Here is a 54,151-nt window from a genome sequence, read left to right on the forward strand (position 1 = left end):
AGATCTTGGTCGTGATCAATCAACAGGATACGCCACCCTTTCTACCTCCTCCCATACACCAGAAGTCACCATAGCTCGCAGCCATGATGCCAAAGCCTGATGCCTGCAACAGTAACATAGTTTCAACGGCTTATGCGTCAGCGCAGCCTACAGGGACGGGGCAGCATGGACAGGCCGCTTGGCAGCGTCACGCGTGTGCAGGGGGGCGGTTGACACGTAACCGAGTGTGACCTGAAATGACCTCGCCAGGGGAAAAATATGGCATCATCGCTTTTTGAGGTATCCCAACCAAGGACAGGCCAGAGCTCTCATGTTTCTCGATCCTTATCATACCCAGGCGGGCTCGCGAGTTCGCATTTCGGCGCAGCAGGCAAGCGACTTCGCCAAGCGCATCGCCGGTGACTTCAACCCGATACACGACGCCGATGCCCGCCGCTTCTGTGTTCCAGGGGATCTATTGTTTGCCCTGGTACTGAGCCGGTTCGGGCTCTCGGAGCAAATGGACTTTCGTTTTCGCAGCATGGTGGGTGATGGAACCCTGCTGAGCCTCGAGGAGAGTGCAGCAGGGCAGCTGAAGGTGAGTGACGATGAGGGCAAGCAGTATCTGGAAGTGAATCGGGCGGGCGAGACGAGCCTTGATGCCGAGGTCATTGAAGCCTTTACGCGCTGCTATGTGGCCTTCTCCGGCAAGAACTTTCCGCATGTCCTCAAACCGTTACTCGAAGAGCAGGGGGTGATGTTCAACCCCAAGCGACCGCTGGTCATCTACGACAGCATGGGCTTCTCGCTCGAACGCACCGACCTTACCGACCCGACCCTGGAGCTCGTCGATTCAAGCCTGGACGTGACAGGCAAACGTGGCGACGTCAGGCTCGAGTTCCGCATTACCGACCGCGGCGAGGCCGTGGGCAATGGGTCGAAGAAGCTTGTCGTCAGCGGCCTCAGCGAATATGACGCCAAGGCCATGGACGATATCGTCGCCGAGTTCTACCGCCTCAAGTCGGCCTACGAGAGAGGGGAATGAGCCGGCGCTGCCCGGTAGTGCCGATCACACCGTCACGGTGACCGGGCAATGGGCCAGATCGATCACACGATGGCTGACGCTGCCCACCAGCTTCTCACGCCAGGCTCCCAGCCCCCTGCGCCCCATGACGATGATCGGACTGTCGTCCAGGCTGTGGGCAAAGTCGGTAATGGCTTCGGCGTAGCGGTCCCCCTCCAGTATGTGAGGCTCGATACCCCTGGGCACCTCTCCCAAATGCCGGCTTGCCTGCTCGAAAACCAGCACGGACTCTTCCTGGCTCCCCGCCTCTGGCTGAGGTGCGCCCGCAGGGCGGCAGAACAGCATGTCCACAGACGCCTCGGCGCGGCGGGCCAGCTCCCCGGCCAGCTTGGCGGCACGGTCGCTGTGCTTCGAGCCATCGACCGGCAGCAGCACTCGACCGATGCGCGTACCGTTTTCGGCAGCCTCGGGATGCACGACAGTCACCGGGCAGCCGGCCTTGTGGACTACCTCGTTGCTGACGCTGCCTTCCAGGAACTTGTCCAGGTCGCTCAGGTGTCGAGCGCCGACCACCAGCAGGCAGTGCTTCTGCTTGCTGGCGTGATCCACCAGAATCCGCGCCGGGTGGCGCACGAAACCTTCCTCTTCCAGAATCACTTCGTCGATCGAAAGGTCAAGGCTGGAGGGGATTTCCTGCCTGGCACTGGCGATGGCGTCTCTTGCCACTGTGAGCCGCTGGGCGCGGTCCCGATCCGCTTCCGCTTCCCGGTTGGCAGGCACATCGCTGAATTCGGCCGGATTCAGCGGCATGACGTGAACCAACTGCAGGGAAGCCTGCAGCAAGTGCGAGAGCAATGCCGCATGGCGTGTGGCGGCATGCGCCGTGGGCGAGCCATCAACCGGTACGATCACGAGCGAAATATGCTCACTCATGCCTAATCCCCCGAATCGTCATGAATGGGTGGGGCAACGGGGCCGGCCGTCGCCGTACAGGGCTAGGCTAGCGCAATTGGACCTGTGGTGTCTGCCGTTCTTCCGGTACATGCAGTGTCTTGCCGAACAGCATACCGCCTCCCGGAAGTTGGTTGGCAAGACGGCTGAATGCTATCGAGCCTGCCATGCCCACCACGATCAGCATCACCGAGTAGACAAGCAGCGAGAACGGAATGAACTCATGCATGAAGTCGACGATGGCGAAGAACATCGGGTGAGCGAGGTATATCCCGAACGAATAGCGATTGACGGTTTTCACCAGCGGCGGCGCATGCACGTTCCTCAGCCGGGTGACAACCAGTAGCGTGAACAGGATGAACAGTGGGATGACCCAGGTCTCCTTGGAGGAGAACTCCAGCCAGCCTTGCCAGGTGAGGAGGGCGACCAGGGCCACGTAGCCGGCCAGTAGCGCCGGATGCGATAGCCATCTCAGCCAGGGCAGCTCCCCGAGTCGGCCGGGAACGAGGCGAGGGTAGTGGCGGACGACCAGCATGGCCAGGAAGAACAGGTAGACCCAGCCCAGTGGAGCGATCCACAGCAGGTACCCCGGTGGCTTGATGCCGTAGAGGCGTGTGAGCCCCCAGTAGGCGATGCCGATCAGGCTGCCCGCTACCAGCCAGGGGCCAGGCGGAAGCCGGCGGTCCAGGCCGAAGCGAGCATAGAGCCAATAGAAGGCATAGAACTGCATGGCAATGATGAGGAAATAGCCGTGCCAGCCGGCGTAGAACAGGTACTCGACCAGTTGCTCTACCAGTCCGACCGATGCCCCCTCGCGGCGCAGGCTGAGGTACTGGGAGACCGAGTAGATCAAGCCGTAGACGAAATAGGGCACCATGACGTATTGCAGGCGCTTGAGCAGAAATCCCGGCGGCGGCTGGTTGCCGTAGCGCATGGAAAACAGAAAGATCGAGATGAAGATGAAGATGGGCGTGCCGAGCACGGTGGGGATCCGTGCCAGGTCGACGTAGACGTTATCGACGTGCAGATTCAGGCGGTCGAGGAAGTGAAAGGCGAATACGGCCAGACAGCCGTAGAAACGCAGCCAATAGACCTCCTCGATCCGTTTCATGTACGCCCTGCCTTCCCTGATGCCTGGAACAACCGGTGACTCTGCAGGGTCGGACCAGAACGTGGCGGAAAAATTCCGTTACCAGGCTATATATCTGGATTCGGCACAGGGAGCCAAGTGCTATGCATCTCGGACGCACCATCGCCTCACTATGGTTCGCGACGCTGTGGCTGTCCTCTCCGGCCCAGGCCGGTGAGGTCACACATCATCGCTTCGCCTCGGAGATCCTCGACCGCGACTATGCCTACACGCTCTACCTGCCCGAAGGCTACCGCGAGTCGAACCAGGCCTATCCCGTGCTCTATCTGCTGCACGGCTCGTTCGGCAGCGAGCGCGACTGGGTCGAGAGCGGCAGTCTCAAGCGCACCGCCGACCGGCTGATACGCGAAGGGACATTGCCGCCTACCGTGATCGTCATGCCGGGCAGCGAAAGCTGGTGGATCGACGGTCACAACGAGGCGGCACGAACGGCGTTCTTCAACGAGCTCATGCCCTACATCGAGCAGACCTGGCAGGTCGTTTCCCAGCGCGAGTGGCGCGCCGTTGCCGGTCTCTCCGCGGGCGGCTACGGTGCCTTGAACTTCGTGCTCGAGCGCCCGGAGCTGTTTGCGGCCGCCGCTGCCTTGAGCCCGGCTAGCTACCATCCACTTCCGCCAAAAAACTCCTCTGCGCGGCGGCACCCCGCTTTCCTCGACGCGTCGGGAGGCTTTGACGAGGCGTTGTGGCAGCAAAGCAACTATACCGCCTACCTGGACGGGTACCTGGAGCGGGAGGAGGTCGTGCCGCTCTACCTCAGTGCCGGCAATCGCGATGTCTTCAATGCCGAGCACTACGCCCGGCTCGTGAGTCAGGCTCTGGCACCGCATCAGCCAGATTTGCTGACCATGGAGGTGCTCAGCGGCGGGCATACCTGGCGCGTCTGGCGTGCCAGCCTGCCCAACGCACTGGCCTGGGTAGGGCGTTTCCTGCAAGGCCCCGTACCGCTCGAAACCCTGGCCGAGGGCATGGCCCGGGAGGCAACCCAGGTCCAGCCGGCCTTGTCGCCCAGCGGTGCGACGGAGTGATGAGCCGTGGTGTTCGGAAGTGGGGTTGGCTGTGGGTGCGGTAGACCGTAGTCTCATGGGTCGACCCCTTTCCGGCGCTACAAGAACATGCACCCACAACGCGAACACCTGCATAACGAGCTTCATGCGCGCCCATCGATCTACTTCTCGGAGCCGGCCCATGTCCATCATTACGCGTTCCTCGCTGACGCCGAGGAGCATGCCGGCTTGCTGGCATGCCTGAGCGAGACCACAGGGCTGGCCTTCGATACCGAGCGAGTTCAGCAGATCGTCACCTTCGAAGGCACGGTCCTCAAGTGGGAACGGCACACCGAGTTCTCCACCCTGACCCTGATGGTACCGAAGATGCCGGCGGGCGACGCCTGGCCGGCCCCGCCGGCCTGGCTGGCGCAGGTCGTCGATGCGTACAGCCCGACCTTGGTCAATGCCACGCTGGTCTTGGCGGAAGGTCGAGATACCTGGCGTGGCAGCGCCGAGGCCTACGCCTTCACCGACCCGGCCGGTTCGCAGGTAGGGGGCGGCGATGCCACGGTCTGGAGCGATTTTCGTCTCGCTGACGACGGGGTCAATCGTCTCTTGCTGCTCAACGGCGGCCTCAATGCCTTTCGTCTCGGGCGCATGGTGCGCCGCCTGCTGGAAATCGAGACCTATCGCATGATGGCGTCGCTCTCGCTGCCCCTGGCCAAGGAGCTGGCGCTGGAGCTGCAGGCTTACGAAGTGGAGCTGGGTGAACTCTCCGACCGCAACGCCGAGCAGGAGGATGCCAACCCGCGCCCGCTGTTGACGGCGCTGTCACGGCTCTCGGCCCGACTGGAGCGCAGCGGAAGCCGCTCACGCCAGCGTTTCAGCGCCACCGACGCCTAAGCGCGCATCGTCTTCACCCGCATTGAAGAGCTGCGGGAGACGAGAGTCGGTGACTGCCCGCGCCTCGGCACCTTCATCCTGCGACGGTTTCGTCCGACGGTGCATTACTGTGCGGCCATCCACCAGCGTCAGCAGCGTCTGGCCGAGGGTGCCGCTCGCTTGAACGACCTGCTGCGTACGCGTGCCCAGGTCGAGATCGAGGAGCAGAACTCCAGCATCCTCCATAGCCTGAACGAGCGGGCCAGTATCCAGCTCAAGATCCAGAAGGCGGTGGAAGGGCTCTCGATCATCGTCATCAGCTATTACATCTTCAGTCTGTTCAAGCTCGGCCTCGAGAGTCTCGGGGCACTCGGTGTCGACGTTCAGCCGCACCTCGCGGCGGTCGTACTCGCGCCGCTGGGCGGGCTGATCATCGGCTTGCTGGCTTGGCGCATCTGGCGGGTCAAACGCCATTGAAGCGCGCCTCAGTGGCTTGTCGTCTTCACCCTGGTGCGCAGAAGCATGAGCCCCAGGCCGAGCAGGGCGACCAGGGTCGCCAGCAGCAGGGGAAAGGCGCCGGTGCCGGCTCGCTCGAGCAGCGGGCCGGTCAGCGATGGCACGATCATGCCGCCGGTTCCGCTCGCCAGGAAGATCCAGCCAGTGGTGCGCCCGTTCATCGTCATCAGCTGATTGCTCAGCCCGAACAGGACAGGAAAGATGGCTGACGCCGCCAGCCCGAAGAGCAGCGCCACCGGCGGCAGCGGTAGCCACTGAAAGTGCAGTGCCAGTGCGCTGAACATTCCCAGTGCGAGGCATCCACTCAACACCTTCCACGGCGACAGCAGGCGGATCAGCGGTATGGCAAGCAGCCGGCCGGCCGACAGTGTCAGCCAGAAGAATGTGACCATCAGCGCGGCATCCGCCGCGGCCAGACCATTGAGAATGCCATAGGCGGTGATCCATCCGGCAAAGGTAATCTCCATCCCCACATAGAGCGCGAACAGGCTCAGGAACAGGACCAGCCTCCCCGTGTCCTGAGCGGGTGGGGCGGGCCGGTCGGGGTTGGCCTCGCCAGGGGGGCGGGGGCTTTCGTGGCGCAGCAGCGGCACCAGGAGCAGCGACGTGTACAGCGCAACGATCCAGAATGCCCAGGCAAACGAGAGCTGCAGGTTGAGCACCACGATCAGCACCAGCGGGATCAGCATGTTGCCGAGTCCGAAGCAGAAGTGCAGCGCACTGACCCAGGGGGGCGATGCCGTACCATGGGTCCACAACAGCAACGTATTGCCACCGGCATTGATCGACACCTCGGCGACGCCGAGCAGGAACACCACTGCCGTCAGCAGCATCAGAGCTTGGCTGAACGGGACGATGGCGAGCCCGCCAGCCAGCAGCAAGTGCATTGCTAGCAGCACTCGGTGGCCATCGTAACGGTCGATCAGCACGCCCGAGAGCACCGATCCCAGCATCGTTCCCAGGGCACGGGCGGTGAACAGGATGGCGATCTGCCCCATGCTCGATCCGGTCATGTCGGCCAGATGCGGCAGAGCCGGTCCCAGCAGGCCAGTACACATGCCGATGGCAATGAAGGTGGCGAAGTAGGTCCGCGTGACCCGACTTCCCTGATCGGATGCCAGCATCGGCAGACAATCTCCCGCTGTAAATGAAGGAGGGCGAGCGGTGCGCTCGCGCGCTTATACTCTCCGAGAATGGCGCCTGGGGAAACAGCTTCCGACCATGGCAGGTGCCCCTGGGTTCACGTGATCGCTCCCTGACACCGTTGTACCGCTGAGAGGCCTTATGACCCGCATTGCGAAAACACCGGAGCCGCCCTATTACGCCGTCATCTTCACTTCGCTGCGGACTGCCGAAGAGAAGGGATACGGGGTGATGGCCGAATACATGGCCGAGCTTGCCGCACAGCAGCCGGGATTTCTCGGGCTGGAGTCGGTGCGAGAGGAGCTGGGCGTGACGGTTTCCTACTGGGAAAGTCTCGAGGCCATCAAGCAGTGGAAGCAGCAGGTCGAGCATCGCGAAGCGCAGCGGCTTGGCCGCAGCGACTGGTATGCGGCCTACAAGGTCCGCATTGCCAGGGTCGAGCGAGACTACCACTTCGGCACCCTGGACGACTGAGACTATGCCCCTGGGCGCGGGGAGGGCTCACTCCTCCCCGTCGATCCGCTCGAGCATGTCTGCCACCGCAGCCTCGAGCTGGCGGTCTCGGCCTGCCACCTCGTCCTGGGGCGTCTGCTCCACGAGCAGCTGCGGCATGGCGCCGTTGTGCTCCATGTCGGTGCCGTCCGGGAGATACCAGCCACGGAAGGGGCGTCGTACCGTGGCGCCATCGATCAGGGTGTGGCTGTTGGTCGAGATCACGCCGCCATAGGTCTGCTGACCGACCAGCGTGCCGCGTCCGAGCGTCGTGAAGGCGTGGGCCAGGATCTCGGCGTTGGAATAACTCTTCTCGTTTGCCAGCATGTTGATGGGCAGCGTGTAGCGTGGTGCATCCAGGCGGTCCTGGGGATAGTGCCCGGTATCATCGAGGTCGGCTCCCGCCGGGACGGTGTAGGCGTGCTCGCCGGCCATGATCGAGGTCAGGATGCGATCCGTGGTATGACCGCCGCCGTTGTTGCGCACGTCGATGATCAGGCCATCCTTGTCTGCTGCAGCCGCGTACAGGTCGCCCTGGAACCCTTCCAGCGAGGTCTGATTCATGGCCTGAATATGCAGGTAGCCGAGCCGACCATCGGAGAGCTCCTCGACTTGCCTGCGGCTCTCTTCACGGAAAGCGTCATACTTGAGCCGGGCCAGTTCCGTCAGGCTCACCGTATGCAGCATGGTGCGGTACTCGGTGTAGCCGTCTTCACCGGGGCGGTCGAAGGTGACGATGACCTCCTCGTCCACCTGTCCGCGCAAACGCTGCAGCAGGGTTTCGTTCTGCTCGAAGGATTGCAGCCCGATTTCGGTAATGATGTCTCCTGGAGCCAGGGGCATGGGCCCGCGGCTGGCGGGCCCCCCCGGTATCACGTTCGTTACGCGAAAGCCGATGCGACCGTCGTGCTGCGAGACGATTTTCTCATGTTCGATGGCCAGTCGCCCGGAGGGCTCGCGTAGCGCCGAAACCGGCCCCGGATTGGACACCCCCATGTGCGAAGCGGCCAGCTCGCCCATCAGCCGGTTGGCGATATCACTGAACTCGCTTGGGGTGCGGGCGCCATGGATCAGTGTGGCATAGTCGTCGACCACGCTGGACCAGTCGAGGCCCTTCAGGTCTGTGCGATAGAAGTTCTCGCCAATGACCCTGGCCGCCTCGTGGAACTTCTGCAGCGCCTGTTCGCGCAGGTCGATACGCAGCCGGTCGGAGATATCGAGATAGCGGGGAGAGCCGCTGCCGGAGAGGTTGGCCACGCCAACCCGGCCGTTGGCGATGTAGACCACCTGTTCGCCGGTGATATTGAGGTGCTGAACGTCGGCGCGAGGGCCGATGCGGGTGCGCTGGCTGCCGTCCCAGTTCATCGCGACCAGCCCATCGCTGCCGGCATTGAACACATAGCGGTCACCACCCGGAGACATCTCGTTGGCGGTTTGGTGGGCCGGTGACGCCGTGACCCGCTCGATGCGCCGCCAGGCGTTCTCCAGCTCGAGTTCTGCCACGTCCTGCGGCGCAGAATCTTCTTCCCCTTCGCTCTCCGTCACCGGAAGGGGGGAGCGGTTCTGGGCCTCCTCACGTGCGTTGCGGTAGTAGGTGGTGAGTTCACGCGGGGTATAGACCTCGAGCTCGGCATCCAGGTAGACCCGGTAAAGATCATAGTTCTCACCGGAGCGGTTGGAGATGAAGGTCAGCTTGCGGCCATCCTCGGACCAGCGCGGGTTGAGATCGTTACGGGGGTGACGAGTGATGTTGGCCGGCTCTTCCGAGCCGTCCACGGGCACCACGAAGACGTTGGCGCTGAAGTCGAGGTCGTTTTGAGAGTAAGCGATGTAGCGGCTGTCCGGGGACCAACGCCAATGCATGAAGCTGTCCCAGCCTTCCACCAGGGTGCGCTCTTCACCGCTTTCCAGATCATGTACCACGAGATCGCCGCGTCCACGCCGGAAGGCCAGGGAGCGGCCGTCGGGGGAGGGCGAGACGTCGCGGTCGTTGCTTTCGGCGTCGATCACGGGGCTGACTTCGAACTGGATGGCGTCATGCCAGCGAGTCGGGTCGCGGTCCTCAGGAATATCCTCGGGTAACTCCTCCTCCAGTTCCTCCTCGGGAATGCTTTCCACTTCTACCTGTGGCTCCTGGGGAGGCGGTGGCACGTCGGTGGGGGCTCCCGGTTCAGGGATCAGCACCGGATCGAGGATGAAGCCGGGATCCTGGGGGGCAAAGGGGTCTTCCGGCTCATCGCCACGGGACTCGAGCTCAGGGTCGTAGTCGTTGTCGTCGTCGGTCTCCAAGGTCTCCGGCAACTCGGCATCCAGCTCCTCGCCTGCCGAAGCGAGGTCGACGTTGGGATCCCCATCCCATTGGTGCTCCGCCTGACGCTGTTGTTCATGGTTTTGCCGCACCTCGTCACGGGTCAGGGTTACCTGGGCCTGGTAGATCGATTCACTACCGTCCTCGTCGTTGACGAAATAGAGCCGCAGCCCGTCGGGTGACCAGGCCAGATCATGATGGCGAGCATGGCTATTGGGTGTGACCAGCAGCGTGGGACTCTGTTCGTCCACATGGCGAACGTACACACGGCCATAGGCGATGTAGGCCATGGTCTGGCCATCGGGACTCAACGCCGCCTCGCTGACATCGCGGTTGATGCGACGCAGGGTGTAGTTGTCACGCCCATCTTCGGGGGCGCGCAGGGTGATCGGCTGCGGCTCGGCGTCCGGCTGCTCCAGGTCGAGGGTCAGCAGGGTGTCCCAGACCTGCAGCACGGCGGTGCTGCCATCCTGGGAAACGTCGTAATGCTGCAGGTCGCGCTCGTCGAAGTGGGTGAGCCGCTCGATGCTGCGCTCGGCATCGAGTTCCATGCGATAGAGGTTGACCGTCTGATCTTCACGGTCCGACATGAACAGCAAGGTATCCTCGTCGACCCAGCGGGCCATGCCATCGTCCCCGTCGCGCTCTGTCAACGGCTCGAACTCGTCGGTGCCCAGCTCGTGCAGCCAGACGTCCATGGCGTCCGGTCCCCGGTAGTGGCGCCGGTTCCAGTCGTGATAGGCACCGCCGCGGGTGAAAGCGACGAAACGACCGTCCGGGGAGAGCTGCGGCTCGGAGCCGAAGGCGTCATGCAGGCGCGTGTACTCCCCCCCTTCAGGCGATAGCCGGTATGGGCGCTGGTCGCGATAGACGTCGGCTTCGAGCATGCCCGAGAAGGTGATCACCGGCTCGCCCTCCTCGTCGCGACCAAACGAAGGCTGGCGCAGGTGTTGGTCGCCGTGGGTGAGCTGGGTGAGTTCGCTGCCGTCCCGGCCCATGCGCCACAGATTGAGATAGCCGTCGCGCATCGAGGCGAATACGATCCGCTCGCCATCGTCGCTCCAACTGGAGTGCAGATCGTCAAGGTCGTGTCGAGTCAGACGTATCGCTTCGCCGCCTTCGGTCGAAGCGCGCCAAAGATCGCCACGCCAGCTGAAGATGAGCTCCGATCCATCCGGGCTGACGGAGGGAAAGCGGGGAAGAGCCACCTGTCCGGATTGAGCCAGCGCCACAGCTGGCAGGCTACCCAGCAGGCCGCCCATGACCGTCAGCAGCGTCAGTCTGCTCACGGCGTTACAGAGCGGCAGGCGACGAGTTCGAGGTCCTTGCATTGCGAGCCGATCCTATGCCGATACCATGCATCCCCAACGTAGCAATGATTTTCCTCCTCATCGAATGCGAGTCGGTCAGCTTGGCTCGTTGCGCCAATGTCATCTAGGCTTTTGGCAGAAAAGCGGGCGTTTGCCATCCGTTCAGGGAAGGAGGGATCATGAGCCACGCACGCGACCCCTATCCCGATGCGTTACGGGCCATCGCGCTGCTCATCGTGGTGCTGGGGCATTGGGTGGCGACGCTGCCACGTTTCGAGCAGGGCGTGCTGGTGGATACCGGGCACATACTCGATGCCTGGGAGCCTGCCGGCTTCTTTACCTGGATCGTCCAGGTCGTGCCGCTATTCATCTTCGTCTCGGCCGCCGTCAGTTCGGAAGGCGTGTGGCAGCGCTATCGCTCAGGCGAGTCCCATGCCCGTTGGTGGGCGGATCGCGCCTTGGGGCTGGCCCGTCCCACCGTGACCTACCTGGCCGTGCTGAGCGTACTCGTGGCCATCGCATCCTTCATCACCCGCGATGGCGTTCTGGGGCCGCTCAATCATTCGCTGACCGTTCACCTGTGGTTTCTGCTGATCCTGCTGGCTGTCCAGCTGATGCTGCCGATTTCGGTCTGGGCAGACCGTCGTTTCGGCCTGTGGCCGGCGGCGGTGCTGATCATCGCCATTGCCGTGGTGGACCTGCTGCGCTCACGCCCCACCGCCTTCGACGACTGGCTCATGCTGGGTCAGCTGGTGACTTCGGAGCATGACTATTTCGCCTGGGTGAATACGCTGTTCTTCTGGTTGCTGCCTCAGCAGCTCGGTATCGCCTGGTGGAACAATCGCTTCAGCGGTCGGCGCGTCGGCGCTGCGCTGCTGCTGCTGGGGTTGGCCTGGCTGATGGCCGCCGTCGCCCTTGGCTATCCGCCCTCGATGGTCAATGGCAATGCGGGTGGCGAAACCAACCTGCTGCCGCCGACCCTGGCGCTGCTTGGCGTCATGTGGTTTCAGGTGGGGCTGGTGGTGCTGTTCGAGACACCGGTGCGGCGCTTTCTCCAGCGCCAGCGGCTGGGGCGCTGGATGGCGATGATCGGTGCGTTCGGGCTGCAGCTCTATCTCTGGCACAAGCTGGCCGAGCTGCCGGCGGCCTGGCTGGGCCAGCGCCTGGACTGGCCTATCGATGCCGGCATGCCGGGCGAGCCGGGGTTCTGGATCGGGCGCCTGGAGTGGCTCGCTCTGTGTGCCCTGATGGTGGTACCGGTCATGCTCGCTGCGCTGCTGATCGAGCGCTACCGCAAGCAGGATGTGCCAGCCGCAATGCAGACTGGCAGGATAATCGTCGGTGGCTTGGCGTTATTCCTCGGCATCGCTGTCAGCCTGGCGCTGGGAGCCTTCCCTGGGGCGCTGATCGGCCTGCCATTGGTGGCGCTTTCCGCCTGGCTGCTACGTGCACCGCGTCAGGCCTGACTCGGTGAGCCACGTTTGGATCGCCGCCACCACCCATTCGGGATCATCCAGCGGCAGGTCGTGACCGGCGTTGGGGTGACACTTGAGAGGCCAGCCGTAGCGCTTCGCCAGGCGCCGTGAGCAGTGCCACGACACCATTTGATCCGCCTTGGACGTCAGCAGCAGCGTCGGGCAGGCCGGCGGGCGTTCGGGAGGGGGATAACCACGAGCGGCAGCCAGCAGCTGGCGAACCAGATTGGCGCGGCCGACGGGGGCCTGTTGCTGCCACTCGGCGTGACGCCGTGCCAGGGCGGAGAGGTCATCACGCTGTCGTGTGGTCATGCGCAGGATCAGCCGCTCGCGCTGCTCGTGGCCGAGTGGCAGCAGCCCCATCAGCAGGCGCGGGTATTGGCGCGGGCGCAGGCGCCGGTAGAAGGGAGCGATGCCGCGCAGGCTCGAGTTGATCATCACCAGACACTCCACTTCCGCGGGGTAGCGCTGGGCCCAGCGCAGCGCCACCATGCCGCCCAGTGAGATGGCCAGTACCCGGTATGGGCCCGGACTCTCCTGCGCCTGCAGCTGCTCGCGTAGCGATTCGACCATGGCGTCGATACTCACCGGGCTGGCCTCACGCCACAGCTCCCCATTTCCCGGCAGATCCAGCGCTCGGGCCGGCTCACCGAGAGCCTCGGCCAGCCGGGCGGGAAACCCTTCCCAGTGGCGGGCCTCGCGTACCAGGCCGCGCAGCAGTATCCACCTCGAGCGCGTCTGCGCGTGGCTCATGGACGGTTCTCTGCTGCCGTGGCCGGAGGCTCGACCACCCAGGGATCGCGCTCCACCTCATCGTGGCAGCTGGCATCCACCGGGCTATGCGGATCATCGAGGAACGCCTGAATCATGGTCGAGCGGCACTCGTTGACCGGATTGTGCCCCAATGCCTGCATCTCCACGTACTGCAGGTTGGGTAGGGTGCGTTGAAGGTGCTGGCTCCAGCGTGGACCGCAACAGGGGTCCATCTGGCCGTGGATCGCCAGAGCCGGCGTCTCGCCGACCGGCGGGTCGTTATGTTCGGCCGGCACGTCGCCATCTTTGCCCCACCAGGCGCATAGCCAGGGAGGTTCGAAGCCGAGCACGGCAGGCTCGCGTTGCACGGCAGCGATGGAGTCATCCTGGCTGGGTCGGTTGCTGCCCATGTCGCTGCATACGTGCGCCAGGAAATAGCCCAGTGCATAAGCGGGAGCCTCTGGCTCGGGGTCGTAGTCCTCGATGCGGAAAAATTCTGCAAGTCGCGAATAATCCCCTGCTTCGATGTCAGCTACCAGGCTGGGGAGCTCGGCATAGTCTGAGGCCAGCGTCAGGTAGAGAGTATCGATGAGGGCGGCGCCGTCGAAGTAGAGCGCCTGGTCGTCCTGTTCTGCATGCGTCACATGTGCCACGAAGGGGCGGCCGTCCAGTGTGCGCCGGGCCCGGTCGAAAGCCTGCATCCAGTTGGGCAGCATCTCTCGGCAGGCCTCGTCCTCTGCCGCGCACAGCGCCAGGGTGTCAGTGAAGGCCTGCTTGGCGGTGTAGAGCTCGTCTACCGGCGGGCGGTTGCGCAGATGATTGAACCAGGGCCAGCCGAAGATGGCGGCGCGAATGCTTTCAGGGTGGTACTGAATGAAGGAGGCGACCGTACCGCTGCCGGTGGAGGAGCCGAAGGCATCGATCTGCTCGTAGCCGAGCAGCTGGCGTATTTCGTCCACGTCGCGTGACACTGCATGGGCGTTGTATTGGGCGACGTCGATGCCTGCTTCGCTGAGCTTGCGATAGCAGGCCTCTACTTCAGAGGTGATCAACTCGAGGCGGTGCATCGGATCCAGCGAAGCGGTAATCGCCGGTGTATGGAGAATGTTGTGATAGGGAGAAACTGCGGCGTAATCGGGGCACTCTAGAGCCGGGTCCGCATGTGGGAAGCCGCGGTGATCCATCGTCACCAGGGTGCGCTCGCCGACGTCCTTGAGCAGCTGCTCAAGATATTCGCGATTGTCCAGCGAGGAAAAGCCCGGCCCGCCGGGGAAGAAGAACACCGGCGGGGCTTCGGTATTTGTCGCTTGCTCGCCGCCCGGCTCTGGCTCGATGACTGCCACCGGAAGCGTGACACGATTGTCGCCCGGGGCGTTCCAGTTCTCGGGGGCGTGGAAGCTGTAACAGCTGGCGTCCAGTTCGCGCAGTGCCTCGGTTGGACACTCGGTGCTATCCAGGCGAGGCAGCTCTCCCTCTTCCTGTTGGCTTTGTGCATGGCTTGGCGCAGTGAGCAGCAATGTCGCCGGCAGGGCTGCCAGCAGGAGACGCTGGCGAGTTGGTATTATTCTCATTTTGTATCCCTCGGTTGTGATCCTGACGGGCTTCGCTTGTCAAGCTAGCAGCCGCGCCACTACCGTCAAACTCCCATTACCGCCTGCTAACCGACGGCAATAAACCAAGACATGGTTCGTTTTGATGGACCCCGAGTGGCCAACTATTTTGACGGGTGCAACACATCACTTGGCAGGAGGCTGTGCGGCTTTTCCGCACGTCACGTCAAGATAGGAGTGGACCATGCAAGTACGTGAAGTGATGACCAAGCGGCCCGACTATTGCCCAGCCGATGCCAGCATTCGCCAGGTCGCCGAGCGAATGCGCAAGGACAATTCCGGCTTTGAGCCGCTTGTCGAAGGCGACCGAATCGTGGGCACCGTGACCGACCGAGATCTCACGGTTCGCGCCCTGGCCGAAGGCAAGAGCCCGGATGACAAGGCGAGTTCGATAGCTTCCAGTCAGGTGCTCTACGCCTTTGAAGATCAGGACGTGAACGAAGTGCTGCGCAACATGCAGGAGCAGCACGTGCAGCGCCTGGTGGTACTCAACAACCAGAACGACAAGAGTCTGGTTGGCATAGTGACCCTCGGTGATATCGCTGACCGCTGCGAAGACGATCAGATGGCCCGCGAGATTGCCAACTGCAGCAAGCACTACCACTGAGAGCCAATCATTCCGCCCAGGAAGACGACCCCAAGCGAATGGTGGACAAGCAGACAGGGCATCGCCAGGCGGTGCCCTTTTTTTCGTGCGTCAGGGGTAGCTAGTGAAGAGGCAGGGACGATACGTTAGCGTGGAACGACGTTTCCGGAAAAGTCGCGCCATGCACTCGAGACGATTCGATATCAATGCTCCCATCGGAGTGATCTCCGATACCCACGGGCTGCTGAGCGAGGAGGCCGTGGAGCTGCTCGGGGGCTGCGGACTGATCCTGCACCTGGGTGACGTGGGAGCCAAGGCGCAGGATGAGGCCATCCTCGAGCGCCTCGAGGAGCTGGCGCCGCTGTGTGCCGTACGTGGCAATATCGATACCGCCGAGTGGGCAAGCTCCCTGCCGATCCGGCTCGATCTGGTCGTCAATGGCTGGCGTCTGCACCTGGTCCACGACCTGGCAGACTTCGACGAGAAAACCGAGTGCGATGTCGTGCTGCATGGCCATTCCCACAAGCCGCGCCACCAGTGGCAAGGGCCTCGCCTGCTGTTCAACCCCGGGGCGGCAGGCAAGCGGCGCTTCCGCCTGCCGATCACCCTGGGCAAGCTCTGGGTGGATCGCCGTGGGCTACGGGGTGCCATCCTGCATCTGCCCGACGCCTGAACCTTCTTGACCGTGCAAGCCCGGCGTTTTCAGAAGGGGTGCGCTCCGGGCCCGGGGCGTGCCATCGGAGGGGCATCGCTGGGTGTGTAATGGATGGGCTCCGGTGGCTGTGGTCGGCCCGAGACCAGGCGGCTTCCCATCACACGGAGTACGCCGCGCCGGGTAATGGCCGAGACGTTGGCCATGCGGCCCAGGTTCTCGCCATCGGCGGTGACCGTATGGGGATGGCGAAGCTGGATATGGCACTGCGACGATTGGAAATGCGCCATGGTATCGCCGGAGCGGGGCGCTCTTCCGAGCAGCCGTGTAGTGATGAAGGCCATGCCGACGCGCCACCATGACTCGTGACGTATTGCGACGACATCCAGCATGCCATCGTCGATTCTGGCCTGGTTAAGCTCGTGGCCGCCACCGAAATAGGCCCCGGAGGCGATGGCGATGGTGAGCCAAGGACCTTCGACGACCTGGTCGTCGCACTCGATGCGCCCGTGAATTCCCCGCTGCATGCCGAGCCGCTGGGCCAGCGTCAGCAGATAACTGAACCGGCCCAGTCGCTGTTTCTGATCCTGGGTAGCTTGACGAGAAGGAAGCGTGCCTAGCCCGATGTGGGCGACGTTCAGAAAGACATTGCCGTTGAGCCAGGAGACATCGACTTCCACGGTTTGCTCCGAGCGCATCATCCGGCATAGCTCCAGCGGATCGTCAGGCAAACCCAGGTTGCGTGCGAAGTCATTTGCCGTGCCGGAGGGCAGCACGCCGAGGGTCGCCTCGCGCTCTACGCAAACCGAGGCCACCCGGTTGACCGAGCCGTCGCCACCGGCGACCAACACTCGGTCGCCAGGTGCCACGTGCTGTTCCCAGTCGGTCTCGCTGAGCCCGTGTACATTCAGCTCTTCGATACCCGCCGCCCGTAGATAGCTACGCCAGTACGATTTACCTTGCCGGCCATCACCGGCTGCCTTGTTGACGATCAGCCAATACGTCATCGGTGTCTCCTTCACCTTGGTCTTCTCCTGTCTGAAAGAATAGTGAGTCTTTCATCATCGCGCCTTAACATGGGGCGGCTCGGTGCGCTGTGCCTTGGAAGTGACAAGAAAGAACCTCCACTCGGGGCCCTTGAAAACAGAAAAAAATCCACTGGCTCAACGGTATGCATGCCCGGGACCGGCATGTTTCAATCTGCCTCATATCGACACGCCGAGCAGGCTGCCCCCACCTCGACTGTTTTCCCGCTTTCGCCACGACATCCAGTCGGCGCCATTCGCGCTGGCTCCTTGGCATGTCGCTGGTCCGGAGCCGGTAATCCGGCGAGGCTGCCGTATGTTCTTCGCCAAGGTGTCGAGACTGACTGTCCTCAAGACACTGCCAGGAGGCCCATCGTGCCAATAGAGAACGCACCGACCATTCCGGCCACCATGAACGCCATGGTCCTGACCGGCCACGGCGGTATCGACAAGCTGGTCTATCGCACTGACGTCGCCATGCCGCGCCCCGGGCCGGGCGAAGTACTGGTGCAGGTCACCGCCACGGCCAAGAACAACACCGACCGCAAGGCCCGCGAGGGGCTATACCCGACCAAGGAGAAAGGGGATGTCACCTCGTTTGCCATGGGCGGCGAGCCGACCCTGACCTTCCCGCGCATCCAGGGTGCCGACGTTGCGGGGCGCGTGGTGGCAGTGGGCGAGGGCATCGCTGCCTCGCGCATCGGCGAGCGTGGCCTGCTCGATTTCAACCTCTATGCCGACGAGCGGCGCGACATCAACCTGACGCCGGACTACTATGGCCACGGCGCCGACGGCGGCTACGCCGAGTACATTGCCGTGCCTTCGGACCAGTTCCATCACGTGCCCAACCCCGAACTCGCCGATGCCGAGCTGGCGGCCATGGGCATGTGCTCCTATCAGACCGGCTACCACATGATGACCTCGGCCCGGGTCGCGGCGGGGGAGCGAGTGCTGGTCAGCGGGGCCAGCGGCGGCGTGGGTGCCGCGCTGATCCAGATGTGCCGCATCGTCGGCGCGATTCCCTATGCCGTGAGCCAGCCCGACAAGGCCGAGGCGTTGCTGGCGCTGGGCGCCGAGGCGGTGATCGACCGCGGCGATCTCTCTACCTTCGTCGAGCGCGTGCTCGAGGCCACCGGCGGGGCGCCCATCGATGCGGTGATGGACCTGGTCGGCGGCGAGATGACCGACCTGTTCATCGACACCATGATCGGCGACATGAAGGCGCGTACGACCTACCCGCGGCTCTCCATCGCCGGGGCCAGCGGCGGCAATCTCAGCGAGATCATGTGGACGCGGATCTACCTCTATCAGGTGCAGATCTTCGGTGTCTCCCACGGTACCCGTGAGGAGGCCGAGCAACTCGTCGAGTGGATTCGCTCCGGCCAGCTCAAGCCGGTGCTGCACGCCGCCTTCAAGCTCTCCGAACTGCACGAGGCGGAGCGCTACTTCGTCAACCGCGGCAGCAATTACCTGGGCAAGATCGTCGTCGTGCCCGACTCCCAGTGGGCCGAACATGGTGCCCCTTTCGCGCTAAAGGACAAGGCATGAGTCACGAACTGACCCTGCAACTGCTCGACACCCATGCCGGCGGCGACGTCAGCCGGATCGTGATTGGCGGCATCGACTCGCTGCCCGGCGATACCGTGCGCCAGCAGATGGAGTACCTGGAGAATGACGCCGACGGCCTGCGCAAGCTGCTGCTCGGCGAGCCCTACGGTATTCCCGAGATGTCGGTGGATCTGATCGTGCCCGCCTGCGACCCGCGAGCTCAGATGGGCTACATCATCATGGAGGTGATGGGCTACCCGATCTATTCCGGTTCCAACACCATCTGCACCGCCACGGCGCTGCTCGAAACCGGGCTGATTCCCAAGCGCGAGGGCATCCAGCACTTCACGCTGGAATCCCCCGCGGGGCTGGTGCAGATCGAGGCGCGGGTGGAGAACGGCGTGGTGGAGGCGATCACCTGCGGCGGTTTACCGAGCTACATCGACACCCACCGGGCCACCATCCACGTGCCCGAGGTGGGAGACGTGACCTACAGCATCGCCTACAGCGGCGGCTTCTACGCCCTGGTGGATGCCGCCGAACTCGGCTTCTCGCTCAAGCGCGAGGAGGAGCGGGCGCTGGCGGAGTGCGCCCACCGCATCGTCGAAGCAATCCAGGCTCATAGTGGCTTCTCCCACTACACCCTCGGCGACGTGGGGCCACTGCCATTCCTGCACTTCATGGGGCCGGTTGAGCAGATCGCCGACGACTTCTACCGCTCGCGCTCGGCGACCTACGTGCATCCCGGCGTGATCTGTCGCAGCACCACCGGTACCGGCACCTCGGCGCGGCTGGCATTGATGCACTATGAGGGCACCATCAAGCCCGGTGATCGACTGGAAACCGTCTCGCTGCGCGAGACCGGCTTCATCGGCCAGTTCGTCGAAGCCCGCGAGGCCGGCGGCAAGCACCAGGTGGTGGAGAACACCATCACCGGCAAGAGCTACGTGCTGGCGCGCTCGGAGATCGTGGTCAACTGCGACGACCCGATGGTCGACTGCAGTGGGGTTCACCACATCCTCAGCAGCCGCTATCAGTCATAGCGGCGTCGCCACTGCTTGATGGCGATCTGCTCCTTGACCAGCTCCAGCATGTCGACGAGCACCTGCTCGGTCACCCGATCGGTGTGCTCGTCGACCTGCAGCCAGGTGTCGAAGCCGCTGTCGGCCAGGCGCTCCACCAGGGCGGTGAACTCCGGCGAGCGCAGCCCCTCCATGGCCTCGTTGACCAGGCGGCAGGCCAGGTCGCGCAGACTCGACTCCAGGCTGCGGGCCAGGCTGTCGCCCATGGGCAGGCGCCGCAGGCGCTTGATCTCCTGGCTCTCCGCCACGGTGCGGCCCACCAGGGAGCCGACGTAGTGCATGGTCTCGGCACGGTTGCGTGCATAGGCGTTTCCGGCCATCTCCTCGAGCCGCCTCGAGAGCTCATGTATCAGCTGTTGCTTGCGCGGCATCACGACCTCGTCGACGACCTTCGTCGACAGTGAGTCGCTGGAGCGGATCTGTTCCTGCATGTTGCCCAGCAGGCGGATAGCTACGCGATCGGAGAGCTCCTCGAAGAAGATGTCGTAGTACTTGGCGTAGACGGCGTAGAGCTGCCAGCGGCGTACGTCGATCAGCCCCAGCCGCTGCAGGCGGGCCAGCAAGGAAATAACGCGCAGGATACGCAGCAGGCGGAAGCCCCCCACCGGGATGCAGCCGAGTACGTCGTACCAGTGCACGAAGGGGTAGAAGAACCAGCGGTGGTAGCGCCGCTCGGCGATGGCCACCGCCCAGCCCAGCAGTACGTCGAACACGAAGATGGCGACGAACACCAGGTCGATCTCGACGAAGTTGTCATGGATATGGCGATCGTAGGCACCGTGAAGGCCCGGAGCGACGGCGGCGAAGGCGTCGTTGAGCGGGCCGAGCAGGAACAGCGCGTCGAACAGCAGCAGCGCCAGGTTGGCGACCACCAGTACGATGATCAGCAGGTCCCACACCAGGTGCAGGCGCTCCAGCCCTGGGCTCAGCGGGCGCGAGACTCTTCTCGACGGCATGTCGGCTCCTTGTACGGCGTTTAGGCTGAAGCCTAGCAGCCATTCGTTCCCTAGAGCTTTACCTTGCCGCGCAGCGCCTTGGTCTGCCCCTTCTGGGCCTTGCGGTCCATCCGCTTGCGGCGTGCCGCCTTGCTCGGTTTGGTCGGCTTGCGCGCCTTGCGTGTCTTCACCGCTTCCTGAATCAGCGTCTTGAGCCGCTCCAGGGCGTCTTCACGGTTCTGTTCGAAGGTGCGAAAGCTCTGTGCCTTGAGCACTACCACGCCCTCCTTGGTGATGCGCTGATCGGAAAGCGCCAGCAGCCGCTCCTTGTAGAAGGGCGGCAGGCTCGAGGCGTGGATGTCGAAGCGCAGGTGAACCGCGGAGGCCACCTTGTTGACGTTCTGGCCGCCTGCGCCCTGGGCACGTATCTGGCTGATCTCGATCTCGTTGTCGGCCAGTTCCACGCTATTGGAGAGTCGCAGCATGTCGGCTTCCTGCGGTGATTGGTGAGAGAGCTGCAACGTGGGCTAGGCCTCGCTGCCGTAGGCCAAGCGTACCTCTTCGAGCAGCCAGTTGGCGAAAGTCGTCATGACCGTGCTGGGCTTGCGTGACTTGAGCCGCGTCAGCCAATAGCTGCCCAGCGCGGCGTGAATGTCGAACGGCTGCAGGACCTGGCTGCTGCCCAGCTGGCGGGCAAACATGCGCGGTGGCGCGAGGGCCACTCCCACGCCCTGTACGGCGGCCTCCATCATGGCCAACGAAGAGTCGAAGGTGATGCCGCAGGGGCGCGCGGGCGGGCGGGTGATGCCTGCAGCGGTGAACCAGTGACTCCATTCGCTCTCGCGGTAGGAGCGCAGCAGGGTCTGGCGGAACAGGTCCGACGGCGCCCTGAGCGTTTCCGCCAGGCGCGGCGTGCACAAGGGGGAGAGCGGCGCATCGAAGAGCCGCTGAGCCTCGAGCCCGTGCCAGGCCCCATCGCCAAAGCGAATGGCGTAGTCCAACCCTTCGCTGGCCATGTCCACCCGATTGTTATGGGTTGAAATTCGCACGTCGATCAGTGGGTGCCGGACCTGAAAGCGCGCCAGGCGTGGCAGCAGCCAGCCCACCGCAAAGGTGCCCACCGCACCGATATGGAGGATGTCGCGTACTTCGCCGCCCTCGAGCCGCTCCAGCATGTCCGCCATGCGGTCGAAGGACTCCCGCATCACCGGCAGCAGCGCCTCGCCCTCGGCGGTGATCATCAATCCTCGTGGCAGGCGCTTGAACAGCGCCACGCCCAGGCGTTCTTCCAGCAGCTTGACCTGATGGCTCACCGCCGCCTGGGTCACGTTCAGTTCGTCGGCGGCGTGGGTGAAGCTCAGATGGCGTGCCGCAGCCTCGAAGGCGCGCAGGGCGTTGAGCGGCAGATAAGGTCTCGTCATATGCCCAAGCTCAGTTTATGGCTCATGCAAGATATCATGGTTTGTGCCTCTCGCCAGCCGGCCGCTACTCTGCGTTGCGACGCGTCGACTTCCCCAAGAGAACTCTACGACAAGCGAACGGAACCATGATCATCAAGAAAAAAGCCCTCAAAACATTCATGGCAGGCGCGCTGGCCTTTACGCTGGTGCCGGCCGGCGCGCTGGCCGATGCCTGGCAGGAGCGCAGCGACTGGAGCGAGATTTTCCGTACCAACGAAGCCGACGGCACCCTGCTGGTGGTCGACCAGCGCGACGGTAGCACCACAACGCTGGTACACAATGGCGAGCGGGCCCGGGAGCGCTTCGTTCCGGCTTCCACGTTCAAGATTCCGCATACCCTGTTCGCTCTGGATGCCGGCGTGGCAGAGGATGAGTTCCAGGTCTTTGCCTGGGACGGCGTCGAGCGCAGCATTCCCCAGTGGAATGCCGATCAGGACTTGCGCTCTGGCATGCGTAGCTCAGTGGTGTGGCTCTACCAGCAGTTCGCCCGCGACATAGGCGAGGAGCGTGAACGCCACTATCTGGAAGCGATCGATTATGGCAATGCCGAGATCGGTGACGATCTGGAAAACTTCTGGCTCGACGGAGGCAGGCTGGAAGTTTCCGCCGAGGAGCAGATCGCATTCCTCGAGCGTCTCTACCGCAACGAGCTGCCCTTCGACGAGGCCGACCAGCGTCTGGTCAAGGATCTGATGATCACCGCTGCCGGCAGCGACTGGATAGTGCGCGGCAAGACCGGCTGGAGCGGCCAGCTAGGCTGGTGGGTGGGCTGGGTGGAGCACCCCAACGGCCCGGTGTTCTTCGCTCTCAACATGGAAACTCCCAACCGCATGGCCGACCTGCCCAAACGCCAGGGTATCGTCGACGAGGCGTTACGCACCATCGAGGCACTGCCGCCGGCGAGCTGATCGCGCTTGCCCAGGGGGCCGCTCCGCGCTCGTTGCGGGGCGGCTTTCGAACTCAGTCGAGGCGTCGCTCGACGGCCGCGAAGTAGTCGCGAATGCGTGCCGCATTGGCGCCGACGTCGCCGCGTCCCAGACGCGAGGCCGAGCGCACGTCGATGCGGGTGCCGTCATCGGTCTCGCTCAGGCGGATCACCACGTCGTCCTTGAAACCGAACCAGGTAGTGGTGTCGGTGGCTTCGATCTGGGTCAGCGAGTTATGGGCGATTTCCCAGCCCATGTCCAGCGCCGCTGCCTCGGCCACGTCGCGGGCAAAGCCCAGCGGCAGGTCGAGGATGACCGGCTGGATATCGGGGTAGGCCTCGTGCTGTTGGCGCGCCACGGCTTCGCCAGGGTACTCCACGGCGTTGGGGGCAGCCTCGCGGGCTGCCGCCAAGGTTTCGAAGGCGGGTGGGTTCTCGGTATCGGTGGTGATGTCGTGGATTGGCGGAGCATGCTGCGCACGCTGCCAGTGCAGCCAGGGTACGGCGAGCATGGCGGCGGTGGCGACCACCACCACTCCGCCGATCAGCGCCGGCTGCAGGCGCCGGCAGAAGGTCGCGGCGATCAGCGCCAGCAGCCCTAGTGTTGCGGCGCCAGCGGACAGATAGACACCACGGCGCAGCATGTCGAAGGCGCTGCCGAGGGGCAACAGCTCCAGGCGATAGGCCGGCCCGGCACCGGCCAGCAGCAAGGCGGCCAGCAGCAGCACCAGCAGACTGAACCAGGCAAGGCGGGGCAACCATCGGCCACCACGTGGACGGCGCTGATGGTCTCGCAGGGTCATGACTCTTTCCTTCTCTCAGTGAAGCGATACTTACAGCATATCTGCTTGGGCGGAGAGTTGCCGTACAGCCACTTGCATTTCGCAACATCACAGCCGCTCATGGCTGCTATCGTTTACTTAGAGCGCCTGCCTCTGGGCCAGACGCGGGAGCTACCCATCGGTGCTTGGATGCGCCGCTTCTCCAGGAGGCAACGGATATGCCGACTCGCTCCGATTCCGACCGCTATGGGAGTTCGCGGCGCCACAATCTGCTTGGTGTACCCGTCCACCGAGCGGTTTTCCTCACCTCCGCCACTGCGATTCTGCTACTGGTGATTGCCGGGGCCGTCGTGCCCGATCGTCTGCAGGCTGGGGCCGAGATCGTGCAGGATGCCATCTCGGAGAACCTCGGCTGGTTCTACCTGCTATCGATGAATGTCTTTCTCATCCTGGCGCTCTATCTGATCTTCAGCCGCTACGGCAGCGTCAGGCTCGGCGGCGAGGACGAGCGCCCCGAGTTCTCCAGTTGGGGCTGGTTCTCGATGCTGTTCGCCGCCGGCACCGGCGTGGGGCTGCTGTTCTACGGTGTGGCCGAGCCGGTCTCCTTCTTTGCCGACCCACCCTTCGGCGAGGCCGAAACCGAGGAGGCGGCGAGCGATGCGCTGGTGCACAGCTATTTCCACTGGGGGCTGCATGGCTGGTCGATGTACGGTCTGGTGGGGCTCGCGCTATGCTACTTCTGCTACAACCGCGGCCTGCCGTTGACCATTCGTTCGGCGTTCATGCCACTGCTGGGCAAGAAGAAAGTCGAAGGACCGATCGGCAACGGCATCGATGCCATGGCGGCTGTCGGTACGCTGATCGGCGTGGCCGTGTCGCTGGGCCTCGGGGTGCGACAGATCAATACCGGGCTCGAGCACGCCTATGGCATCCACGACAATCTCGCCGTTCAGATTGGACTGATCGCCGGCATTACGGCAGTGGCGCTGGTGTCGGTGCTCTCCGGGCTGGCCAAGGGCATCCAGCAACTTTCGAAGCTGGCGTTGCTGATCGGCGCCGCCCTGGTGGTCTACGTGCTGCTGTTCGGACCCACCGCTTTCGTCTTCAATGCCATGCTCCAGAGCCTGGGCAACTACATCAACGAGGTTCCCAGCCGCGGCACCTTCACCGAGGCCTTCAGCGCGCCCGATGCCGAAAGCTGGCAGAACGACTGGACCCTGTTCTACTTTGCCTGGTGGATCTCCTGGTCGCCCTTCGTGGGTCTGTTCATCGCTCGTGTGTCGCGTGGTCGCACCCTGCGGCAGTATCTTCTCGGCGTGCTGCTGGTACCTACACTCGCCTCGGTAGTGTGGCTCACGGTGATGGGCGGCTCGGCGCTCTACCGCGAGCTCTTCGAGGCGGCCGGGCTGGTCGATATCGTCGAGGACGAGCCAGAGCTGGCCTTCTTCCTGTTCCTCGACCACTTCCAGCTGCCAGAGTGGGTCGTGACCACCAGCATGACGCTGATGATTGCCACGGTAGCGATTTTCTTCATCACCTCATCGGATTCCGGCTCGTTGATCATCGATATCATCACCTCCGGCGGTGACCCCCATCCACCCAAGACCACGCGGGTGTTCTGGGCCACCTCGGAAGGCGTAGTGGCGTCGATCCTGCTTACTGCCGGCGGCCTCGAGGCACTGCAGGCGGTGGCTACCATTTCGGGACTGCCCTTCGTGGTCATTCTGCTCTTCATGTGTGCGGGGCTCTATCTGGGGCTGCGGCGCAACGAGAACGGCAAGGATGGTCAGGCGTCGAGCTAGGCCTCGTGCGAGCCCATCCCCGCGCTCGGCTTGACGCCTGCCCACATCGGAGCCAGCTTGAAAGACAAGGGAAGTCAGCGAAATGGTGACGCCAAGGAGGCATGCAATGAGCCGTTATCATCGACATCGGGCCGACGAACTGGAAGAGGAGATTCGTCGCTCCCGCGCGCATCTCGACGACACTCTGCACGAGCTGGAGAGTCGCCTATCCCCGCCGAGCATCAAGCAAAGCGTCAAGCGCCACCTGCCTCGAAGCAATGGGGCCGGTGCAGGTTTTCTGCGCAACCTGGGACGTTCGATCCGCGAAAATCCCCTGCCGGTGCTGGTCACCGGTGTTGGCCTCGGTTGGCTGCTTGTCTCTCAGCTGCGCACCGGTTCTCGTGGGCAGCGGCGTGCCGACGCGTTAGCAACTGGTGCAAGGATCCCGGCTCGTCAGGAAGCGCCACAGCGCATGGTGGCCACGCACCTGGGCACCCAGCAGGGGGGTAGCCGCGTCTCGACGCATCGACCCGACGTGGTCGGCGTCGCCACGCATCTCGGCACCGGGCAGGGCTGGAGCGGTTATGTGTACCCGCAGGTATGAGAGGCTTGGCCTATCGCGTCGAAAGCTCCAGGTGCATCGGGCGCTTTATCGCTCTTGCCCTCCTGCTCGGCGTAGCACCACCGCTCTGGGCTCAGGCCGAGATGGTGGCGTCGTTTCCCGAAGATGGCGCAATGCTCGAGCAGGCGCCCGAGGAGTTGACGATACGGCTCGACGAGCCGCTGCGCCTGACGCTGTTTGCAGTATCCGGGCCGGCCGGCATGGTGAAGCTGACGGAAACCTCGGAAGGCAGTCTTGAAGAGCGGCACTATGCCATACCCGAGGGACGGTTCGAGCCGGGAGAGTATCGCATCGTGTGGCGCGGTACCGCAGCGAGCGGCACGGCCTCGGCTGGCGGGTACCGGTTCGAAATCATGGAGTGAGCCGGACGGGCCAATGCGCTTGGCGAGAATTGCCCGAAGCGTACGCAAGTTGCCGAATTTCAATGTTTCGTTGCGCTGCGTTTCTGGAGCTGTGGAGATCTCGTTGCATATCTTGACGGTATGGGGGCCTACCAAGGAGGACGTACGATGAAAAGGACATTATTGGCAATTGCTATCGGCGCTATTTCTGCCGGACTGGCCGGCGGTACCCTGGCGCAGGAAAACGACATCGAGCTCGATGATAACGGCAACCTGGGCGAGGAACAGGCCGCCGAGCCTCAGAATGCACAGGACGAGAACGCTCAGGACGATAACGACGCCGAGACGGAAGTCACGGTGGATGAGGAAGAGCTGCCTGAGGAAGGCGACGACGCCGAGGACTACGAGGAGCTATACGACGACGCGCCCGCCGAGGCAGCGGATGACGAGGAAGCCAGCGGTGACGATGACGTCAATGACACGGGCGAAACCAATGGCGACGAGACCGTCACGGACCAGGACGGTGACCTGGAGCTGGACGTGACCGACGACGAGACACAGGCCGACCCGGGTGATCAGGCCACCTCTGCGCAACCGGCTGCTGGCCAGGCCGCAGACGACACCGGATTCGAGGAGGTTGGGCCGGCTGACGCTGAACTCGATGATTCCATTGCCTCCCTGCTGGTCAGCGAGGTCGAGGGCATGACCATCGTGAATGCCGAAGGAGAAACGCTGGGACAGGTGGAGAACGTGCTGCGCCACGAAGATGCCGGTGACCTGCATGCCGTCGTCTCGGTAGGCGGCTTCTGGATCTTCGGCGGCTCAGAGGTCACCTTGCCGCTGGCCGATATGCAGCTCGAGGGCGAGCAACTGGTGCTGCAGGATTTTATTGGCCAGGATGAGCTCGATGATCTGGCCACCGACTACGACGAAGAGCGTTACAGCGAGGTGGATGGCGACATGATCCTGGTCGAGGCCATGGAGCGACCTTAGGCACTGGACGAAGCGAGTCATTGACGGGAGGCAAGGCCGTGAGGCCTTGCCTCTGCTGGTTTTGGTACTGCCTACGAGTGCAACGAAGGGGTTACATGCGGTAGCGATTCATTGCGCATTCTTTCCTCCGGTTTCCCCGGTAAGCGCTACTTTCAAAACGTGGGTATCGATTTGACTGGTTTGACTCTAGGAGGGAGTGAAATGAAACGGACATTACTCGCAATCGCTATCGGTGCCATCTCCGCAGGCTTGGCCGGGGGGGCCTTGGCTCAGGATGATGTCGAGCAGGAAAACGGCATGGCCGAGGATGCTGCGGTGGGCGAAGAGCAGGCCACCATGGAGCATGAGGAAAACGGCGATCCGATGGCCGGCGAAGCCGACGACCTGGATGCGCCGGACGATATCGAAGACCACGATCACGACCCCATGGACACGGATGCCCGACTCGACGACTCGCTCCGTGACATGGAAGTCAGCGAAATCGAAGGCATGACCGTGGTGAACCAGCAGGATGAGGAGATCGGTGACGTCCAGGAGGTGGTGCGTCATGACGATAGTGGCGATCTCTACGTTGTCGTCACGGTCGGCGGTCTCTGGGGCATGGGCGGGGACGATGTCGTTCTGCCGCTTTCCGAGATGATCCTGGAGGATGACCAACTGGTCTTCCAGCAGCCCTGGGACGAGGATGAGCTGGAGGAGCAGGCTCAGGAATACGACGAGGACAGCTACAGCGAGGTGGATGACGATCAGACCCTCGATGATGCCTGGGGGAGTTGAACCCTGCATAAGCCCCCACGCCTGCTGAACTTGATCTTGGCAGGCTCCTTGGCGACATTGAAGTAGTAGCAAGGCAAGGCTGCCAGGCCTTGCCTTTTTCATGTCATGCGCGATGCCTGTATTTCGACATCATCAAGAACGAGGCGGGAAATGAGACCAAGCCTACTGTTGGCGCTTCTGCCCGGCATGCTCACCGTGGCGGGTTGCCAGAACGATCTCGCTCAAGCGGGCGGTGGTACGCCGGAGGGGCCTCATCATGTCGAGGAGCAGCGGATCCTGGCAGCGGATGGAACCTCGCTGCTGACGATCGAGGACATGCCTGCCAGCATTCGTGTGGACGATGCCAGTGAATTCGGCGCAGCGGAAGCCTTTACCGACGCCGAGCTCTCGCCCGATGGGCAGTGGCTGGCCATTGCCACGGTGGGAGCTGCCCACAGTGCCGGCTGGCTGATGCCGTGGGAGGATGCCATCCCCCAGCCCGCTACCTTTCAGTACGGCGGCGAGGTCACGCTTGGGCCCTGGAGCCCCGACGGCCGCTACGCCACCTTCTATAACGACTCGCCGGCCGGGAGCCGCCTGCTGGTGGTGGTCGATCGTACCGCCCTGAATGCCACCGTCAGCGCTACGGAGAGCCAAGTGCGGATACCCAGCCACGCACAGCAGGTGCCACCGCATGCCGAATATGAGATCGTCGAGTGGCGCGACGGCGAGCTGGTATTCGAGGTGGAGGGGCAGCGCTTCCGCTATGAGCCTTCCGGCGGTGAGGTCGTCCCCGATAGGCCGTGAGATGCGGCGCTCCCCATGGTGTTGCGCAATCTGCCAGACTGCTCCTATCCCCTGAACGTAGCGAAGGAAGCGTTTTCTTTATGAGCGAGACGAACAAGCCGTGGACCGAGCCCATGCCGGAGCCGCAGTTTTCCCTGATGCAGCGGATTCTGGACGCACCCAGTCCCGTGGGGCTGGAAGCGGCAATGACCTACGGCGTACTCAAGCCCCACTTCGAGAGCTTCGCCCCGCAAGGCTGGCACCTTCATCAGTTCAAGGGCCATGCCGGGGTGGTCTGGGATACCCACCCGGATCGCGATGACCTGTTCAAGGTGATGATCATCGGCCACGCCGACAAGATCCGCATGCAGGTGCGCAGCATTGGCGATGACGGCAAGATCTGGATCAATACCGACTCTTTCCTGCCCACCGTGCTGCTCGGCCACGAGGTCAAGCTGTTCAGCGAGGACCCCGAGGCGCCGGGCCGCTACCGCATTATTCAGGGTGGGACCGTGGAGGCACTGGGCGCCATTCACTTCTCCGATCCGGCCATGCGCGACGGCAGCAAGGGCATCAAGAAGGAGCAGATTTATCTCGACCTGCAGATCCACGGCGAAAACAAGAAGCAGCAGGTGCTCAATCTCGGCGTGCGGCCCGGCGATTCGATCATCTTCGACCGGCCCATCCGTCACGGCTTCAGCCCCGACACCTTCTACGGCGCCTACCTGGACAATGGCCTGGGCTGCTTCGTCACTGCCGAAGTAGCACGTTTGATTGCCGAGGCCGGCGGTACCGAGAAGGTGCGTATCATGTTCGCCATTGCCAGCTACGAAGAGATCGGCCGCTTCGGCAGCCGCGTACTGGCCGGTGAGCTCGCGCCCGACGTAATCATCGGCGTCGACGTCAATCACGACTACGTGGCCGCCCCCGGCATCGGCGAGCGGCGCATGCAGGCACTGGAGATGGGCAAGGGCTTCACCATGTCGGTTGGGGCGATCGCCAGTGAGCAGCTCAACCGCGTGATCGAAACTACCGCCCGTGAGCACGGCATCCCCATGCAGCGTGACATCGTGGGCGCCGATACCGGCACCGACGGCATGGCCGGGGTGCTGGCCGCCATCGACTGTGCCGCCACCTCCATCGGCTTTCCGATCCGCAACATGCACACCATTTCCGAGACCGGCAACACCCAGGACGTGCTCGCCGCCATCCATGTGCTGGCACGTACACTACAGGCGCTGGATGCCCTTGAGGACCCGCATCGCGAGTTTCTCGACAATCACCCGCGCCTCGACCAGGCCCAGCGCCTCGTCCACCAAGGTTCGGCTAAGCCCGAGGAGGGCGCGGGCGAGAGCGAGCGGCAGGCAGGCCATCAGCAGAAGCATCCTTCTTGAACAGACTCCAGCGCTGCGAAGGAATAGCGTGAGAGCCTTTCACCTGACCCAGCAGGGTTATGGCAATCGCAAAAACGAACCAGGAGCATCGACATGCAAGTTGAAAGGAGCGTTTCCAGGGGAAGCCTCTCGAGAGGCGTGATACGGATGGTGCAGGTGGCAGTCTTCGGGCTGATGTTGGCCAGCCCGCTGCTCTGGGCACATGCGCATATTACCGCCACAGAGCCCGAAGCCGGCGCCACGCTGGAGCAATCCCCCGAGCGCCTGGGGCTCGAATTCGATTCACCGATCCGCATTACCCAGTTCGACGTCAACGGACCTCAGGGAGTGGTAGAGCTCAGCGAAGACCCTGTAGGAGCCATGGCGGAAACGCATGAGGGCGTTCCCGCCGACACCCTGGAGCCCGGCGAGTACGAGGTCGTCTGGCGCGGCATCGCCGAGGACGGGCATAGCATGTCGGGTGGCTATCGTTTTACCGTTCAAGAGTAGGCCATGGGCAATGCGGTAATGGCCGGGCTGGACCCCTGGACGATCGGGCGAGTGCTGGCCCTGGCGGGCTTCTACGCCTCTGCACTGCTGGCGGTGGGCGGGCTGCTGTTTCGCGCTGCCTTTCCCGGCCTGCCGTCCCGCGAAGTCGTCGTTCTAGACCGCAGCACCAGCATTGCCGCCGGCTCCGGCATCGTCATGCTGCTGTTGCTGTGGCTGCTTCAGGCCGCCTACCTGGGGGGCGGTAACTGGGAATCGGCCTTCAATCCGGTACTGCTGGGTATCGTCGGCGAGAGCGCTCAGGGCGAACGGCTGCGCCTGGCCCTGATAGGGCTGGTCGTGGTGCCGGTTGCGCTTTGGCAGGGGGCGCCTCGCGGCGTCCGCTACGCTGTCGGCGCGCTTGGCGTCGTACTGATCCTGCTGGCCTTTTCCCGTGTCGGCCACACCCGCGGATCGCCATGGCAGAGCATGCTGCTGATGCTGCATCTGGGGCTTGCCGCCTTCTGGGCGGCGGCGCTGTCCCCCCTCTACCGCGTGGCCGGCAGCACTTCGTCGGGCGCATCAGTAGAGCAGTTGCTGCGTTTCGGGCGCTTTGGCCTGCTGCTGGTGCCGTTACTGCTATTCGCTGGCGGCAGCCTGGCCATGTGGCTGATGGGTGGCCGCCCGGGGGCGTTGTTGGACACAGCTTACGGTCAACTGCTCTCGGTCAAGCTGACGCTGGTAATGGGGCTGTTGCTGCTGGGGGCGGCCAACCGCTGGTGGCTGGTGCCCGCCGTAGCGCGTGGCAAGCCCGAGGCGTTACTCCGACTGAGGTGCAGTATTGCCGTGGAAGCCAGCCTGATGACCATGATCGTATTGATTGCCGCCGTACTGCTGACGACTAGCTCACCGGTGCGGTGAACGTGTGGCTCTCTCATGAAGAGGTCGTTTGTGGTAAAATGCCACAAATGACGCTGTTTGCCTCGCTCGGTTGAGAAATGCCAAAGGAGAGCCCGATGAGTACTTCAAGCGTTCGTCTGGATCATGAGCTGGTCGAAAAGGCCAGTATCATGGCCAAAGCGATGAATCGCTCCACGCCCAAGCAGATCGAGCACTGGGCCAAGATCGGCGAAATGATGGAGGACAATCCCGACCTGCCTTACGAATTCGTGCGCCAAGCCATCATTGCCAAGGCCGAGCGTGAAGCCGGCAAGCTCGAACCCTACGAGTTTGACTAAGCCATGCAGGTTCTTCAGACGCCCACCTTCACCAAGGCGGTCAAGAAGCTTCATGCCAACCAGAAACGCGATCTTGACAAGGCCGTGCGTACTCTGATCGAGAACCCGCTGATCGGTGGACTGAAAAAAGGCGACCTGAGTTTTCTGCGCGTTTACAAATTCAAGATGGTCAAGCAACTGACGCTGCTTGGCTACCATTACGATGGCGACTCGATCGTGCTGGCCCTGATGGCACTGGGCACCCACGAAAATTTCTATCGCGATATCAAACTCTGACCGATGGCCTCCTCAACCGACGCTCAGTTACTCGCCACCCAGGTCCGCCGCCTGCTCGAAGCGGCGCCGGCGGCCACGCTGCCGATGACCTACCAGCAGCTCGCCGAAGCCCTGGGGCTCACCCCGCCGAGAACCATCCAGCGCGTGGCTCAGGCGCTCGAAGCGTCGATGCGCGAAGATGCCGAGCGCGGCCGACCCTTCATCGCCGCGCTGGTGGTCAGCCGGCGCGATGGCCTGCCGGCACAGGGCTTCTTCGAACTGGCCGTGGCCTTGGGGCGCTTGCCGGCGGAGCCGGCCCGACATGTCGAAGCCTATCGTGAGGAGTACCGGCGAGCCCTTGCCGAACGCCCATCCAGGGCCTGACGAAGCTTGCTCACGAGCGGCGCAGTGGGTCGAGCAGCTCGCCCAGGCCGTTGTGGTCGATCTCGTGCATCAGGTGCAACAACTCCCCGATCTCGCCCTGGGGAAAGCCCTCCCGAGCGAACCAGTTGAGGTAAGGCCCCGGTAGGTCGGCGATCAGCCGGCCTTCGTACTTGCCGAATGGCATCTTCCGGGTGACCAGTTTTTCCAGGTCTTCTGGCTGCACGTCCATCTCCTGTCGTTGCGCTGCAGAATATCCCACCAGCAAAGCCGCTGCGGGGCAAGCGGGAGGTTTGCCGAACGCAACATACGCTTACCGGACCGGTATTGTATTGCCGTGGAGCCGGCCAGCTTGCCACTTTCGGCGAGGATTCCCTGATGGGCCGTCCGGGGCAGCCGGCGGCGCATGACGAGCTAACGAAAGAGGATTGACACCCGCACCCAGCCGCGCGAGGCTAAGGGGTAGCGCCGCAAGGCGTCCCCGTCCGCGGAAAGGGCTGCGCCCAACGCTTCAGATTGCCGATACCATACGACTCCCGGCCTGTCCGGCGGACACAGGCGCATGGAGGGAATCGTATGTCTTCAATGCCCCGGCCAGACGCCACGTCGCACGGCCGCTTCAATCTGGAACAGCAGCGCAAGCGTGCCAAGGAACTGCTCAAGGCCGCCCGGGCTGACGACCCGGCTGCGCTGGCACGCATTCTTCAGCACATCCCGCCGCGCGAGACGCCGCTGAAGCTCGCCGATACCCAGTTCGTCGTCGCCCGCGAATGCGGTTTTCCCAGCTGGCCGAAGCTCAAGGCACATATCGAGGCGCTCGACCTTTCTCGGCGCAGGCTAGCCGAGCGCGGCGACCGCGACATGGCCACGCTGCACATTCGCTGCGGCTCGGATATCGAGCACAGCCTGCGCACCGCTGGCTTCGGGGGCGATTTCCTCGAGTTTTCCGATCCGTTCTGTATCGGCCCGCTGCGTGATCTGCCGCCCGAAGAACTCATGGCGCTGCGTGCACGCTACCTGGCAGAAATCTCCGGCATGACCGAGCGCGATATTCGTGCCCGGCTGCGCAAGGGTTACGCCGGGCTGAACGAGCTCGAGCGCTATGAGCGCATCGTGCTGTGGTTCGAACATGACAGCTACGACCAACTGATCCTGGCCTACCTGCTTCACCGGCTACGTGCGCGCCTACCCAAGGCAAGGATCGAGCTGGTGGCGGTGGAGTCGGTGCCCGGAGTGGAGCGCTTCATCGGCCTTGGCCAGCTCGCCCCGGACCTGCTGGCCTGGCTGTGGCAGCAGCGCCGGCCCGTGGAGGCGCCGCTGCTGACGCTGGGCACTCAGGCGTGGCAAGCGCTGACCGCCGACGGCCCCGAGCCGCTGCAAGCGCTCGTAGCCAGCGGTACGCCGGCACTGCCGATGATGGGGCGTGCATTGGCTCGTCACCTGCAGGAGTGGCCCGCCGAGGATGACGGCCTAGGCCTGACCGAGCGGCTGACGCTGGTGATCGTACGCGACCACGGCCCGTTGCCGGTGGGCAAGACGTTCTCCTACCTCATGCGCGAGTACGAGCCGCTACCCTATCTAGGCGATCTGATGTTCTGGTGGCTGCTGCAGCCGCTCATTGCCGGACCCGAGCCGCTTCTCGCAATCAGCGAGATTCAGCGCGAATGGCCACACCGCCGGCTTGAACTGACCGTGCGGGGGCGGACCGTGCTCTGTTCAACCACGGCATCTGGGCCTGGTGAGTGAGCAGCGTTGACCTCAGGTATGGCAAAGGTCATGCTGTAAGAAAGGCACCATGCAAGCCAAGAATAGAGTGCCGTGAGTACGCAAGGGGGGGCGACGCATGAATACAGGTTCATCAGGGCCAGTTTTGCATCTTCCCATGCTGTCCTGCAGCCTTGCCGCCTCGCTCGAGGTGGCCTGGGCTGTTCACGTAACGGCGTGATGCAGCCAGGGCGTAGCATGTGAGCGTTCTGAGTCGTCTGCAACGGACGGTTGACCCTTTGCATGGGGCGACCCACGAAGAAAAGTCAGCCTTCGATACCTGGTATCTCCAAGCCAAGATCCCCCTGATTCGCTATATCGCCCTGCTCACCGCGCTGCTCTATTTCATTTATGCTGCGGTGCAGGTTTCCATTGCGCCCAATCTGGTAGAGCTACGTATTGCGCTGCACGGTTTTTTCGTGCCCTTCCTGCTGGTAACGATCAGCGCAATGACGCTGTCCAGCGCGCTCTACCGGCCGATGGTGGCCTTGCTGATGGTGGCACCCGTGCTCGCCGCCATCGCATCGCTCTACCTCAACGTGGGCCAGGGACAGTTCCCGCTCTATGCTCCCGAGCTGTACCTGATTCTTATCTGGACGTTTACTACATCGGGCCTACGGCTGTGCCAGGCGGCGATATCGGCATCCAGCGCCCTGGTCGTGATACTGGCCACGACAATACTGGTGCCTCAGGAGCGGGGGTTCCTCTATCTGCACCTGCTATACATCCTCGCTGCTTTCTCTTTCGGAATTCTCAATGCCCTGATCCTGGAGAAGGCTCACAAGGCCATGTTTCTGCAGCAACGCAGACTCGCCCATCTGGCCAGCGTGGATGGACTTACCGGCCTTTGGAACCGACATACGATCGAAGCACTGTTTGACGAGGAGTGCGAACGAGCCAGCCGTTACGGTACGCCGCTATCCGTCATCCTGCTCGACATCGATCATTTCAAGCAGGTGAATGACAAACATGGCCACATTGTCGGCGACAGCGTCCTCAAGCAGTTTGCCTCACTGCTGCGCGACAATCTGCGCAGTGTGGACCAGGTGGGCCGGTTAGGAGGCGAGGAGTTCCTGATCGTGCTGCCGGAAACCGACCTGCTGCAGGCGCAGGCAGCTGCCAGCCTGCTGCAGGAGCGGATCAGCGCCCTGGACTTTGCCCGGGCGGGGCACTGCACGGCCAGCTTCGGCGTGACCCAGTACCACCCGGACGAAGAGCGCCTCGTCGTCATCAACCGGGCGGACCGGGCGCTTTACAAGGCCAAGGCGAAGGGGCGTAACCGGATCGAGGTGATGCCCTGCACGGTCGATGGGTGCAAGCCCTGTGCGGCAATCGCGCCCCGGCGGAGTGGCACGCTGAATCGCTGAGACCGTGCTCGACCGCCGGGCGCCCTGGATTCACATTTGGGAGAGCAGGTAGTTCGGCTTGCCCATCATCTTGATCAGCCGCAGCTGTTGCTCCAGCCAGTAGGCGTGGTCCTCCTCGGTGTCGGCCAGCAGCCCCAGCAGCACGTCGCGGGTCTGATAGTCCTGCTCGCTCTCGCACAGCGCGATGGCTTCCTTCAGGGCGTCACCCACCTCGTATTCGAGCTGAAGGTCGTTGCCGAGCATCTCCTCCACGTCCTGGCCGATGCGCACCGGGGTACGGGTATGAATATCGGGTTGGCCTTCCAGGAACAGGATCCGCTCGATCAACTGCTTGGCATGGCTCTTTTCGTCATCGAACTCGTGGGCGATGCGCTCATAGAGCTTGGTGAGCCCCCAGTCGGCATACATCTCGGAGTGGAGGAAGTACTGGTCCATGGCGGCGAGCTCCGCCGCCAGCAGGCCGTTCAAGGCATCGATGATGTTCTGCTTGCCTTTCATGTGAATCCTTAATGAGCGAAAGAGGAGGCTCGTGTCATCCTAGGGGTAACTGGGTATTTGGTCAATTTCCCTTTTTAATTCATGTGGTTGATGTGCCCTGTACGGTTTTCATGCCTGTGCGTGCAGCCATAGGGTCAAGGCGAAGCATCGGCAGGCGGTAATGCCATCAGCAGTGGTTCCCCTGCCAGGGCCTGGCCCAGGCGGGTGACGAGGACATCCATGATGGCGTCGTTCTCCCCGACCAGCCGGGTGGTGGTGACGTTAAGGCCCGGAGACTTTGCCATCGCCTGCTCGCAGATCTCCGTGATATCGCCGCCTTCGCCGGCATGCCGTCCAGGCGAAAGGAACAGCATGGAAAGGATGACATCGCCCCGGGCCATGGCGGGCGAGGCCAGCAGATCGGCTAGCAGCGGTTCATTGAAGCGGTATTCGTCGCCATCGCGGCGCTCCATGGAAGCGAAGCTGACGCAGCTCGTCTCATCGGCCAGCAATACGCTCAGCTGGCCGGCGAGGAAGTTGCGCACCGCCGTCACTTCCGGGATCGGGCTGCCATGATCGACCAGCACCACCTTGGGCTTGGTCAGCCCCGCCATCTTCTCGCGAACGTTATCCGCCAGCAGCCGTGCCAGGCGCAGATCCACCGGCGCCAGGCTGTCGACCAGCGGCAGCGCCACCTTGACCCCCAACTGTGGGTAGCTGGCCTGAACCTCGGCCAAGCGTTCGGGCAGGTAGCGGGTCAGCGCCTGGCTGGGACCGAAGAAGAACGGCAGGATAAGCAGCTCGGTCACCCCTCGTGCGGCTTCCTGCTCTGCCAGCGGCCCTAGAGTCATGGCTTTCAGGCCGTCCAGCTTCTCGGGGGGGATCTTGTTGGAGTGCAGTAGCGAGGCGGCCTCCACCGCTTCGCCCGTGGCCTGGCTCAGGGCATTGGCGAGGCGACGCAGGTTGAGCGTGGCCTGGGGGCGCAGGGAGCCGTTGTCGACGAGCAGTATCTTTCGCATGAAGGCCTCATGGCTGGCGCAAGGCGGCTGCCGCTGCGCGTGGCGTTGGCCTTATCACACTACCTGCCGGAGTGGCGGTCAAGAAATGCAATGCATCGCGGAATGAAAGACAATAAGCAAGTTAACGATTGACACGCATCCCGCGAGGCGCCATGAATCCCACCATCGAACTGCTGAAATCCCACCGCTCGATTCGTAAATTCACCGATCGGAAGATCCCGCAGGAACTGCTGGTCGAGCTGATTCGTGCCGGCCAGGCCGCCGCGACCTCCAGCCACGTCCAGGCCTACACCGTCATCCACGTGAAGAACCCGGCCAACCGCGAGAAGATCGCCGAGCTGGCTGGCGGACAGTCCTATGTGGCGACCGCTTCCGACTTTCTGGTGTTCTGCGCCGACATGAAGCGTCCTACCGAGGCCTCGGAGCGCACCGGTGCCAACGTCGTGCGCGGCATGACCGAGCAGCTGCTGGTGGCCAGCGTGGATACCGCGCTGATGGCCCAGAACGTGGCCATCGCCGCCGAATCCGAGGGGCTCGGCATCTGCTACATCGGCGGCATTCGCAACAATCCCCAGGCCATCAGCGACCTGCTGAAATTGCCCGAGCACGTCTACCCGGTCTTCGGCATGTGCCTCGGCTACCCGGACACCGACCCGGACGTCAAGCCGCGCCTGCCGGTAGAGGCGATCCTCAAGGAGGACTACTACGCTGACGACAGCGAGTTGGTCGCCGCCTTCGACGATGCCATGCAGAGCTACTACGGCCAGCGCCGCGGGGGCAACAAGGACAGTAACTGGTCGAAGAACCTCACTCCGCTGTTCGACAGCAAGCTGCGCGCCCACATGCGCGAGTTCCTCACCCAGCGCGGCTTCGAGATGAAGTAGAAGACTAACAGCCCGGCGTCTTCCACTTGATCAAGCGTTGTGGGAGGCGCCTTCCTGATGCCAGGCTGCTTAACCACCGAACTTCTGATTCTCCCCCAGGTTCGGGATGGCGTCTTTCTTGATGTTGGCCTTGGCAAACTCGTAGAGTTGGAACACCTTGCTCTCTTTGGCCTTCCAGTGCTCGCCCATCTGCACGTGGACCTCCAGCAGGGCGACGTCAGGATCGTGCTTGCCTTGCGGGAACCAGGCCGCGACGAAGGGATTCCAGTACTTCTCGATCAATTCTCGGTCATCGGTCAAGCTGGCCTTGCCCGTCAGCGACACGTATACCCCATGCTCCTGATCGGAGAAGGTCAGGCAGACATCATGCCCGCCGGCGGCTTCGGCCACCTTCTCGGCGCTGCGGCGGGTGAAGAACCACAGGGTGCCGTCATACTCTTCCTGAACCAGGTGCATCGGCCGGGCGTGAGGCACATCGTCGTCCAGTGTAACCAGCATGCCGACCTTGATGTCCTTGATCAGTTGCCAGATCTTCTGCTTGTGCTCAGGGCTGGACATGGCTTCAACCTCCTGTTGAATGCGCCGCGGTAAACCGGGATGCGCCGCAGCATTGTCGTTCATGACGTGAGTCAGCCTAGTTACCAGGGACAGCCTGCGCAAATGTGCTGGGAAGGAGAATTGCGGGATTTCGCCTTCCTCTGGAACCGCACCCGCTAAACTGAGGTAAGCAAGGGGGCTTTTGCGGGGCAGGGCGGGGGAGCGGGCGATGAACTACGAACAGATGGTGGCGAGCCTCTGGCGCCATGGCGATGGGCAGGTATCCGATCATGCCGCCCGGCTGAAGGAGGTCATCCGCTATGCCACTCTGGCCCCTTCCGGGCACAACTCCCAGTGCTGGCGCTTTCGGATCGATGACGAGGCCATCGCCATACTGCCGGACTTTGCGCGGCGTACTCCTGTCGTGGACCCGGACGACCACCACCTCTACGTTTCGCTGGGATGCGCGGCCGAGAACCTCAGCCTGGCCGCACGCGCGTTCGGCATGCAGGGCGAGGTCACGTACGTTCCCGAAGGACTCGGGGAGGTGCGCGTCACGCTGGCAGCCTGCCAGCCGGAGGTCTCGCCGCTGTTCGAAGCCATTCCTGCCCGTCAGTGCACTCGCGCCGACTACGACGGTTCGCCCATTGCCGACCATGAACTTTATCTGCTGCAGGCCGCCGGAACCGGGCAAGGAGTTTCCATCAGTCTGCTGACCGAGCGTGTGGCGATAGAGCAAGTGCTGGGTTTCGTTCTTCTGGCCAATAGCCTTCAAGTCGGCAACCGGGCGTTCCGGCAGGAGCTCGAGACCTGGATCCGCTTCGGCGCCAGGGAGGCGATAGAGACCGGGGATGGACTTTTCGCTCGCTCGATGGGAAGCCCAGCCACGCCGCGCTGGCTGGGCCGATGGCTATTTCGTGCCCTGTTTCGGCAGGGCGCCGAGAATGCCAGGCTGACCCGCCAGATCCAAAGCTCTGCCGGCATTGCCGTATTCATTTCGGAAGCAGACGACAGGAAGCATTGGGTGGAAGCGGGGCGCTGCTACCAGCGCTTTGCCTTGCAGGCGACGGCACTTGGCATCTGCAACGCCTTCATCAACCAGCCGGTCGAGGAAATGAGCGTGCGCCCGGCCTTGGCCGAGGCGTTGGGTATCGTCGGCGGGCGTCCCGACCTGGTGGTGCGATTCGGCCGGGGCAAGGCGATGCCACGCTCGCTACGAAGGCCGCTGGAAGCGGTCCTTGTCTCGTCATCCAGCCCATAGGGCACGCCTGGCTGCCTCACGCTGCGGCAAGTGCAACAGACACCGTTCAGCGGGGCACTCCTGGAGCTCACCCGTGCCGGAGTTGAAGCCCCGCAATGTCAGCGCTCCAACAACCCCTCGGCGAGCGCCTCGCCAAGCCGGTCCACGGCGGCGGCCAGCTTCTCGTCGATGACGTGCAGATACTCCGTCCAATCGTCGACATGGTGCAGCTCCGCCTTGCCATCCGAGATACCGCGCAGCGCCACCAGCGGCACATCGAAGCGAGTGCAGGCGCGCAGGCAGGCGTAGCTCTCCATATCCACCATGTCGGCGGTGATGCCGTCGTAGGCCGTGCCCGAAACGATATTGGCGCCGGTGGAGAGCGTGGCCTCACGAATACCGGGAATGCGTAGCGGCAGGGAAAGAACCCCCGGCAGGTCGAGAAAGGGAGTGACACCCTTCTCGAAGCCCAGCGGGGTGGCGTCCATGTCGCGGTAGGCAACAGAGGTCGCCTGGTAGATCTCGGTCTGCTCCAGTACCCGACTTCCCGCCGAACCCAGCGACACTACCAGACCCGGCAGGCGCCCCTGCTGGGCAAGAGCGGCAAGGGCCGCTGTGAGCTCCACCGCCGCCTCCACCGGGCCAACGCCAGTCATGAACGGGATGAAGCGCTGCTTGAGATGCGGGCCATATTCGGCTTCGGCGGCCATCGCGAAAAGCACTTGGCGGCCGCCCAATTCCGTCAGCGTCGGCGGCATGCGCCGTGCTGTGCTCATGCGTCGATCCTCATTCGTTTCATGGCCTCAGGCATCGTTATCGTTGCCGACCGTCTGGATGACCTCGAACCCTTCGAAGTTCGGCGGGCCCAGGTAGAGCCCCTCGCGCTTGCTCTGGCCGGCGTTGGCGTGGGCCTTGCGGAACGCCTCGGAGTGCGTCCAGGCTTCGAAGTCCTCGCGTGAGCGCCAGATGGTGTGCGAGGCGTAGAGCACGTGGTCCTCCTTTTCGGGGCCGCGCAGCATGTGGAACTCGACGAAGCCGGGCAGGCCCTGCAGGTGGGTCTCCCGCTCCAGCCAGATCTGCTCGAACTCCTTCACGCGCTCGGGGTTGACCCGAAAACGGTTCATGGCGATGAACACGATAATGCTCCTTGTGGTCAGCGGCTGATGGTCACCGAACGACGATGACACCGACGCCGGTAGGGGGCAAGGGATGAGCTGTTTTCCCCTACCATGGGTGTCAATCGGATGACTGCAGCGGCTCCATCCTCCAGCCCTGCTCGGTCGCGAGCAAGCGATCCGTGAGGCCGAGGTTGTCGAGGAATGCGTCATCATGCGACACCACGATCAATGCGCCCGGGTAGCTGCGCAGCATGGCTTCCAGGGCCTGTGCAGAGGGCAAATCCAGGTGGTTGTTCGGCTCATCGAGTAACAGCAGCTGCGGTGGCGTGTCGGCGTAGAGCAGGCAAGCGAGAGCTGCCTTCAACCGTTCACCCCCGCTCAGTGACCCACTGGGTGTCGCTATCTTCGACGCATCGATCCCCAGTTGCGCCAAGCGCATGCGCAGGTCCGCCTCGGTTGCCGTTCGATTGGCCGAGCGTAACTGCTCGAGCACCGTCTTTGCCGGATCCAGGTTCTCCAGTTGCTGGTCCAGATAGGCACTCTCCAGCGTCACCTTGCAGACACCGGCCAAGGGCGTCACCCTGCCTGCGATCACGCGCAACAAGGTGGATTTTCCACAGCCATTGGGGCCGATGACACTCACGCGCTGCTGCCCGCTCACGATCAGGCTGACAGGGCGAGTGGCTTGCGCGACGTAAGGTAGTTCCACGCCGTCCAGCTCGGCCACGCGGCGTTTTGCTGGCTGCTCAACGGGGAGGTCATGCAGGGCGATTGGCGCCTCCTCTTCGACGTGCTGCGCGGCATCTTTCACGTCCTGGTTGAGCTGTGCCAAGCGGGCCGCCTGGTGCCGGCGCAGTGCACCCGATGATGCTTCGCTGCGCTCTTTCTGCCCATCCAGCAGCGACTTGGCTTGATTGGCCTCCTTGCCTTGCCGATAGCCGCGTGCCTGACGCCGCTCCTGCCGTTCCAGTTGTTTGCGCATCGCCCGTGCCTCACGCTGGCGCTCGCGCTTACGCTCGGCCAGCGTCTCCAGGGCATTGTGTTGCTCATGCGCCTTGGCCTCGGCATAGAAGGTGTAATTGCCCCCGTAGCTTTGCAGCCCCAGAGAAGAGAGCTCCACGATGCGCTGCATGGCGTCCAGTAGCTGCCTATCGTGACTGACCACGATCAGCCCACGTGGCCAGCGTTGCAGCTGCTCGATCAGTGCCTGGCGATTCGGCCGGTCGAGATGGTTGCTTGGCTCATCGAGGATCAGGAAGTCGGCGCTCGACAGCAGGGCGCCTATCAGGGAAACCCGCATCGCCTCGCCGCCGCTCAGTACGCTGGCCGGTGTATCGGCTTCCAGGTGGCCCAAGCCGCTGCGCTCCAGCTCTAGGCGCAGGCGCGATGGCAAGTCCCAGTCGTCGCCTACGGTATCGAAATCTTCCGCTGTCGTACTGCCCGACTCGATGCGCGCCAGCGCATCCAGGGTGTGTTTTACCCCTGCCAGGCTCGCCACCGTTGAGTCGTCAGGATGGACCACTTGCTGGGCGAGATAATGCACGCTGCCGGAACGCCGACAGTGCCCGGAGGTGGGCGGTAGCAATCCGGCCAGGATGCGTGCCAGCAAGGTCTTGCCCACGCCATTGCGGCCAACCAGCCCCGTCGGGCGCGTGTCGAACTGCTCGTGGAGGCCGGAGAAAAGCACTCTGCCGTCGGGCAAAGCGTAAGAAACATCTTGAAGTACGAGATGGATATTCGTCATGCGCTAGTCCTGCGATGCCAAGCACTCCCCCTGCGATAGGGGCCGGTGGAGACTGGCCGTTATTGCAACGGCGGCATCAATGGCGCATTGGACGAACACCTCATATTGAAGGGATTGACCTCCGACTATACTGCATCGCTATCCGCTCCAAAACCCGTTAGATGAAAAACCGACCGGAAGAAACGCCGATGCACAAGGGAAGCTGCCTATGCGGCAGGGTGAAATACGAGTACCGCGGCGAGATCGAAGAAATCTCCATGTGCCACTGCCAGCAGTGTCAGAAGGCCCAGGGCTCGGCCTTCGTTGCCGTGGCGCCCATCCGCTCGGCCGAGTTTTGCATCACACGGGGCGCGGAATACCTCAAGGAGTATCGCGCCACGCCGGGCAAGGTACGGGTATTCTGCGCCGAGTGCGGCAGCCCGCTCTACAGCGCCCGCGACGACCTGCCCGAGGCCAAGCGGCTGCGGCTCGGCACTCTCGACACCCCGATAGCGCCCAGCAAGCGTGTCCACGCCTGGGTCTCGTCCAAGGCCGAGTGGTTCGAACTCACCGACGAGCTGCCGAAGTATCCTGAATTTGCTCGCTGAGCGGGCGGGGCCGCTGCGCAGGTGTTCAATATATTGAGCTGGACTGCAAGCAGCAGCCTCGGCATAGTGCCACTGGGTGGATCAGGCAGTAAAAATTTGCGACACGAATGACAGCTCCGGCGTGTGTCCGGTACTACCGGACAATATCCCGAGAGGCGGTTTTGTCGCGATCATGTCGTGGTAAGCGATTCCCCAATGGTCATCAAATGAGAAAAGGTAGCTGCGGTATGTCTGAGCACGACAATGTCTATGAAAGCATTGCGACACGCATGAACGGTTTCTTGTATCGCTGCCGCAACGATGACCACTACACCATGCTGAACCTGACCGGAAGGGTGAAGGACTTGACCGGCTACGAAAGCGATGAGCTGATCGGCAACCGCAGCCAGTCCTATATCGAGCTGATTCATGCCGATGATGCCGCCGGGCTTGATCAAGCGATCGAGAGCGCCATCAACGCCGATCAGAACTGGCATGCCGACTACCGGTTGAAGGGCCGGGACGGCAGCCTGCGGTGGGTGAGCGAGTATGGCGGCGCCGTGAAGGATGCCGACGGCAACGTGATCTACCTGGAAGGCGTGGTGACGGACATACAGTCACGCAAGCAGAACGAAGAGCAGCTGGCGGCGCTGAGCAGGAATATGGCCAAGGAGACTGAGCAGATCGTCAGCGCATTGAAAATGCTGCAGCTGCTGAGTATCAATGCAGGGATCGAGGCCGCACGTGCCGGCGAGGCGGGCAAGGGGTTTGCTGTAGTGGCAGATAACGTACGTCGGCTTGCTGACGACACCAGCAGCTCAGCGAAAACCATCACCGACCTGATGAAACGGCTGGATCAACTGAAGATGTAACGCACCTTATCACCCCGCCACGGCCACGCACGTTCCCGAAGCCGTGGAGCGCACTCCGCGCAGGTTGGCGACACTTGCCAGGCCAGGTGGTTGCTGTAAAGGTAAAGAAAACCTTGCCCCGGGTGATCGCATGACAGCCGAACCTCCTCAGCAGACGCTGCAATCCTTCCACGATGCCCTGATGGGGCACTCGCTGATTCGCGAGCTGTGGAATCACTTCCCCGAGAACATGTTCCTGATACGGGTGGAGGAGGACGGCCACTTCACGCTCGAGGCAGCCAACCCGGCGCAGGTCGATACCATTGGCCGTGAGTGCCTGGGCCAGCCGCTGCCGGCATTCTTGCCCGCTGCTACGGCCGAGGCGATCTATGCGCGCTACCGTGAATGCGTGGCGCGGAACAAACCAATGCGCTATCAAGAGCATGCCGCCTTTTTCGATGAGCATGGCAACGAGCAGAACGGCTACTGGCTGACGCTGATCGTGCCGCTACACAATGCTGACGACGACCCGCAGCGCGTCACCCATCTTTTCGGCATCTCTCAGGACGTGACCGAACTTCACCAGGCCCGGGACGAGCTGGAGCGTCACAACCAGGAGCTGGAAGCACGCGTGGAGCAGCGTACCGCTGAATTGCAGCACGCCAACCACGAGCTCAGGCTGCTCAACGGCCAGCTCGAGGAGATGGCCACCCGTGACTTCCTGACCGGCTGCTACAACCGCCGGCATATCGAGACCCTTGGCCAGCGCGAAATCGAGCGGGCATGGCGCTATGGCACTCCGCTCAGCGTGTTGATGATCGACCTCGACGCCTTCAAGCAGGTCAACGACACCCAAGGGCATGGCGCAGGGGATGCCGCGCTCAAACGCGTTGCCGCGAGCCTGCAGAGCGCCTTGCGTGCAAACGACCTGCTGGGCCGCTTCGGTGGCGATGAATTCTTGATCCTGCTACCCGAGAGCGGTAACGAAGACGCCTGTGCCACCGCCGAGCGCCTGGAGCGGCAGACGCATGAGCTGGCCGGCATCTCGATCAGCGTGGGGATTGCCACCCTGCGCCGTGATGACAGCCTGGAAAGCCTCGCCGCCCGCGCTGACCAGCAGCTACTCGCCGCCAAGCGAAAGTCCCATCGAAACGTGTCCGGTTAAACGCATTCCACGAGAAGAGTCCTTCCTGAAGGTTGAGGCAGAAATGACAGAAGAGTGAAGGAGCAGGCGCCTGCAATGCCTGGCAAGCCCGCTGCCATTACCGTCGCCACAGCGCGAGGGTTGTCCAGATCGCCATGCTGATCCAGGCTGGGGAAGGGCCGACACGCCATGGTGCTACAGGGGCGTTGACCGGGCGCCGGTAACTATCCACCACTTCATGGCAGTCTGGCGGAGGACGCAGGATGAGGCTTTCCAGCACGGGATTTGCGCTACTCGGGGCCGCACTGATCGCGATCAGCTTCGGTCTTGCCCGCTTCGCCTTCGGGCTCTTCGTGCCCCCCATTCGCGAGGAGCTGGGGCTCAGCTCCTATGTGATCGGCATCATCGGCTCGCTGCCGCTGATCAGCTTTCTGCTGGCCACGGCGGTCGCGCCCCTCGTCACCGACCGCCTCGGTGCCCGCTACGCGGCGGTGCTCTCCGGGGCTTTCGGCGCCGGTGGGCTTTCGCTGATCAGCCAGGCTACCGGCCCGCTGATGCTGGGCGTCGGGGTCTTCGCCTGCGGGATCTGCACCGGCCTGATGATGCCGGCGCTGACGGCGGCCATGCAGGCGATCGTGAAGCGCTCGCTGCACGGACGGGTCAGCTCGGTGATGAACGCCGGCACCAGCATCGGCGTGATCGTGGCGGTGCCCACGGTGCTCTTCATGGTCGGAGCATGGCGCCTCGCCTACGTCTCCTTTGCCGTACTGGCCGGCCTCGGCGTGATCGCCGCCTGGCTCATGCTGCCCTCGGTCTCGCGGATCGTGCCGTCGAATGCGGCGGAACCGCCGCCGCTCAGTGAGCTCCCCTGGTCGCGGCTGATTCGGCTTTCGCTGTTCGCCTTCCTGATGGGCTTCGTCTCCGCTGCCTACTGGATCTTCGCTCCCGACCTGGTGGTGACCCTGGGCGGCCTGCCCCCCAGCGCCACCGCCTGGCTGTGGCTCGCGGTGGGGGTGGCCGGGCTCGGCGGGGCCGTGGTGGCCGACCTGGCCGATCGCAACAACCCGCCCATCACCCAGGCACTGATGCTGATGATGCTCTCGGCGAGCCTCGCCCTGATCGCGGCCAGCCCCGACCAGCCGCTGCTGACGGCCTTCTCCGCGCTGGTCTTCGGCCTGGCCTATATGAGCCTGACGGGACTCTATCTGATGACCGGCATTCGTCTCCTGCCCGGCCGCCTTTCCGTGGGGCCGGTGCTGCCCTTCATGGCGGTCTCCCTGGGGCAGGCCAGCGGTTCGCCGGTGGTCGGGAGTCTGGTGGATGGCTTCGGCTATGCCGACGCCTTCGCCATGTTCGCCGCGCTGGGCATCCTGGTGGCCATCCTCTCGCCCTTCTACCCGGGCACCATCGCCCAGGCGGAGGAGGAAGAGGTCACCGAGGAGGAGAGCGGCCTCCAGGCGGCCTACGACAGCCAGCTACTGGACGAGGAGGGCGAGCCGCTGGAAGACCCTCTCGAGGGGGAGGAGCAAGAGCAAGAGCAGCCCGCCGCCAATCCGTAAGAAGAATCCGAGCCGGGCACCTGGCCACCAAGGGCGAAGGGAAATGGGTGTCCCCGGCAGCACCTTCAAGCCTCACCACCATACTATGCTGGGGTAGGCCAACAACGGCCGTAAACGCTATCTGGAGGAGTCGATGAAAAAAGGACATTCGATACTGGTCGGCCTGACACTTGCTGCCTTTTCCCTAACGGGCATGGCCGACGAGGGCAACGGCCCGACGGCCAGCGTCGAATTTATCGATAACGACGGTGAGGTGGTCGGGCAGGGCACGATCAAGCAGGGGCCGGTCGGGGTGCTGATCAATTTCAGCATCGATGGCCTGGACGAGGGCTGGAAGGCCATTCACATCCACAGCGTCGGTACCTGCGAGGATCATGATGAAGGCTTTCACGCTTCTGGCGGCCACCTGAATCCCGATGACTCAGCGCACGGCTTCCTCAATCCAGATGGCCCGGATGCCGGAGACCTGCCCAACTTCTATGTTCAAAGCGACGGTAGTGCGAAGGTTGAGATGTTCAATGAACGAGCAAGCCTCGATGGGAGCATCGGTGGCAACATGCTCGGTGAAGAGGGCACCGCATTGGTCATCCATGAAAACCCCGATGACCACATGAGTCAGCCCATCGGCGGCGCCGGCGACCGAGTCGCCTGCGGGGTCGTGCAGAGCGACTGACGGCCACGACCCAGGTGCCCTGGTAGCTACTCAGCGTGCTTTCCACTGCTTGACCCTTGAGCCGAATAGTTCAGTTATTCGGCTCATCAGCCATCCAGGGTACCGCCATGAGAGCTCTCCTCAAGCAGCTCCGGCAGAAGGTAGCGCTTCCAAAGAGGCTCTTCGCTGCTTGGCCGGAAGAAGCCGAAATGCCCGATACGGCACATGCCTGCGTCGTCTGGCGTGATCCGCATCATGGTACGGGGTGCATTGCGGTAAAAACCATGGAGTGATTCGGTGTTACGCGCAGACATGAATTCGTCGTCCGTGAATGAAAGCGACACAATCGGGGTATTCACGGCTGCAAATTTCTCCCGGGCTCCCGGCTCCGAACCGACCGCATACTCGGGGTGTAAGCACCAACGACGCCACTGAGCCATCATTGGTGCGGGCAGGTCGCCTACCATTTTCAAGCGCTGCCCTGGGAAGTAACCGCACAGGGGCAAGGCAACGGGGGCCACAACATACCAGAGCAACCAGACGCGCCGTCTGAGTTGGGGTGAATTCTCGCGCCAGTAGCCACTACCACAGGCGACGGTGACCACCTTATCGATCTTTTCCCGACGCATGACGAAGGGCAGGATTTGACCGCCGACACTGTGGCCGACCCATGTTAACGCCCTTTCCGGTGCACGTTCGGCCAACGCATCGACCATAGCTTGGGCGTCAAGCTGGCCCCAGTCGACAATGTTGGCGTTGAAGCCGCGCAGGGTGGCAGGCGCTGAGCGCCCAGTTCCCCGGTAATCGAAGGTGCCTACGAGGAAGCCCTGCTCTGCGAGCCAGAGAGCAAAGGGTTCGTAGTGCGTTTGGGGTACGCCCATGGCGGGCGCTACCAGCACGCTACCAAGGGGTGCTTGACGTGTCTGGAAAAATCGCCCAGCGATTTCGTAACCATCCGCCGTGACGACTCTCGATTCTACCAGTGTCCCCATCAGTGTCTCCTTGTGTTTGGGAGCAATAAGCTGATGGGAAACCATGGTAAAGTGTAGACCCAACTCCATAGTCAAGACGTTTCTTTACGCTCAGGAGGGGCCATGCGGGTCGGCGAACTAGAGCAGCTGACACGGCTGAGCCGTGACACCATTCGTTACTATGAGCGTATCCGCCTTATCACGCCTCCCGCACGGCTGGCCAATGGCTACCGGGATTACAGCGAGCATACAGTGACCGAGCTGCGCTTCATTCGTAGAGCGAAGGAACTCGGCTTTTCGCTTGAGGAGATCCGGATCGCTATTCCTATGCTGAAGGGGCCGCCTCCCCAGCGCTGCGAGGTGCTGGCAAGTCGTATTGCTCGCAAGCGCAGCGCCTTACTCGCGCAGATTGAGGAGGCCCAGCTCAAGGTCCAGCGGCTTGATGAGCTGCTGTTACGTTTTGGCGGTCCTGAGTCGCTCAGCCGTTAGTCGGGCTACGTATTTCAGCGAACGTGACCGGTCATTCCGGCTATCGTGACAGATCTGCTCACCTCTCTCGCTGACTCTGGTTCTTGAAAGCTTGCCGGTCACGATGGGTCAACCTCTGCCGCTTGCGGGTCGGCGTTCTTGCGCATCGCCCTTCCTTTGAGCGACAGGCGGTGGGTGCTTTGCAGTAGCCGGTCAAGTTGGCTCCAAAGCTCCACTCTGCCTACCCAGGTCGAGGCGGGCAATCCCTTCGGCACCGAGGCGTACTTTCCGTTCTTTCGGGTGAGTGTGGGGGAAGTGCGGTTTCCGGGGGCGTAGCGAGTCCCTGTAATGACCCCCAGCCTTACTCCACCAGTCGCAGCTCGAGGACATGGCGAATCCGCTCGCCGTCCCACTCGTAGCCGAGGTGCCGGCCCTGCCATGTGGCCGACAATACCGGCGGGCGTAACACCGCGGCACACTCACCGCTCGGATCACGCACGCTTGGGTAGACAATCCCATCGGCATGGGACTCCCAGGCCTTGCGGCCAAACGCCTGGCCCGCGCTCCAGTCATCCGGGGCCAACAGTGGGGCGGCCCCGGGTGGATTGCCGCGCAAGTCGAAGAGTTCGCCCTGTAGGTCTGCCAGGTAGACTCGCTGCTGGAGCTGAATGGGCGGCTCATTGGACTCCTGCATGAAGCTTTCGGCGCGATAGCGGGTTTCCGCGATGGCCGTGGCCTCGGTCAAGGCACAGTAATAGGCGCCAAAGGTGCCATCGGTGAAGCGGGAACCGCGCTCGCTGAAATGACAGAACGCCGCCATCACCGGCGTCCAGCCGGGGCCGTATCGGCGGTCTTCATCGCGTACCAGGTGAATCGCCCCGGCCTGTTCTCGCAGGCGTGCCGAGGTCTCCCCCTCGAGTTCCTGGAGCAGTTCCCAGTCGTCAGGTGCCGCAACGCGCTCGAACAAGTCGATAGGCGGGAAACGCGAAGGAATGATTCGGTAGCAGGGGCGCCAGCACACAGGGGAGAGCGGAAACGTCACGCATGCCCCCCGCCTCGGGCGGTATCGAGGTGCTGGCGGACCACATAGAGATCCTGCACCAGGCCGCTGCGTAGCCGATCAAGGGGTGACTGGCCCGCAAACAGAGGATTGTGATTGGGCCGGCGCAACCAAGAGTCCGCAGCGTCTGCCCGCGGCAACAGGATCTGCAGAGCCTTGTAGATCCCAAGGATCAGCGACATGCGCTCGAGCTGATTGACGTCAAGACGCGCCGCCGTGGGCTGCTTGCGCCAGCGCCGATAGGTCGACTCCGGCACGCCAAGCAGCAAGGCGGCTTCCTGCTCCTTCAGCCCCCAGTCGTTGACGATGTTGGGGTAGGTACGCATCGCCGCTGCGCTCATATGCTGGCGCTTTTCGGTGGGTAGCTGGGGCAGGGCCATGACGACCTCCAGGCGCCAAATGGTGGATATGTGTAATTATCGACCAAATGGCGAAATCCGACAAGGTACGAGCGATCATCACCCACTCTACCCTGGAGCAAGCCATCGAGATCGCCGTGGCCGAGAACGGCCAACCGCGCTGGGTGCAGTTCCAGCGCTGGAGCAATGCCAATCCCGAGAAGGAGTGGCGGTTTCAGCCCTTCGGCGGCTACCTCGACCACTTCCAAAACTTCGAAGGCTTCACCCTGCCCACCCAGGTCGAGGCGGGCAACCACTTCGGCACCGAGGCGTACTTTCCGTTCTTTCGGGTGAGGGTGGAGGAGGTGAGGTTTCCGGTGCCGTAGCGCTTAATGGCACTAGGCAAGATCGATTCCCCCACAGTGCGAGTAACTTGGGATAGGGTAAGCGGCAGTCGAGCGCAACGGTGCGCTCAGCCCATACTGTACTCAGGAAGCTCCTTGAATGCTGAATCCCCGTGCGCTTGCCTACCTGAACGAAGTGATTCGTCGCGGTTCGCTGCGACGTGCCGCCGCTTACCTGCATGTCGATCCCTCGGCCATCAGCCGCCAGCTCAAGCAACTCGAGGAAGACCTCGGCGTGCAAGTATGCGAGCGCTATGGCGGCGGCATGCGCACCACGGAAGCTGGCAAGCTGCTGGTGCAGCATTACCATGCGCAGCGCTCTGCGGAGGAGGCGGTGCTGTCGCAGTTGGTTGCCTTGCAGGGCGTGGCGCGTGGTGAGGTGCGTATTGCCGTTGGTGAAGGCTTTATTGCCGACCTCATCGACGCCCCGATGAATGCCTTTATGAACGCCTTTCCCGGCATTGAGGTGGAAATCCGCATGGCCGGGGTCAATGAGGCCATGTCGCTGCTGAAGGACAGCGAGGTAGACCTTGCCCTGCTGTATGCCCCGCCCGTCGATCCGGCGCTTCACTGCCACGTCGAGACGCGCCAGCCCCTGGACCTCATCGTGCCTCCCGACCACCCCCTCCTGGAACTGAGGCGCCCGCTAACGCTGCGGGATCTGGCGAATTGGCCACTGGCGCTCATGGACAATCCCTTTGGCATGCGCCAGATGGTCAACATGGTGGCCCACCAGGAGCGTGTGCATCTCAAGGCCAGGCTGCATACCAATTCGGTGGCGGTGCTGAAGAACTTCGTGCGCTCCGGCATCGGCGTGACCTTCATGCCGGAACTGACGGTGCTGGATGAAATTCAGCGCGATGAGATCCGGCACCTGCCGTTGTCGTACCCGATCATGAGCGAGGCGCGCGCCCAGATCGTGAGCCTGGACGGACGCAAACTGAGCGTGGCCGCCCAGACCTGCTTGACCCACCTTAGCCAGGGCATGCGGTTCTTCCGCGAGGATGCCCCCAGGCTGTTGGCCGAGCAGGACTGACTGTTGCTTTTTTGACAACGCTTTGGGTATTGCATAGTCAACAGGTCAATCAATACCCTGCTAATGTCTTACCAATAACAAGGAGCTTGTCGATGACCGTCTCGAAGTCTCTTCCGCTGACTGCCCTGGCGTCTGCCTGCCTGCTGGGCAGTGCGTTGCTCACCGGCCAGGCCATGGCCGCGACCACCATCAACTTGAGCTACAACGGCGCACCCGATCCCGACAGGAATGCCGTGCATGTCTTTGCCACCAACCTCAAGGAACTGGTGGAAGACAAGACCGATGGAGAAATCCTGCTGGAACTCTATCCCAACAGCATGCTGGGGGAGGAAGAGGACCGCATGGAGCAGACCATGAACACGCCCAAGCTGAACGTGGCGTCGTTCGCAGGCGTCTCGCCGCTGGTCGATGAAATCTTCGTTAGTGCGATCCCGTTCCTGTTCGATGACTTCGACGACGCGCGCGCCTTCTTCGACGAGGGCGAGTACTGGCGTGAGGTCGAGGCGACGCTCAAAGAGCGTGCCGGTGTCGATATGCTGGCGGTGGTAGAGGAGGGGGGCTTCCTCGCCTTTACCAATAACAAGAAGCCGATTACCCATCCCGATGATTTCGAGGGGCTGCGCTTCCGCGCCATGGATCCCAGCCAGGTCGCCCTGTACGAATCCTTCGGGGCATCCGGCACACCGATCCCCTGGACCGAAGTGTACATGGCGCTGCGTACCGGCGTTGCCGATGGCCAGATGAACCCGCCAATGTACATCATCCTGGGCAGCCTCTACGAAGTGCAGGACTACCTGACGCTGGCCAACATCCAGTACTCCAACCAGTTCCTCGTCGGCAACAGCCAGATGATCGAAGGCTGGGATGACGACTTGCGTGACGCCTTCATGGAAGCCGTAGCCGAGGCTAACCATAACGCCCGCATTCACAACGAGTCGCAGGTGGAGGAGCGTATCGCCTTCCTCGAAGAACAGGGCATGGAAGTGATCCGCCCCTCCGAGGACGACCTGGCAGCCTTCCGTGACATTGGCCAGCCGGCCTACCTGGAGTGGCTGTCCGATCGCGGCATCGAGCAGCGCTGGATTGACATGGCACTCGAAGATGCCGGCATGAGCGACCTGCTCGACTGATCCCAGCGGGTTTCCTTCGGGGCCGGGACGCTCGGCCCCTTTTCATTACAGGACGTTTCTATGTCGTCACTGCGTCATCGCGTGCTGGCGATCAGCCGACCTTTGTCGCTGACAGTCGCCGCCAGCCTGCTGCTGATCAACCTGGGCGTCATCCTCTTTGGCGTCTTCATGCGCTACTTCGCTGGTGGCGCACCGATCTGGACCGATGAACTCGCCCGGTTTCTCATCATCGGCACCGTCATGCTCGCCGCCGGTGCCGTCTGGGTCGAGGGCGGTCATATGCGTGTGGCGCTGATCGAGCGTCTGCTGCCGCCTGCACTCACTCGCCTGCTGAATATCTATCAGTGGCTGCTGACGCTTGGCATTGCCCTGGGTGGCGCCTGGGTCAGCTATCGCTACGCCCTCTCCGTCAGCATGTTCACCACCTCGGGGTTGGGCGTCAGCCGCACGGTACCGCTCATGTCGCTGCCCATCGGTTTTGCCCTGCTGGCCTGGCATGTGCTCTGGTACGGCCCCGCCCCCCTGCGGGTTGCGACGGAGGACGCCGCATCATGATCCTGACCATGCTGGCCGTCTTTCTGGCCCATGTGCTGCTTGGCCTGCCCTTGTTCATCGCGCTGCTCACGACAGCGCTGGTCGGCTTTCTCTTCGTCGACCCGAGCATGATCCCGCGCATGATGCCTCAGCAGTACTTCGGGGGCATCAATGTATTCTCATTGATGGCGATTCCACTGTTCATCCTGGCGGGTAACCTGATGAACGTCAGTGGGCTGACCGAACGCCTGATGGGGTTGGCCCGCCTGCTGGTGGGGCACCTGCGTGGTGGCATGGGCCACGTCAACGTCGTCTCCAGCGTGTTCTTTGCCGGCGTCAACGGGTCCGCGGTGGCCGATACCTCGGCGCTGGGCTCGCTGCTGGTACCGGCCATGGAGCGTGAAGGCTACTCGCGCGCCTTCGCGGCTGGCCTTACGGCAGGTAGCTCCCTGATCGGGCCCATCATTCCTCCCAGTATCTTCATGATTCTCTACGCGTCGCTGACCAACACTTCGGTGGGGGACCTGTTCCTGGCCGGGGTGATCCCGGGCCTGCTGCTGGGGGTGGCGTTCATGGCAATGAATGCCTGGTATGCGTGGCGCAACGGCCTGCCGAAACGCGGCCAGTTGCCAAGGGCCAAGGAGCTGGGGCTGGCAGCGGTCGCCGCATTGCCGGCGCTGGTGGCGCCATTCATCATCGTGG

At 63.1% G+C, this 54,151-nt stretch carries 57 protein-coding genes and 1 pseudogene (1 of these 58 cut by a window edge); 37 read left to right on the plus strand and 21 right to left on the minus strand.

The annotated features are described in order from the left end of the window. Positions 1-310 precede the first annotated feature (310 nt). Positions 311-1,024, plus strand: a complete 714-nt coding sequence (locus H1D44_RS15255) for a DUF3581 domain-containing protein (RefSeq protein ID WP_181515721.1) — start codon at positions 311-313, stop codon at positions 1,022-1,024. 24 nt (positions 1,025-1,048) lie between these two features. On the opposite strand, the gene H1D44_RS15260 is transcribed toward H1D44_RS15255, so the two are convergent. Next, positions 1,049-1,936, minus strand: coding sequence for a universal stress protein (locus H1D44_RS15260; RefSeq protein ID WP_181515722.1), 888 nt, complete (start codon positions 1,934-1,936; stop codon positions 1,049-1,051). Positions 1,937-2,003: 67 nt separating this feature from the next. Next, positions 2,004-3,065, minus strand: coding sequence for an acyltransferase family protein (locus H1D44_RS15265; RefSeq protein WP_181515723.1), 1,062 nt, complete (start codon positions 3,063-3,065; stop codon positions 2,004-2,006). A gap of 122 nt (positions 3,066-3,187) precedes the next feature. On the opposite strand from H1D44_RS15265, the gene H1D44_RS15270 reads away from it, so the two are divergent. Both H1D44_RS15270 and H1D44_RS15275 read left to right on the plus strand, forming a co-directional pair. Further along, positions 3,188-4,129 (plus strand): alpha/beta hydrolase, encoded by a 942-nt coding sequence (locus H1D44_RS15270; RefSeq protein WP_181515724.1) that lies wholly within the window; start codon positions 3,188-3,190, stop codon positions 4,127-4,129. 87 nt (positions 4,130-4,216) lie between these two features. Continuing rightward, positions 4,217-5,449: pseudogene (locus H1D44_RS15275) on the plus strand (DUF3422 domain-containing protein). Positions 5,450-5,457: 8 nt separating this feature from the next. Here the strand turns inward: H1D44_RS15275 and H1D44_RS15280 are convergent. Further along, the gene (locus H1D44_RS15280; protein WP_181515725.1) at positions 5,458-6,612 is read right to left on the minus strand and encodes an MFS transporter; all 1,155 of its coding nucleotides are present in this window, start codon (positions 6,610-6,612) and stop codon (positions 5,458-5,460) included. A 160-nt stretch (positions 6,613-6,772) separates the two neighbouring features. Here H1D44_RS15280 and H1D44_RS15285 point away from each other — a divergent pair, with 160 nt between their 5' ends. Next, a complete protein-coding gene (locus H1D44_RS15285) occupies positions 6,773-7,105 on the plus strand; it encodes an antibiotic biosynthesis monooxygenase family protein (protein ID WP_181515726.1) in 333 nt (110 codons plus the stop codon). A gap of 27 nt (positions 7,106-7,132) precedes the next feature. Here the strand turns inward: H1D44_RS15285 and H1D44_RS15290 are convergent, their stop codons facing one another. Beyond that, positions 7,133-10,762: a S41 family peptidase gene (locus H1D44_RS15290; RefSeq protein ID WP_181515727.1), complete on the minus strand. Its 3,630-nt coding sequence runs from the start codon at positions 10,760-10,762 to the stop codon at positions 7,133-7,135. Between the two features lie 158 nt (positions 10,763-10,920). Between H1D44_RS15290 and H1D44_RS15295 the strand changes: the two genes are divergently transcribed. Further along, the gene (locus H1D44_RS15295) at positions 10,921-12,207 is read left to right on the plus strand and encodes an acyltransferase family protein (RefSeq protein WP_181515728.1); all 1,287 of its coding nucleotides are present in this window, start codon (positions 10,921-10,923) and stop codon (positions 12,205-12,207) included. Here H1D44_RS15295 and H1D44_RS15300 read toward each other — a convergent pair. Then, positions 12,184-12,969, minus strand: a complete 786-nt coding sequence (locus H1D44_RS15300) for an alpha/beta fold hydrolase (protein WP_181515729.1) — start codon at positions 12,967-12,969, stop codon at positions 12,184-12,186. The two genes, H1D44_RS15295 and H1D44_RS15300, sit on opposite strands and share 24 nt — an antisense overlap. Beyond that, entirely contained in the window at positions 12,966-14,540 is a 1,575-nt protein-coding gene (locus H1D44_RS15305) for an alpha/beta fold hydrolase (protein ID WP_238984546.1), read from the minus strand. The genes H1D44_RS15300 and H1D44_RS15305 overlap by 4 nt, the downstream gene beginning before the upstream one ends. Before the next feature lie 223 nt (positions 14,541-14,763). Between H1D44_RS15305 and H1D44_RS15310 the strand changes: the two genes are divergently transcribed. Next, on the plus strand, positions 14,764-15,186 hold the full coding sequence (locus H1D44_RS15310) for a CBS domain-containing protein (RefSeq protein WP_181515730.1): 423 nt from the start codon (positions 14,764-14,766) through the stop codon (positions 15,184-15,186). A gap of 160 nt (positions 15,187-15,346) precedes the next feature. Further along, entirely contained in the window at positions 15,347-15,838 is a 492-nt protein-coding gene (locus H1D44_RS15315; RefSeq protein WP_181515731.1) for a metallophosphoesterase family protein, read from the plus strand. A gap of 29 nt (positions 15,839-15,867) precedes the next feature. Here the strand turns inward: H1D44_RS15315 and H1D44_RS15320 are convergent, their stop codons facing one another. Next, positions 15,868-16,824 carry a diacylglycerol/lipid kinase family protein gene (locus tag H1D44_RS15320; RefSeq protein ID WP_181515732.1) on the minus strand — a complete coding sequence of 319 codons (957 nt, stop codon included), beginning with the start codon at positions 16,822-16,824 and terminating at the stop codon, positions 15,868-15,870. A gap of 429 nt (positions 16,825-17,253) precedes the next feature. Between H1D44_RS15320 and H1D44_RS15325 the strand changes: the two genes are divergently transcribed. Further along, a complete protein-coding gene (locus H1D44_RS15325; protein ID WP_181515784.1) occupies positions 17,254-18,390 on the plus strand; it encodes an alcohol dehydrogenase catalytic domain-containing protein in 1,137 nt (378 codons plus the stop codon). Further along, positions 18,387-19,433: a proline racemase family protein gene (locus H1D44_RS15330; protein WP_181515733.1), complete on the plus strand. Its 1,047-nt coding sequence runs from the start codon at positions 18,387-18,389 to the stop codon at positions 19,431-19,433. The genes H1D44_RS15325 and H1D44_RS15330 overlap by 4 nt, the downstream gene beginning before the upstream one ends. Here H1D44_RS15330 and H1D44_RS15335 read toward each other — a convergent pair. From H1D44_RS15335 to H1D44_RS15345, 3 genes are read right to left on the minus strand one after another with little or no spacing between them, the layout of a single operon-like run. Beyond that, complete coding sequence (locus H1D44_RS15335) at positions 19,424-20,428, minus strand: ion transporter (protein ID WP_181515734.1); 1,005 nt, start codon at positions 20,426-20,428, stop codon at positions 19,424-19,426. The two genes, H1D44_RS15330 and H1D44_RS15335, sit on opposite strands and share 10 nt — an antisense overlap. Positions 20,429-20,478: 50 nt before the next feature. Further along, entirely contained in the window at positions 20,479-20,892 is a 414-nt protein-coding gene (arfB, locus tag H1D44_RS15340; RefSeq protein WP_181515735.1) for an alternative ribosome rescue aminoacyl-tRNA hydrolase ArfB, read from the minus strand. Positions 20,893-20,934: 42 nt separating this feature from the next. Beyond that, complete coding sequence (locus tag H1D44_RS15345; protein WP_181515736.1) at positions 20,935-21,828, minus strand: LysR family transcriptional regulator; 894 nt, start codon at positions 21,826-21,828, stop codon at positions 20,935-20,937. Positions 21,829-21,986: 158 nt separating this feature from the next. Here H1D44_RS15345 and blaOXA point away from each other — a divergent pair, with 158 nt between their 5' ends. Next, complete coding sequence (gene blaOXA / locus H1D44_RS15350) at positions 21,987-22,775, plus strand: class D beta-lactamase (protein ID WP_181515785.1); 789 nt, start codon at positions 21,987-21,989, stop codon at positions 22,773-22,775. A 52-nt stretch (positions 22,776-22,827) separates the two neighbouring features. Here blaOXA and H1D44_RS15355 read toward each other — a convergent pair whose 3' ends face one another. Beyond that, complete coding sequence (locus H1D44_RS15355) at positions 22,828-23,595, minus strand: DUF1499 domain-containing protein (RefSeq protein ID WP_181515737.1); 768 nt, start codon at positions 23,593-23,595, stop codon at positions 22,828-22,830. A gap of 197 nt (positions 23,596-23,792) precedes the next feature. Between H1D44_RS15355 and H1D44_RS15360 the strand changes: the two genes are divergently transcribed. From H1D44_RS15360 to H1D44_RS15415, 12 genes are all read left to right on the plus strand, one after another. Continuing rightward, on the plus strand, positions 23,793-25,376 hold the full coding sequence (locus H1D44_RS15360) for a BCCT family transporter (protein ID WP_181515738.1): 1,584 nt from the start codon (positions 23,793-23,795) through the stop codon (positions 25,374-25,376). A 106-nt stretch (positions 25,377-25,482) separates the two neighbouring features. Continuing rightward, positions 25,483-25,959, plus strand: a complete 477-nt coding sequence (locus tag H1D44_RS15365) for a DUF3618 domain-containing protein (RefSeq protein WP_181515739.1) — start codon at positions 25,483-25,485, stop codon at positions 25,957-25,959. A gap of 5 nt (positions 25,960-25,964) precedes the next feature. Then, positions 25,965-26,339 (plus strand): copper resistance CopC family protein, encoded by a 375-nt coding sequence (locus H1D44_RS15370; RefSeq protein ID WP_181515740.1) that lies wholly within the window; start codon positions 25,965-25,967, stop codon positions 26,337-26,339. A gap of 147 nt (positions 26,340-26,486) precedes the next feature. After that, positions 26,487-27,311, plus strand: coding sequence for a PRC-barrel domain-containing protein (locus tag H1D44_RS15375; RefSeq protein WP_181515741.1), 825 nt, complete (start codon positions 26,487-26,489; stop codon positions 27,309-27,311). A gap of 201 nt (positions 27,312-27,512) precedes the next feature. Further along, entirely contained in the window at positions 27,513-28,088 is a 576-nt protein-coding gene (locus H1D44_RS15380) for a PRC-barrel domain-containing protein (protein WP_181515742.1), read from the plus strand. 150 nt (positions 28,089-28,238) lie between these two features. Continuing rightward, positions 28,239-28,874 (plus strand): TolB-like translocation protein, encoded by a 636-nt coding sequence (locus H1D44_RS15385; protein WP_181515743.1) that lies wholly within the window; start codon positions 28,239-28,241, stop codon positions 28,872-28,874. Between the two features lie 80 nt (positions 28,875-28,954). After that, a complete protein-coding gene (locus tag H1D44_RS15390) occupies positions 28,955-30,247 on the plus strand; it encodes a M20/M25/M40 family metallo-hydrolase (protein ID WP_181515744.1) in 1,293 nt (430 codons plus the stop codon). Between the two features lie 93 nt (positions 30,248-30,340). Beyond that, entirely contained in the window at positions 30,341-30,736 is a 396-nt protein-coding gene (locus H1D44_RS15395; RefSeq protein ID WP_220128119.1) for a copper resistance CopC family protein, read from the plus strand. A gap of 3 nt (positions 30,737-30,739) precedes the next feature. Next, positions 30,740-31,633 (plus strand): copper resistance D family protein, encoded by an 894-nt coding sequence (locus tag H1D44_RS15400; RefSeq protein ID WP_220128120.1) that lies wholly within the window; start codon positions 30,740-30,742, stop codon positions 31,631-31,633. A 95-nt stretch (positions 31,634-31,728) separates the two neighbouring features. Beyond that, positions 31,729-31,950, plus strand: coding sequence for a TA system antitoxin ParD family protein (locus tag H1D44_RS15405; protein WP_010626725.1), 222 nt, complete (start codon positions 31,729-31,731; stop codon positions 31,948-31,950). A 3-nt stretch (positions 31,951-31,953) separates the two neighbouring features. Then, on the plus strand, positions 31,954-32,226 hold the full coding sequence (locus H1D44_RS15410; RefSeq protein ID WP_181515745.1) for a type II toxin-antitoxin system RelE/ParE family toxin: 273 nt from the start codon (positions 31,954-31,956) through the stop codon (positions 32,224-32,226). 3 nt (positions 32,227-32,229) lie between these two features. Beyond that, the gene (locus H1D44_RS15415) at positions 32,230-32,589 is read left to right on the plus strand and encodes a hypothetical protein (RefSeq protein ID WP_181515746.1); all 360 of its coding nucleotides are present in this window, start codon (positions 32,230-32,232) and stop codon (positions 32,587-32,589) included. Positions 32,590-32,599: 10 nt separating this feature from the next. Here the strand turns inward: H1D44_RS15415 and H1D44_RS15420 are convergent, their stop codons facing one another. Further along, positions 32,600-32,812 (minus strand): putative quorum-sensing-regulated virulence factor, encoded by a 213-nt coding sequence (locus tag H1D44_RS15420; protein WP_181515747.1) that lies wholly within the window; start codon positions 32,810-32,812, stop codon positions 32,600-32,602. A gap of 350 nt (positions 32,813-33,162) precedes the next feature. Here H1D44_RS15420 and H1D44_RS15425 point away from each other — a divergent pair, with 350 nt between their 5' ends. Then, positions 33,163-34,332: a DUF1835 domain-containing protein gene (locus tag H1D44_RS15425; protein WP_181515748.1), complete on the plus strand. Its 1,170-nt coding sequence runs from the start codon at positions 33,163-33,165 to the stop codon at positions 34,330-34,332. Between the two features lie 218 nt (positions 34,333-34,550). Then, a complete protein-coding gene (locus H1D44_RS15430; RefSeq protein WP_181515749.1) occupies positions 34,551-35,717 on the plus strand; it encodes a diguanylate cyclase in 1,167 nt (388 codons plus the stop codon). Positions 35,718-35,747: 30 nt separating this feature from the next. On the opposite strand, the gene bfr is transcribed toward H1D44_RS15430, so the two are convergent. Next, positions 35,748-36,215, minus strand: a complete 468-nt coding sequence (gene bfr / locus H1D44_RS15435; RefSeq protein ID WP_181515750.1) for a bacterioferritin — start codon at positions 36,213-36,215, stop codon at positions 35,748-35,750. 134 nt (positions 36,216-36,349) lie between these two features. Further along, positions 36,350-37,213 carry a sirohydrochlorin chelatase gene (locus H1D44_RS15440; protein WP_181515751.1) on the minus strand — a complete coding sequence of 288 codons (864 nt, stop codon included), beginning with the start codon at positions 37,211-37,213 and terminating at the stop codon, positions 36,350-36,352. A 152-nt stretch (positions 37,214-37,365) separates the two neighbouring features. On the opposite strand from H1D44_RS15440, the gene nfsA reads away from it, so the two are divergent. Beyond that, positions 37,366-38,097: an oxygen-insensitive NADPH nitroreductase gene (nfsA, locus tag H1D44_RS15445; protein WP_181515752.1), complete on the plus strand. Its 732-nt coding sequence runs from the start codon at positions 37,366-37,368 to the stop codon at positions 38,095-38,097. Positions 38,098-38,166: 69 nt separating this feature from the next. On the opposite strand, the gene H1D44_RS15450 is transcribed toward nfsA, so the two are convergent. Further along, a complete protein-coding gene (locus H1D44_RS15450; RefSeq protein ID WP_181515753.1) occupies positions 38,167-38,655 on the minus strand; it encodes a pyridoxamine 5'-phosphate oxidase family protein in 489 nt (162 codons plus the stop codon). Between the two features lie 208 nt (positions 38,656-38,863). Between H1D44_RS15450 and H1D44_RS15455 the strand changes: the two genes are divergently transcribed. Beyond that, complete coding sequence (locus H1D44_RS15455) at positions 38,864-39,895, plus strand: Acg family FMN-binding oxidoreductase (RefSeq protein ID WP_181515754.1); 1,032 nt, start codon at positions 38,864-38,866, stop codon at positions 39,893-39,895. 98 nt (positions 39,896-39,993) lie between these two features. On the opposite strand, the gene H1D44_RS15460 is transcribed toward H1D44_RS15455, so the two are convergent. The 3 genes from H1D44_RS15460 to H1D44_RS15470 all read right to left on the minus strand — a co-directional run bounded on the left by H1D44_RS15460 (position 39,994) and on the right by H1D44_RS15470 (position 42,679). Next, positions 39,994-40,650: a 5'-methylthioadenosine/S-adenosylhomocysteine nucleosidase gene (locus tag H1D44_RS15460; RefSeq protein WP_220128122.1), complete on the minus strand. Its 657-nt coding sequence runs from the start codon at positions 40,648-40,650 to the stop codon at positions 39,994-39,996. Between the two features lie 27 nt (positions 40,651-40,677). Further along, entirely contained in the window at positions 40,678-41,010 is a 333-nt protein-coding gene (gene hmuQ / locus H1D44_RS15465) for a heme-degrading protein HmuQ (protein WP_181515755.1), read from the minus strand. Positions 41,011-41,110: 100 nt separating this feature from the next. Further along, positions 41,111-42,679 (minus strand): ABC-F family ATP-binding cassette domain-containing protein, encoded by a 1,569-nt coding sequence (locus tag H1D44_RS15470; protein WP_238984547.1) that lies wholly within the window; start codon positions 42,677-42,679, stop codon positions 41,111-41,113. A 245-nt stretch (positions 42,680-42,924) separates the two neighbouring features. Between H1D44_RS15470 and H1D44_RS15475 the strand changes: the two genes are divergently transcribed. The 5 genes from H1D44_RS15475 to H1D44_RS15495 all read left to right on the plus strand — a co-directional run bounded on the left by H1D44_RS15475 (position 42,925) and on the right by H1D44_RS15495 (position 47,529). Beyond that, a complete protein-coding gene (locus H1D44_RS15475; RefSeq protein ID WP_181515757.1) occupies positions 42,925-43,323 on the plus strand; it encodes a GFA family protein in 399 nt (132 codons plus the stop codon). 227 nt (positions 43,324-43,550) lie between these two features. Then, positions 43,551-44,174 (plus strand): methyl-accepting chemotaxis protein, encoded by a 624-nt coding sequence (locus H1D44_RS21205; protein ID WP_181515758.1) that lies wholly within the window; start codon positions 43,551-43,553, stop codon positions 44,172-44,174. 130 nt (positions 44,175-44,304) lie between these two features. Next, complete coding sequence (locus tag H1D44_RS15485) at positions 44,305-45,318, plus strand: sensor domain-containing diguanylate cyclase (protein WP_220128123.1); 1,014 nt, start codon at positions 44,305-44,307, stop codon at positions 45,316-45,318. Positions 45,319-45,560: 242 nt separating this feature from the next. Then, positions 45,561-46,856: an MFS transporter gene (locus H1D44_RS15490; protein WP_181515759.1), complete on the plus strand. Its 1,296-nt coding sequence runs from the start codon at positions 45,561-45,563 to the stop codon at positions 46,854-46,856. A 133-nt stretch (positions 46,857-46,989) separates the two neighbouring features. After that, positions 46,990-47,529, plus strand: coding sequence for a superoxide dismutase family protein (locus H1D44_RS15495; RefSeq protein WP_220128124.1), 540 nt, complete (start codon positions 46,990-46,992; stop codon positions 47,527-47,529). Positions 47,530-47,615: 86 nt separating this feature from the next. Here the strand turns inward: H1D44_RS15495 and H1D44_RS15500 are convergent, their stop codons facing one another. After that, complete coding sequence (locus H1D44_RS15500) at positions 47,616-48,500, minus strand: alpha/beta hydrolase family protein (RefSeq protein WP_181515760.1); 885 nt, start codon at positions 48,498-48,500, stop codon at positions 47,616-47,618. Positions 48,501-48,602: 102 nt separating this feature from the next. On the opposite strand from H1D44_RS15500, the gene H1D44_RS15505 reads away from it, so the two are divergent. Beyond that, a complete protein-coding gene (locus H1D44_RS15505) occupies positions 48,603-48,968 on the plus strand; it encodes a MerR family transcriptional regulator (RefSeq protein ID WP_181515761.1) in 366 nt (121 codons plus the stop codon). Positions 48,969-49,308: 340 nt separating this feature from the next. Here H1D44_RS15505 and H1D44_RS15510 read toward each other — a convergent pair whose 3' ends face one another. Together H1D44_RS15510 and H1D44_RS15515 are read right to left on the minus strand one after the other, a co-directional pair. Further along, positions 49,309-49,989 (minus strand): RES domain-containing protein, encoded by a 681-nt coding sequence (locus tag H1D44_RS15510; protein WP_181515762.1) that lies wholly within the window; start codon positions 49,987-49,989, stop codon positions 49,309-49,311. Beyond that, the gene (locus H1D44_RS15515) at positions 49,986-50,387 is read right to left on the minus strand and encodes an MbcA/ParS/Xre antitoxin family protein (RefSeq protein ID WP_181515763.1); all 402 of its coding nucleotides are present in this window, start codon (positions 50,385-50,387) and stop codon (positions 49,986-49,988) included. Before H1D44_RS15515 ends, H1D44_RS15510 begins: the two co-directional genes overlap by 4 nt. A gap of 47 nt (positions 50,388-50,434) precedes the next feature. On the opposite strand from H1D44_RS15515, the gene H1D44_RS15520 reads away from it, so the two are divergent. From H1D44_RS15520 to H1D44_RS15540, 5 genes are all read left to right on the plus strand, one after another. Then, positions 50,435-50,731 carry a DUF6920 family protein gene (locus tag H1D44_RS15520; RefSeq protein ID WP_181515764.1) on the plus strand — a complete coding sequence of 99 codons (297 nt, stop codon included), beginning with the start codon at positions 50,435-50,437 and terminating at the stop codon, positions 50,729-50,731. A gap of 118 nt (positions 50,732-50,849) precedes the next feature. Then, a complete protein-coding gene (locus H1D44_RS15525) occupies positions 50,850-51,785 on the plus strand; it encodes a LysR family transcriptional regulator (RefSeq protein ID WP_181515765.1) in 936 nt (311 codons plus the stop codon). 92 nt (positions 51,786-51,877) lie between these two features. Then, positions 51,878-52,915 carry a TRAP transporter substrate-binding protein DctP gene (gene dctP / locus H1D44_RS15530; protein WP_181515766.1) on the plus strand — a complete coding sequence of 346 codons (1,038 nt, stop codon included), beginning with the start codon at positions 51,878-51,880 and terminating at the stop codon, positions 52,913-52,915. 60 nt (positions 52,916-52,975) lie between these two features. Then, on the plus strand, positions 52,976-53,470 hold the full coding sequence (locus H1D44_RS15535; protein WP_181515767.1) for a TRAP transporter small permease: 495 nt from the start codon (positions 52,976-52,978) through the stop codon (positions 53,468-53,470). Further along, positions 53,467-54,151: the 5' portion of a TRAP transporter large permease gene (locus H1D44_RS15540; RefSeq protein WP_181515768.1), read on the plus strand. 593 nt of this gene lie beyond the right edge of the window; the window shows 685 of its 1,278 coding nt (coding positions 1-685); it begins with the start codon at positions 53,467-53,469; its stop codon lies off the right edge, out of view. The genes H1D44_RS15535 and H1D44_RS15540 overlap by 4 nt, the downstream gene beginning before the upstream one ends.

Source organism: Billgrantia kenyensis (assembly GCF_013697085.1).
In the GTDB taxonomy this organism is placed as follows: domain Bacteria; phylum Pseudomonadota; class Gammaproteobacteria; order Pseudomonadales; family Halomonadaceae; genus Halomonas; species Halomonas kenyensis.

Excerpts from the sequence above, each read along its gene's own strand:
- nfsA (WP_181515752.1), top strand. The coding sequence starts at position 37,366 with ATGAATCCCACCATCGAACTGCTGAAATCCCACCGCTCGATTCGTAAA.
- H1D44_RS15270 (WP_181515724.1), top strand. The coding sequence starts at position 3,188 with ATGCATCTCGGACGCACCATCGCCTCACTATGGTTCGCGACGCTGTGG.
- H1D44_RS15405 (WP_010626725.1), top strand. The coding sequence starts at position 31,729 with ATGAGTACTTCAAGCGTTCGTCTGGATCATGAGCTGGTCGAAAAGGCC.
- H1D44_RS15460 (WP_220128122.1), bottom strand. The coding sequence starts at position 40,650 with ATGAGCACAGCACGGCGCATGCCGCCGACGCTGACGGAATTGGGCGGC.
- H1D44_RS15330 (WP_181515733.1), top strand. The coding sequence starts at position 18,387 with ATGAGTCACGAACTGACCCTGCAACTGCTCGACACCCATGCCGGCGGC.
- H1D44_RS15535 (WP_181515767.1), top strand. The coding sequence starts at position 52,976 with ATGTCGTCACTGCGTCATCGCGTGCTGGCGATCAGCCGACCTTTGTCG.
- arfB (WP_181515735.1), bottom strand. The coding sequence starts at position 20,892 with ATGCTGCGACTCTCCAATAGCGTGGAACTGGCCGACAACGAGATCGAG.
- H1D44_RS15455 (WP_181515754.1), top strand. The coding sequence starts at position 38,864 with ATGAACTACGAACAGATGGTGGCGAGCCTCTGGCGCCATGGCGATGGG.
- H1D44_RS15515 (WP_181515763.1), bottom strand. The coding sequence starts at position 50,387 with ATGGCCCTGCCCCAGCTACCCACCGAAAAGCGCCAGCATATGAGCGCA.
- blaOXA (WP_181515785.1), top strand. The coding sequence starts at position 21,987 with ATGGCAGGCGCGCTGGCCTTTACGCTGGTGCCGGCCGGCGCGCTGGCC.
- H1D44_RS15380 (WP_181515742.1), top strand. The coding sequence starts at position 27,513 with ATGAAACGGACATTACTCGCAATCGCTATCGGTGCCATCTCCGCAGGC.
- H1D44_RS15410 (WP_181515745.1), top strand. The coding sequence starts at position 31,954 with ATGCAGGTTCTTCAGACGCCCACCTTCACCAAGGCGGTCAAGAAGCTT.
- H1D44_RS15390 (WP_181515744.1), top strand. The coding sequence starts at position 28,955 with ATGAGCGAGACGAACAAGCCGTGGACCGAGCCCATGCCGGAGCCGCAG.
- H1D44_RS15315 (WP_181515731.1), top strand. The coding sequence starts at position 15,347 with ATGCACTCGAGACGATTCGATATCAATGCTCCCATCGGAGTGATCTCC.
- H1D44_RS15285 (WP_181515726.1), top strand. The coding sequence starts at position 6,773 with ATGACCCGCATTGCGAAAACACCGGAGCCGCCCTATTACGCCGTCATC.
- H1D44_RS15440 (WP_181515751.1), bottom strand. The coding sequence starts at position 37,213 with ATGCGAAAGATACTGCTCGTCGACAACGGCTCCCTGCGCCCCCAGGCC.
- H1D44_RS15260 (WP_181515722.1), bottom strand. The coding sequence starts at position 1,936 with ATGAGTGAGCATATTTCGCTCGTGATCGTACCGGTTGATGGCTCGCCC.
- H1D44_RS15505 (WP_181515761.1), top strand. The coding sequence starts at position 48,603 with ATGCGGGTCGGCGAACTAGAGCAGCTGACACGGCTGAGCCGTGACACC.
- H1D44_RS15495 (WP_220128124.1), top strand. The coding sequence starts at position 46,990 with ATGAAAAAAGGACATTCGATACTGGTCGGCCTGACACTTGCTGCCTTT.
- dctP (WP_181515766.1), top strand. The coding sequence starts at position 51,878 with ATGACCGTCTCGAAGTCTCTTCCGCTGACTGCCCTGGCGTCTGCCTGC.
- H1D44_RS15375 (WP_181515741.1), top strand. The coding sequence starts at position 26,487 with ATGAAAAGGACATTATTGGCAATTGCTATCGGCGCTATTTCTGCCGGA.
- H1D44_RS15360 (WP_181515738.1), top strand. The coding sequence starts at position 23,793 with ATGCCGACTCGCTCCGATTCCGACCGCTATGGGAGTTCGCGGCGCCAC.
- H1D44_RS21205 (WP_181515758.1), top strand. The coding sequence starts at position 43,551 with ATGTCTGAGCACGACAATGTCTATGAAAGCATTGCGACACGCATGAAC.
- H1D44_RS15500 (WP_181515760.1), bottom strand. The coding sequence starts at position 48,500 with ATGGGGACACTGGTAGAATCGAGAGTCGTCACGGCGGATGGTTACGAA.
- H1D44_RS15400 (WP_220128120.1), top strand. The coding sequence starts at position 30,740 with ATGGGCAATGCGGTAATGGCCGGGCTGGACCCCTGGACGATCGGGCGA.
- H1D44_RS15525 (WP_181515765.1), top strand. The coding sequence starts at position 50,850 with ATGCTGAATCCCCGTGCGCTTGCCTACCTGAACGAAGTGATTCGTCGC.
- H1D44_RS15365 (WP_181515739.1), top strand. The coding sequence starts at position 25,483 with ATGAGCCGTTATCATCGACATCGGGCCGACGAACTGGAAGAGGAGATT.
- H1D44_RS15290 (WP_181515727.1), bottom strand. The coding sequence starts at position 10,762 with ATGCAAGGACCTCGAACTCGTCGCCTGCCGCTCTGTAACGCCGTGAGC.
- H1D44_RS15345 (WP_181515736.1), bottom strand. The coding sequence starts at position 21,828 with ATGACGAGACCTTATCTGCCGCTCAACGCCCTGCGCGCCTTCGAGGCT.
- H1D44_RS15320 (WP_181515732.1), bottom strand. The coding sequence starts at position 16,824 with ATGACGTATTGGCTGATCGTCAACAAGGCAGCCGGTGATGGCCGGCAA.
- bfr (WP_181515750.1), bottom strand. The coding sequence starts at position 36,215 with ATGAAAGGCAAGCAGAACATCATCGATGCCTTGAACGGCCTGCTGGCG.
- H1D44_RS15255 (WP_181515721.1), top strand. The coding sequence starts at position 311 with ATGTTTCTCGATCCTTATCATACCCAGGCGGGCTCGCGAGTTCGCATT.
- H1D44_RS15475 (WP_181515757.1), top strand. The coding sequence starts at position 42,925 with ATGCACAAGGGAAGCTGCCTATGCGGCAGGGTGAAATACGAGTACCGC.
- H1D44_RS15310 (WP_181515730.1), top strand. The coding sequence starts at position 14,764 with ATGCAAGTACGTGAAGTGATGACCAAGCGGCCCGACTATTGCCCAGCC.
- H1D44_RS15395 (WP_220128119.1), top strand. The coding sequence starts at position 30,341 with ATGCAAGTTGAAAGGAGCGTTTCCAGGGGAAGCCTCTCGAGAGGCGTG.
- H1D44_RS15295 (WP_181515728.1), top strand. The coding sequence starts at position 10,921 with ATGAGCCACGCACGCGACCCCTATCCCGATGCGTTACGGGCCATCGCG.
- H1D44_RS15355 (WP_181515737.1), bottom strand. The coding sequence starts at position 23,595 with ATGACCCTGCGAGACCATCAGCGCCGTCCACGTGGTGGCCGATGGTTG.
- H1D44_RS15485 (WP_220128123.1), top strand. The coding sequence starts at position 44,305 with ATGACAGCCGAACCTCCTCAGCAGACGCTGCAATCCTTCCACGATGCC.
- H1D44_RS15325 (WP_181515784.1), top strand. The coding sequence starts at position 17,254 with ATGAACGCCATGGTCCTGACCGGCCACGGCGGTATCGACAAGCTGGTC.
- H1D44_RS15305 (WP_238984546.1), bottom strand. The coding sequence starts at position 14,540 with ATGAGAATAATACCAACTCGCCAGCGTCTCCTGCTGGCAGCCCTGCCG.
- H1D44_RS15415 (WP_181515746.1), top strand. The coding sequence starts at position 32,230 with ATGGCCTCCTCAACCGACGCTCAGTTACTCGCCACCCAGGTCCGCCGC.
- H1D44_RS15265 (WP_181515723.1), bottom strand. The coding sequence starts at position 3,065 with ATGAAACGGATCGAGGAGGTCTATTGGCTGCGTTTCTACGGCTGTCTG.
- H1D44_RS15425 (WP_181515748.1), top strand. The coding sequence starts at position 33,163 with ATGTCTTCAATGCCCCGGCCAGACGCCACGTCGCACGGCCGCTTCAAT.
- H1D44_RS15490 (WP_181515759.1), top strand. The coding sequence starts at position 45,561 with ATGAGGCTTTCCAGCACGGGATTTGCGCTACTCGGGGCCGCACTGATC.
- H1D44_RS15385 (WP_181515743.1), top strand. The coding sequence starts at position 28,239 with ATGAGACCAAGCCTACTGTTGGCGCTTCTGCCCGGCATGCTCACCGTG.
- H1D44_RS15335 (WP_181515734.1), bottom strand. The coding sequence starts at position 20,428 with ATGCCGTCGAGAAGAGTCTCGCGCCCGCTGAGCCCAGGGCTGGAGCGC.
- H1D44_RS15280 (WP_181515725.1), bottom strand. The coding sequence starts at position 6,612 with ATGCTGGCATCCGATCAGGGAAGTCGGGTCACGCGGACCTACTTCGCC.
- H1D44_RS15300 (WP_181515729.1), bottom strand. The coding sequence starts at position 12,969 with ATGAGCCACGCGCAGACGCGCTCGAGGTGGATACTGCTGCGCGGCCTG.
- H1D44_RS15450 (WP_181515753.1), bottom strand. The coding sequence starts at position 38,655 with ATGTCCAGCCCTGAGCACAAGCAGAAGATCTGGCAACTGATCAAGGAC.
- H1D44_RS15520 (WP_181515764.1), top strand. The coding sequence starts at position 50,435 with ATGGCGAAATCCGACAAGGTACGAGCGATCATCACCCACTCTACCCTG.